Below are 57,370 nucleotides of genomic sequence, written 5' to 3'. Positions count from 1 at the left end.
CTTGTGTATCGTGTACAGAAGTAAGAGCAGCTATAACGATTATCAGACAAAATTCCCGGGCATTGTGCCTAAAATAGGAGAAGATACTACTAACGGGCAGCAGGAGCTGAAGAATCAGCTGTTTGCCGCTTTTATGAATAACAAACTGGGCTTTGCGAAACAGTCATGGGAATATTGAATTTCCTGGATACCTGTCAATCGGTTTTAACCGGATGATACAGTCTGCCAGATAACCGACCGCATCTATAATACGTATATAGACTTCCGTGGGAGAAGTGTCATTATTTCAGACCTTTCGCGTACACCTGAAACGGGTTTCTTTTGGGAGGCTTATTAAAGGGAAAACAATCTGGTATTATCACTTTGCGTCTACAGCTGACAGGGCATCAGCTGTAGGTCGGCTATTGACCTGGATTCGACTGCCTTTATTACGAAAGTAAACGCTCATGGGGCTATTGAATGGTCTAAGCAATATCCTGTAGGAACGAGGGATTATTTTGCCCGCATAAAACTACCGTGATGGCGGAATCATTGCAATTGGTGCAGTATGGGGAATAGGGCAGGACAGTGCTGAAATCTGATTACAAAGACGAATGCGATTGGTGATGTAAAAGGAGTCGTAAAATTGGCTTTAACACGCCTAATGGAGAAACCGGTGTAGCATTCTGGAATTGAGCGATGGAATTTTGCCTATTCAGGCAGATCTGATATCAACAATATTGACAGTACGGGTGATTGGATAGTAGGTACGCTGGACACTGTTGGTATGGGTGGATGGATCCGGCAGATGGGTAGTTCTAATATCGACGCAACCTTTCGATGTTAGAGGATCATGATACGCTGGTGGTGATGGGAAATCTCCTGATGGAACATACAGGCGTATATCATGATCTTGATCATCATTGCCAAACTAAATAAATATACCGGAGCGACCAACAGGGTGTCGATATGATTTTGGAAGCGCCCCGATCACCAATGATAGTTATCCAGGTGTTATTGAGAAAACGCCTGAAGGGTATGATTCAGTGCGACAAATGGTGTGGAAGAAGGGCGGTAAATTCCATTGCCTGGATCTCCAATAACGGGACTATTCTGACCTCGAAGCAGTTTGCAGTCAGGAAAGACACACTTGTTGCAGAGGAAAATGCCGATGGCCATTATGGTGATATGGGGCTTGTCATTGCGCAAAAAACCTATTGACATCACCACGAACAGGGCTGGTACTGAACAGAATCACCCGTGATAGTACAGTATCCTGGTCTGATATGATCATGCTGGATAGTTCGGCTTTCCTGAATAGCATTACGGAAAGCGCAAATGGAGGATATGTCGGTGTAGGTAGTTATGGCAGAGATGGTTTGGTGATAATGACACCGCCTTCGGGAAGAGTAAATTGCAAAAACACAGAGATCGCCAATAGTCTGATTTTCCTGAGAGTTACCCCTAACAGAAACAGTCCTTTACCGATCAATATTATACGTGGAGCGGACTCGGTTGTATTGCCAATTACGATTACGCCGGTTAGCACCGGCATATACCGGCTGCCAATCTTCTGTGGAGGTATTGACAGTTGTTACAAAGTCCGCAACGGGCCACTTTTATGTGGTAATACCAATCCTATCTTCAGATCAGTTTCTGATAATATTGATAACTGCTCTGATAATCAATACTTTGCTGTCAGCAAAGGAACCGACTTGTACAATGCTTATGTTGATTCTGTTAAGAACAGCTTTGGCAACACCTATGTAGATAGCTGTATGCAGGCTGGCCAGCGTGAGATCTATACGCTCGCTTACAAACTCAGTGAATATCATTACACGCTTTATTACTATGATCAGGCGGGTAATCTGGTAAAAACGGTGCCACCTGCAGGTGTTGTAGTCGATCGTTCTGCTTCCTGGCTTTACCGGGTGAGAATGGCGAGAGCAGCTAAGCAGTCCCTCAAACCTGCCCATACATTGGTAACGAATTACCGGTATAATACCCTGAACCAGGTAATTGCGCAGCATACACCTGATGCAGGTGTCAGCAATTTCTGGTATGACAGACTGGGAAGATTATCGGTATCCCAGAATGCCAGGCAACAGCCGCTGGCAAGATATAGCTACACACAGTATGACTTGTTGGGAAGAACGACAGAAGTAGGAGAGATTGGCAGCAGTACTAACATGAGAAATACACTTAGTAGAAGCGCTGATAGTCTGCAGGCCTGGTTTACTAATGCAAATGACAGCCGTACACAGATTACGCATATCTATTACGATACGCGTGTGGCGTTCTTCGCCCCGGAGTTGTTTTTTGCCAAAAATCTCAGGAACCGTGTGGCCTGGACGGCCTTATATGATTCATCACCAGAACAGTTAACAGGTGATTATGCAGTCGGTACATTCTACAGCTATGATATTCATGGCAATGTGGATACCCTGATTCAGGATTATAAGAAAGGTGTGTTGCAGAACCTGCAGAGTCGCTGGAAGAAGGTTGTTTACAAATATGATCTGATCAGTGGTAAGGTGAATCATGTCGCTTATCAGCCGGGATATTCAGATGCGGTATATCACCGTTATGGTTATGATGCAGAAAACAGGCTGATAAGTGTTGAAACAAGTACGGATAGTGTTTATTGGGAGAATGATGCATTTTATCAATATTATAAACACGGTCCGTTGGCACGGACAATTCTGGGGCAGCAGCAGGTGCAGGGTACAGACTATGCCTATACATTACAGGGTTGGTTAAAAGGTGTTAACAGTACATCAGCGGGTAGTGACTTTGATATGGGAGTTGACGGGCATTCCGCAGCAAAAGACGTATACGGATTTGCCTTACATTACTATGGAGACAATGATTATAAACCTATTGGTCTTAGTCGTCCATTTGCGTCGGCTGCCGGTAGCGGATTTAGTCCGCTGTTCAATGGAAATATAGCAGCTATTAGTCAGTCTATCCCATCATTGGGTACTTCGTTGCAATACAAATATAGTTATGATGTACTGAACAGGTTGCATGAGATGATTGCTTATAAGGGACTTGATTCTGCAAATAATAGCTGGAATGCGGTTCAATTACCGGATTTCAGGGAACAGGTAACTTATGATGCGAATGGTAATATCCTCAGTTACAATCGTAAAGGAGATACCTCCTTTGCAAAGAAGCGTCTGGATATGGATAACCTGACTTATCATTATAAAACAGGTACCAATAAGCTTGACTACATTCATGATAGTGTAGACTCTACCTATTATGATGGAGATGTTGACCGCCAGTTCGCGGGTAACTACCGGTATGATAGTATAGGTAACCTTGTCCGGGATAGCACCGCGAAGATCGCTGATATTCAATGGACTGTTTATGGTAAGATCAGTAGTATCACCAAAGAAGATGGCACCATTATCCGTTATACATATGATGGCAGTGGCAACAGGGTTAGTAAGAGCATTAATGGCGTGTACACGTGGTATGTGCGTGATGCCACTGGTAATGTAATGGCTGTTTATACTCAGGGAGATGCGGGAATCAATGCCGGTAAGCTGACTAAGATCGAGTCTCATCTTTATGGATCGAGTCGTTTAGGGCTTAATTTGCTGACTGTCAATATTCAGGATAGTGCGAGCGTAAATGCCGGGACAGTTGTTGGGTTAGGTTCAGGATTTTATACTAATTTCACCAGAGGAGGAAAGATCTTTGAATTGACGAATCATCTTGGGAACGTACTGGCAACGGTGAGTGACAAGAGATGGTGGCGGTCTGGGAACGCAGTAGCAGAGGTTGTGTCGGCAGAGGAGTATTATCCGTTTGGGATGTTGATGCCGGGGAGGTCATTTAGATCCGGGGCTTATCGATATGGGTTTAATGGGAAGGAGAACGATAATGAGGTGAAGGGAGAGGGGAATCAGCAGGATTATGGGATGCGGGTGTATGATCCGAGGGTAGGGAAGTTCTTGAGTGTGGATCCGTTGTATAGAGAATATCCATGGAATAGCACTTATGCTTATGCTGAGAATGATGTTATAAGAAGCACTGATCTTGACGGAGCGGAAAAAAACGTAAGAACGTTTTCTTATTACTTATCAGACAATAAACCTTTTGTAAAAGTTACGTCTGATAATTATGTACAGCCTCAAGGTACATTTAATACACTTTCATTATTTGGATGGCTGGGATTAAAGCCACAGACAACGAAAGAACGTATTGCTTCAGGTCTAGTCTCGTCATACAATTTGCCAGAAAATGGTACTCTGTCGTTTTTCGAATTTGGCGCCGGAGTAGGTAAAGAAAATTATGCAAGGTATGACTATGATATTGGCGGAAAGCAACATACTAGATATTTCGAATCGGGAAATATCGCGGCTATGTATGAGTATTATAGGAAAGAGGATGAAAAGGCCGGAAAAATCCTTAATGTAGCCGCTGCGAGCGCAAATTTGGTTGGGGCAGGAATGCTTGCGAAAGCAGAGCTTAAAGCGGCTGCATCTGAAGTTCCAGCGGGAGGTGTTTTTGATATTAATTTTAAGCGAGGAAATCTTAATTGCGCTGGCTGTACTATAGCAGGGGATGCAACTCTGAAAGGTTTTCCAGCTTCAGCATTAAAACATGGCAAAGTTTATACAAAAGATTTTTTTAAACAGTTTGGTGGTGAAAAAGGAGTTCAATCTTACTATACAGCTGAAGGGGTGGTCAATGCAATGAGTAAATTAGAAGATGGAGCAACTGGTGTTGTTTTCGGATACAGAGGTTCTGGTCGGGATATTATCGGTCACTATTTTAATGTTACAAAGCAACATGGTAATGTGATATTTTTAGATTTTCAAAAGCCTGTTGGAAATTGGATTCAGAATCCTTCAACGCTTATGACAGATTATAAGTTTAAACAATTATATTTCAAAAATACAACTGGGTTATGAGTAAAGCAATTACATTAATTGAGGCAAAGATCAAGGCATATGCATATTTGAAGGAAAATCCAGTGTTGATTAATAGAATGGAATTAATTATAATAGATGAATATACTATTGAATTTGAATATGGTTGGGCTTTTTTTTATCAAACGAAGAAGTTTATTGAAACAGGTGATATTTTTGATGCAATAGTAGTAGGAGCTCTGATCGTGAATAAATTTACTGGAAATTTATTTGAAACTGGGACAGCACGTACGGCGGAAGAATATATTGAAGAATATGTTGAAGAATGTCGGAGTAAATTTTAAGGACGAAATTATCAGCTATTTAAAGATTGGCTGAATAAATTGATCTTAGAATGGGTTTAGAGTACGCATAAATAACAAAGTCCAGCTTTTGAAGCTGGACTTTGTTATTTATGATAAGCATGTCTTGCTTTAGCGTCACGAAGAAACATATCCAGTAGTTTAAAGGCATCCGTTTTATCCTGGTCACTTAGTTTTTGAATATCCATAATCCTGTCAAGGATAGTTTGGTCCAGAAGAAGATCGGTATTACCCACCAGGTAGTCTAACGATACTTCCAGCGCGGCAGCGATGTTGGCGGCCATCTCAATAGATGGTTTTACCTCATCGCGTTCATACCTGCCAATGACTGCCCCATGTACGCCTACTTTTTTAGCTATCTCGTCCTGAGATAGTTTTTTGTCTTTCCTCACCTCAGTAAGCCTTTTGCCGAAAGTAATCTGCTTCATATCTGTAGTAAAAACAACGGTTAGAATAGTGTTTGTGCAAATTTATGAAACATAAATAGCGTAATCAAACTATGAAAGTCTTGTTGAATTAAGATTGATATGTTATGTTTGCAACAAATCTGTTGTGAAAAAATATTTTTATGAAAACTGTAAGTAAAACACTTCGTCGGGGAAAACTACATGGTCGTTACCAGGAATTAAGTAATCATTGGAACAGGGGCCGTGATGTGCCCTGGTTGAATGTACGGGGCTTATGGCTTGAAGAGGCGGGCTTTAATGTAGGCGATCCGATAGAGATCATTGTGAGTAAAGAGAAGCTGATCATTAAAAAGGCGCATGATGGAAATAGCGGCCATTAAGCAGCAGCTAACGTTATCGCAGGTGCTTATGCATTACGGGTTAAAGCCTGATAAGCACCTGCGATTACATTGTCCGTTCCATGATGACAAGACCCCGAGTCTGCAGGTGTATTACAAGACGCAAACCTGTTATTGTTTTAGCAGTAACTGTAAGACGCATGGCAAGTCGCTGGATGTGATAGACTTTGTGATGCATAAGGATGGTATCAGTAAACGGGAAGCGATCCTGAAATGTAAGGAGTTGATAGGCGGTAGTACCAGTGCTGTTGCAGCAGTACCAGTCAGCCGTTCAGGCATCCTGAACTACATGTTTACCTATTTTAAGAATGCGATCCATAACAGCAAGCCCGCGCAAGCGTATCTGCAAAGCCGCGGCTTAGACATTACCCGTTTAGAAGTTGGCTATAATACGGCCCAGTTCCATCATGGCGCCCGTAGGGACGAACAGCTGATATCAGCATGTGTATCGGTAGGCTTACTGTCTGCGTGGGGTTCTAATACACGAGAAGGCATCCAGGCTTATAAACCTTTTGGAAAATACTGTATCGTGTTTGCGTTGCGGGATAGGGAAGGATCGATCAGTGGTATGTACTTCCGTAGTACAGTTAATGATAGTGATCAGCGTCATTATTACCTGAAAGACAGAAAGGGGCTTTATCCAGGTTATCCGAAGGGAGATATAACCAGGTTGATCCTGACCGAATCAGTGATAGATGCAGCGACTTTGTTACAGCATCATGAGATAGGTAAGGCTTATGGGATCCTTGCCTGTTATGGTACAAATGGGTTGACGGCAGAGCATGAAGCAGCGATAGTGAGCTTAGGTCAGCTGCAGGAGATCATTTTTGCTTTTGATGGGGATGAAGCAGGCCGTAAGGCGGTAGAGAAATACAGCGCCTTGTTAAAGAACCGTCTGCCTTATGTGCTTATGAGCAGCATTGTATTACCAGATGGAGAAGACATTAATAGTATAGGTGTGAGTCATACGGCGGAGGTGTTTACGGAGTTGTTGCAAAGCAGGACTGCTTTATTTTTTTCAACTGAAGTATCAGCTGGAAAAACAAATCTGTCATCACCGGAAAGCACCGCTGTTGTATCAGCTGGAGCCCTATTAGACAGCCGTAATCCCTATAAGCTTATATACGTGGGTGCAGGCGGCAATTACTATGTACAAGGTGGCTTAAGTAAACAGCTGGACAGTATGAAGATCACGCTGGTGATCGAGCATAAGGAGAGTGGTCATAAGAGCCGCAATAAAATAGACCTGTATGAAGACAAACAGGTGGAACGCTTATGCAGGGAAGCAGGGGAGAAACTAGGGGTACGCAAAGATGTGCTGGAACAGGACCTTTACCAGTTGACTGACCTGCTGGACCAGTACCGGGAGGCAGAACAGGGGAAGGGGGAATCAACACCAGCAGAAGGGGTTGCAGTGTATACCTTAAGTGAATCAGAACGAAATACAGCGGTTCGTTTTTTACGTCAGGAAGGATTACTCCAGGCGCTGAATGTATTATTAGGTGAAACAGGGATAGTTGGCGAGGAACAGAACCGTTTGTTCTTACTGCTGGTAGCGCTGAGTTATAAGATGCCCGCACCTTTACATGCGCTGATACAGGGCAGTAGTGGTAGCGGGAAGACGCGTTTATTAAAGCAGGTATCGGACTGTATCCCCCCGGAGAAAGTAACACGTCTGACGCGGGTGAGTGATAAGGTATTATACAATTATCCGGAACGTTACTTTATCAACCGGTTGTTGTGCTTAGAAGATATAGACGGGCTGAGTGAAGAGGCAGAGTTTGCGTTCCGTGAACTGCAGAGTAATGGAGAGTTGAATAGTGCGACGAGTATCAAGCTGGATAATGGTCAGATCACCAGTGGTCAGAAGACGGTGAAAGGCCCGATAGCGAGTCTGGCCTGTACGACGAGAGGGGAACTGTATGAGGATAATATGAGTCGTGTGTTCCTGATAGCGGTAGACGAGAGTGGAGAACAGACGCGGCGTATCATTGGTTATCAGAACAATAAAGCAGCAGGAGAGATCGATACAGGCAGAGAGCAGGAACGTAAAGGTTTTATCCGTAACCTGGTACGTAGCTTAGAGGCGTTAGAGGTTGTGAATCCTTATGCAGGTCGTTTACAGTTACCGGAGGATGCGCATAAGATCCGCCGCTTACATGACCTGTTTTTAAACTTTGTGAAGATGGTGACCTTGTTACATCAGTACCAGCGTAGGCGTGATAGTAAAGGTCGGTTGATAGCCGAGTTGAGCGATGTTGAGTCAGCGATCGGTATCATGTTCGATAGCATTGTATTAAAGGTAGATGAACTGGATGGTAGCCTGCGTCAGTTCTATGAGCAGTTAAAAGAGTACTTACGTAGTAAATATGGGACTCATTATAGTCAGGCAGAGTTTACGTTACGAGAAATCCGTCAGGGTCTACATCTGAGCAAGACCCAATTGTTCCGTTACGCCCAGGACCTTGTGCGGCTTGAATATATCTGTACCTGTGGTGGTCACCACAATAAGGGCTTTACGTACAAGATCGTATACTGGGATAATTATCAGGGTCTTCGTGAGCGTATCCGTACTCACTTATCTAATCAGTTATCAGCGATTAAAGTTGGAACGCCAGCAGGGGACCTGGAACGCTACGGAAAGCCAGTGGAACGCTAGAAGTGGCGTAAACACTGGAAAAAGTGCCTGGCGTTCCGTGTTCCGGAAAAATGCTCAAGGGGGGTAAAACTACAAAAACGTCATAGTGGTACCATGGAAGTTTATATCATACAGTTCCAGAACTATTTACAGCAAAGCGGCTATGGGCTTAGTACACAGCGGATGCTGCCCACGTGTGTGCGAGAGTTTTTAGAATATGGAGGTTTTAAAAGCATCAAAGAAATAAGCCCGGGTATCATAGTGTTATTTTATGAGTGGTTACATATCCGTCCGTTAAAATACAGATCGGGTGCCCTGAGCGGGATCATGATCAGTCATTATGTGTATGCGTTAAAAGTATTTTTTAGCTGGCAGGAGCGTAGTGGTGGGTTACAGTATAATCCAATGAGTGGTTTAAAGTTCCGCAGACATGCTAGTGGAAGGCGTGAGGCGCTGAGTGTAGGGGTAGTGGAAGCATTGTTTACGGCAGCGATCAGCATGCGAGAGAAAGTGATGTTACACCTGTTTTATAGTTGTGGGTTACGTCGTAGTGAAGCGGAGCAGTTGAACGTGCGGGATGTGCAGGTACGTCACCGCTTGTTATATGTTCGTTCCGGAAAAGGTGCGAGCCGTAGGGTGATCCCTTTAACGGGCAAGGTAGCGGGTGAGTTAGGTGTTTACCTGGAAGAATATCGCAAATCGGGGGCAGTAGAGAAAGGTGCGTTTATGTTGAACCGGGAAGGCAGGCGCATGAGTGGTAACAGCTATAACCGCTTACTGAAAGAGTTGGTCGGCCGTGCAGGATTATGGAAAGGGATCAGTCTTCATTATCTACGTCATAGTATAGCGACGCACCTGTTACAGGGCGGTATGTCCCTTGAATATGTACGTGACTTTTTAGGTCACCGCCACCTTGAAGCGACGCAGATCTATGCCAGGGTAGGCGCACATCAACTGGCAGTAATATGACCTTAGACAAATATTTACAACAGCATTATACCCCCAGTACGGCGGCCTCTTACTTGCGAGAGATCAACCAATTTTTATCTTCTTATCCTGAAGCGCCAGGTGCTGTTTACTCCGATCTAATGAGCTATATAGGTGTATTACGTCACCGTTACCGCAATAGCTACACCTTACACCGTATCGTGAGCAGTATCAAAGTGTATTATGATTATCAGTGTCACATAGGTGCGCGTCTGGACCATCCAGCGCGTAATATCCGTTTACGGGATAAGCGCAGCAGGGACATCCAGTTACAAGACCTGTTCAGTGCTGCAGAACTGGAGGTATTATTGGATCGGGAGGAACGTTATAGCGTGCTTGCTCTCCGTAATAAAGTATTAATGAGCCTACTAGTGTACCAGGGGTTGACGGTGGGCGAGTTATCGGCCTTATCGGTATCAGACATATTACTGGATAAAGGCAGTGTGTATATAAAGGGTACGGCAGTCTCCAATAGGCGGGAGCTGCCCTTAAAACCGGTACAGATGGACTGGCTGAGTAGTTACCTGTTGGAAGTACGTCTGCAGCTTTTAAAGGGCTCAGAAAGCGATTTATTACTGTTGGGCCATCGGGGTAAAGGGATGCCCGGAACAGAGATCAGTAAGCATGTAAAACGTGTTTATAAGGGTCTTTACCGGGGTCGTGAGGTCAGTGCACAGCGTATCCGTCAGAGTGTGATCGCAAACCTGTTTAGCCAGGGGCATGATATAGGGGTGGTACAACAGTTCGCTGGTCATAAATACCCATCCAGTACAGAAAGATACCGCCAGGATGATGTGTACCGTTTACAATCTGCCATAGAGCTTTATCACCCGATAAAATGATGTTTTTATCCAATCAAGTCCACGTATACGTCGTGTATACGGCATGTATGAAGTATATATACGGCATGTGTAAAGCCTCTCATTAAAAGGGTGGAAATAGTGTTCGATCCCCCTCAAGGATGGTCTGCGGGACGCTAGTGGAAGCCCTTAGTTGGCGAACAATGGGCGATTGGTCCTGTGTAACTAGTTGTAAATCAAATATAGTATTGTTCCTGTGCCAGGCACGCAGCCAACATGTTAATGAACAACTGCCTTCTAAGCAGTAGGTCAATGGAAGATCTTGGTGGAGTCTGCGGGAATCGAACCCGCGTCCAAACAATCGGTCATTATGGGCATGTACAAACATACGTAAAGGATGTGTAAATCGTGTGTAAGCTGTTTTTTAGAACAGCCAGCTCTTGCCAGTACTGAGTTTATAAGTTAGGTTCGAGTCCCAACGGGACCAGGACTACCCATCCCCTTATCAAAAGCCAACCAACAGGGTTTATATGTTCCTTATTAAGAGGCTCAGGCGCAGCGGTCTCACTCCGGTCTCGGTGCGCACAAAAACATGCGCCAGGCTGCGGAGAGCTGTCTACAGTAAAGGTGTCCTATGTGCAGCCTGTCACAGTTTTTGCGCCCCATCGCCCTGCGTTCGGGCAGCTCCCGGTCTGGCGGCAGGCGCACAGTTAGCGCTGCTACAGCCATCCCTTTGCTGCCTCTAGTTCGTCCGCCACCTGCCTTAGCCGCCAGGGCCTTATTTTTTTGTCTCTGCCATCCGCTTCGCTCCTGGCTGGGATAAGGTCTAGCGCGGCCAGCTGTGGCTCCGTGCTTGCTGCGCTGCGCACTCCCACCACAGCGACCCTGGCGGCATGGCGGTGGTGGCGGTAGGTCGCTATTAAGCGGCAGATTATAGCTGCCAGAGGTTAGTTTCCTGATCTATAGCGGATATTAAGCTGCGCGAACGTGAGCAGTAGTGCCTTGGTCATCTGCAGTACTATCTTGCTTCCGTCTGCAGGATAATGGATGCGGTGGACGGGCTTACAAGTGCTGTACGTTAGTTCGTTGATGATCAGTAGTATAAAGATCAGCGTCAGTAACGCATCCCTCATCCCGCATACGTGCGCGTTATTTTTTTGTTTCAATTGAAAATACAGATGAAAGAAAAAAGGATATCTTAGGGTCAGTTCTTTGAGTAAAAATCCTTTTGGGACGTTGATGCCTGGTGAGAGGGTTTAGTGGTGGGGGCTATCGATATGGGTTTAATGGGAAGGAGAACGATAATGAGGTGAAGGGAGAGGGGAATCAGCAGGATTATGGGATGCGGGTGTATGATCCGAGGGTAGGGAAGTTCTTGAGTGTGGATCCGTTGTATAGAGAATATCCATGGAATAGCACTTATGCTTATGCTGAGAATGATGTTATAAGAAGCACTGATCTTGACGGAGCGGAAAAAAACGTAAGAACGTTTTCTTATTACTTATCAGACAATAAACCTTTTGTAAAAGTTACGTCTGATAATTATGTACAGCCTCAAGGTACATTTAATACACTTTCATTATTTGGATGGCTGGGATTAAAGCCACAGACAACGAAAGAACGTATTGCTTCAGGTCTAGTCTCGTCATACAATTTGCCAGAAAATGGTACTCTGTCGTTTTTCGAATTTGGCGCCGGAGTAGGTAAAGAAAATTATGCAAGGTATGACTATGATATTGGCGGAAAGCAACATACTAGATATTTCGAATCGGGAAATATCGCGGCTATGTATGAGTATTATAGGAAAGAGGATGAAAAGGCCGGAAAAATCCTTAATGTAGCCGCTGCGAGCGCAAATTTGGTTGGGGCAGGAATGCTTGCGAAAGCAGAGCTTAAAGCGGCTGCATCTGAAGTTCCAGCGGGAGGTGTTTTTGATATTAATTTTAAGCGAGGAAATCTTAATTGCGCTGGCTGTACTATAGCAGGGGATGCAACTCTGAAAGGTTTTCCAGCTTCAGCATTAAAACATGGCAAAGTTTATACAAAAGATTTTTTTAAACAGTTTGGTGGTGAAAAAGGAGTTCAATCTTACTATACAGCTGAAGGGGTGGTCAATGCAATGAGTAAATTAGAAGATGGAGCAACTGGTGTTGTTTTCGGATACAGAGGTTCTGGTCGGGATATTATCGGTCACTATTTTAATGTTACAAAGCAACATGGTAATGTGATATTTTTAGATTTTCAAAAGCCTGTTGGAAATTGGATTCAGAATCCTTCAACGCTTATGACAGATTATAAGTTTAAACAATTATATTTCAAAAATACAACTGGGTTATGAGTAAAGCAATTACATTAATTGAGGCAAAGATCAAGGCATATGCATATTTGAAGGAAAATCCAGTGTTGATTAATAGAATGGAATTAATTATAATAGATGAATATACTATTGAATTTGAATATGGTTGGGCTTTTTTTTATCAAACGAAGAAGTTTATTGAAACAGGTGATATTTTTGATGCAATAGTAGTAGGAGCTCTGATCGTGAATAAATTTACTGGAAATTTATTTGAAACTGGGACAGCACGTACGGCGGAAGAATATATTGAAGAATATGTTGAAGAATGTCGGAGTAAATTTTAAGGACGAAATTATCAGCTATTTAAAGATTGGCTGAATAAATTGATCTTAGAATGGGTTTAGAGTACGCATAAATAACAAAGTCCAGCTTTTGAAGCTGGACTTTGTTATTTATGATAAGCATGTCTTGCTTTAGCGTCACGAAGAAACATATCCAGTAGTTTAAAGGCATCCGTTTTATCCTGGTCACTTAGTTTTTGAATATCCATAATCCTGTCAAGGATAGTTTGGTCCAGAAGAAGATCGGTATTACCCACCAGGTAGTCTAACGATACTTCCAGCGCGGCAGCGATGTTGGCGGCCATCTCAATAGATGGTTTTACCTCATCGCGTTCATACCTGCCAATGACTGCCCCATGTACGCCTACTTTTTTAGCTATCTCGTCCTGAGATAGTTTTTTGTCTTTCCTCACCTCAGTAAGCCTTTTGCCGAAAGTAATCTGCTTCATATCTGTAGTAAAAACAACGGTTAGAATAGTGTTTGTGCAAATTTATGAAACATAAATAGCGTAATCAAACTATGAAAGTCTTGTTGAATTAAGATTGATATGTTATGTTTGCAACAAATCTGTTGTGAAAAAATATTTTTATGAAAACTGTAAGTAAAACACTTCGTCGGGGAAAACTACATGGTCGTTACCAGGAATTAAGTAATCATTGGAACAGGGGCCGTGATGTGCCCTGGTTGAATGTACGGGGCTTATGGCTTGAAGAGGCGGGCTTTAATGTAGGCGATCCGATAGAGATCATTGTGAGTAAAGAGAAGCTGATCATTAAAAAGGCGCATGATGGAAATAGCGGCCATTAAGCAGCAGCTAACGTTATCGCAGGTGCTTATGCATTACGGGTTAAAGCCTGATAAGCACCTGCGATTACATTGTCCGTTCCATGATGACAAGACCCCGAGTCTGCAGGTGTATTACAAGACGCAAACCTGTTATTGTTTTAGCAGTAACTGTAAGACGCATGGCAAGTCGCTGGATGTGATAGACTTTGTGATGCATAAGGATGGTATCAGTAAACGGGAAGCGATCCTGAAATGTAAGGAGTTGATAGGCGGTAGTACCAGTGCTGTTGCAGCAGTACCAGTCAGCCGTTCAGGCATCCTGAACTACATGTTTACCTATTTTAAGAATGCGATCCATAACAGCAAGCCCGCGCAAGCGTATCTGCAAAGCCGCGGCTTAGACATTACCCGTTTAGAAGTTGGCTATAATACGGCCCAGTTCCATCATGGCGCCCGTAGGGACGAACAGCTGATATCAGCATGTGTATCGGTAGGCTTACTGTCTGCGTGGGGTTCTAATACACGAGAAGGCATCCAGGCTTATAAACCTTTTGGAAAATACTGTATCGTGTTTGCGTTGCGGGATAGGGAAGGATCGATCAGTGGTATGTACTTCCGTAGTACAGTTAATGATAGTGATCAGCGTCATTATTACCTGAAAGACAGAAAGGGGCTTTATCCAGGTTATCCGAAGGGAGATATAACCAGGTTGATCCTGACCGAATCAGTGATAGATGCAGCGACTTTGTTACAGCATCATGAGATAGGTAAGGCTTATGGGATCCTTGCCTGTTATGGTACAAATGGGTTGACGGCAGAGCATGAAGCAGCGATAGTGAGCTTAGGTCAGCTGCAGGAGATCATTTTTGCTTTTGATGGGGATGAAGCAGGCCGTAAGGCGGTAGAGAAATACAGCGCCTTGTTAAAGAACCGTCTGCCTTATGTGCTTATGAGCAGCATTGTATTACCAGATGGAGAAGGCATTAATAGTATAGGTGTGAGTCATACGGCGGAGGTGTTTACGGAGTTGTTGCAAAGCAGGACTGCTTTATTTTTTTCAACTGAAGTATCAGCTGGAAAAACAAATCTGTCATCACCGGAAAGCACCGCTGTTGTATCAGCTGGAGCCCTATTAGACAGCCGTAATCCCTATAAGCTTATATACGTGGGTGCAGGCGGCAATTACTATGTACAAGGTGGCTTAAGTAAACAGCTGGACAGTATGAAGATCACGCTGGTGATCGAGCATAAGGAGAGTGGTCATAAGAGCCGCAATAAAATAGACCTGTATGAAGACAAACAGGTGGAACGCTTATGCAGGGAAGCAGGGGAGAAACTAGGGGTACGCAAAGATGTGTTGGAACAGGACCTTTACCAGTTGACAGACCTGCTGGACCAGTACCGGGAGGCAGAACAGGGGAAAGGGGAATCGACACCTGCAGAAGGCGTTGCAGTGTATACCTTAAGTGAATCAGAACGAAATACAGCCGTACGTTTTTTACGTCAGGAGGGGTTACTGCAGGTGCTGAATGTATTATTAGGCGAAACGGGCATAGTCGGAGAGGAACAGAACCGCTTGTTTTTACTACTGGTAGCGCTGAGTTATAAGATGCCCGCACCTTTACATGCGCTGATACAAGGGAGTAGCGGTAGTGGAAAGACGCGTTTATTAAAACAGGTATCGGACTGTATACCCCCTGAGAAAGTGACGCGTCTGACACGGGTGAGTGATAAGGTGTTATACAATTATCCTGAACGTTACTTTATCAACCGGTTGTTGTGCCTGGAAGATATAGATGGGTTGAGTGAAGAGGCAGAGTTCGCGTTCCGTGAGTTGCAGAGTAATGGAGAGTTGAACAGTGCGACGAGTATCAAGCTGGATAATGGTCAGATCACCAGTGGTCAGAAGACGGTGAAAGGTCCGATAGCGAGTCTTGCGTGTACGACGAGAGGAGAACTGTACGAGGATAACATGAGCCGTGTGTTCCTGATAGCGGTAGACGAGAGTGGCGATCAGACGCGCCGTATTATTGGTTATCAGAACAGGAAGGCTGCAGGGGAGATCGATACAGGTAGAGAGCAGGAACGTAAAGGATTTATCCGTAACCTGGTACGTAGCTTAGAGCCTTTAGAGGTGGTGAATCCCTATGCAGGTCGTTTACAATTACCTGAAGATGCGCATAAGATCCGTCGCTTACATGACCTGTTTTTAAACTTTGTGAAGATGGTGACCTTGTTGCATCAGTACCAGCGGAGGCGTGATAGTAAAGGTCGGTTGATAGCCGAGTTAAGCGATGTGGAGTCAGCGATCAGTATCATGTTCGATAGCATTGTATTAAAGGTAGATGAACTGGACGGTAGTCTTCGTCAGTTCTACGAGCAGTTAAAGCAATATATAGGCGCGCGTGGCCGAGATTATGAGTTTAGTCGTTTTGAGGTGCGTGATGCAACGGGCGTGGGTAAGACCCAACAGCATCATTATATAAATAAACTGGTGGAATTATGTTACGTACGTCAGTACGGTCATGCCAACCGTGGTTATAAGTACCGGATAGGGCACTGGGATAACTACAGCAGGTTGCGTGAGCGTATAAAGACCCATCTTGGCGATCAGTTGTCAGCCTTAGTGACCGAACACCAGCGAACGCCAGACCGAACGCCAGAGTTGCCTGTGGTGGCTGAAGGAGGTTGAAAAGGGGGCTGGCGTTCGGTGTTCAGAAAAAATGCTCAAGGGGGGTAAAAACACTAAAACGTCATAGTGGTACCATGGAGGTTTATATCATAGGGTTCCAAAATTATTTACAGCAAAGTGGCTATGGGCTTAGTACACAGCGGATGCTGCCAGCATGTGTGCGAGAGTTTTTGGAATATGGTGGTTTTAAAAGCATCAAAGAAATAAGCCCGGGTATCATAGTGTTATTTTATGAGTGGTTACATATCCGTCCGTTAAAATACCGATCAGGCGCCCTGAGCGGGATCATGATCAGTCATTATGTGTATGCGTTAAAGGTGTTTTTTAGCTGGCAGGAGAGTAGTGGTGGGTTGCAGTATAATCCGATGAGTGGGTTGAAGTTCCGTAGACATGCCAGCGGCAGGCGTGAAGCGTTAAGTGTAGCGGTAGTGGAATCGTTGTTTACGGCAGCGATCAGCATGCGAGAGAAAGTGATGTTACATCTGTTTTATAGTTGTGGGTTACGTCGTAGTGAGGCGGAGCAGTTGAACGTCAGAGATGTACAGGTGCGTCACAGGTTGCTATATGTTCGTTCCGGAAAAGGTGCGAGCCGTAGGGTGATCCCCTTAACGGGCAAGGTAGCCAGTGAGTTAGGCGTTTACCTGGAAGAATATCGTAAGTCTGGGGCAGTAGAGAAAGGTGCGTTTATGTTGAACCGGGAAGGCAGGCGCATGAGTGGTAACAGCTATAACCGCTTACTGAAAGAGTTGGTCGGCCGTGCAGGATTATGGAAAGGGATCAGTCTTCATTATTTACGTCATAGTATAGCGACGCACCTGTTACAGGGCGGTATGTCCCTTGAATATGTACGTGACTTTTTAGGTCACCGCCACCTGGAAGCGACGCAGATCTATGCAAAGGTAGGTGCACATCAACTGGCAATAATATGACCTTAGACAAGTATTTACAACAACATTATACCCCTAGTACAGCAGCCTCTTATGGGCGTGAGATCAACCAATTTTTATCCTCGTATCCTGAAGCCCCAGGCGCCGTTTACTCCGATCTAATGAGCTATATAGGCGTATTACGTCACCGTTACCGCAATAGCTACACCTTACACCGTATCGTGAGCAGTATCAAAGTATATTATGATTATCTGTGTCACATAGGTGCGCGTCTGGACCATCCAGCGCGTAATATCCGTTTACGGGATAAGCGCAGCAGAGACATCCAGTTACAGGACCTGTTCAGTGCCGCAGAACTGGAAGTGTTACTGGAGCGTGAGGAACGTTATAGCGTGCTTGCTCTTCGTAATAAAGCCTTAATGAGCCTACTAGTGTACCAGGGGTTGACGGTGGGCGAGTTATCGGCATTATCGGTATCAGATATACTACTGGAGAAAGGCAGTGTGTATATAAAGGGAACAGCGGTCACCAATAGGCGGGAGTTACCCTTAAAACCGGTACAAATAGACTGGCTGAGTAGTTACCTGTCAGAAGTGCGTCTACAGCTTTTACGGGGCTCAGAGAGCGATTTATTACTGTTGGGGCATCGAGGTAAAGGGATGCCCGGAACAGAGATCAGTAAGCATGTAAAACGGGTTTATAAGGGCCTTTACCGGGGTCGTGAGGTCAGTGCGCAGCGTATCCGTCAGAGTGTGATCGCGAACTTGTTTATCCAGGGGCATGATATAGGGGTTGTGCAGCAGTTCGCAGGTCATAAATACCCATCGAGTACAGAAAGATACCGCCAGGATGATGTGTACCGTTTACAGTCAGCCATAGAGCTGTACCACCCAATAAAATGATATTTTTAGCCAATCAAGTCCACGTATACGTCGTGTATACGGCATGTATGAAGCATGTATACGGTATGTGTAAAGCCCCTCATTAAAAGGGCGGAAATAGTGTTCGATCTGCCTCAATGATGGCCTGAGGGACGACAGGAGAGTACCTTAGTTGGCTAAAAATGGGCCTGCGGGTATGTGTAACTAATTGTAAATCAAATGTAGTATTGTTCCTATACCAGGAATCGAACCCGCGTCCAAGCAATCAGTTATCAGGGGCATGTGCAAACATACGGAAAGGGTGTGTAAATCGTGTGTATGTTGCTTTTTAGAAAGCCAGCCCTTGCCAGTAATGAGTTTATAAGTTAGGTTCAAGTCCCAACGGGACCAGGACTCCCCATCCCCTTATCAAAAGCCAACCAACAGGGTTTATATGTTCCTTATCAAGAGGCTCAGGAACAGCGGTCTCACTCCGGTCTCGGTGCGCACAAAAACATGCGCCAGGCTGCGGAGAGCTGTCTACAGTAAAGGTGTCCTATGTGCAGCCTGTCACAGTTTTTGCGCCCCATCGCCCTGCGTTCGGGCAGCTCCCGGTCTGGCGGCAGGCGCACAGTTAGCGCTGCTACAGCCATCCCTTTGCTGCCTCTAGTTCGTCCGCCACCTGCCTTAGCCGCCAGGGCCTTATTTTTTTGTCTCTGCCATCCGCTTCGCTCCTGGCTGGGATAAGGTCTAGCGCGGCCAGCTGTGGCTCCGTGCTTGCTGCGCTGCGCACTCCCACCACAGCGACCCTGGCGGCATGGCGGTGGTGGCGGTAGGTCGCTATTAAGCGGCAGATTATAGCTGCCAGAGGTTAGTTTCCTGATCTATAGCGGATATTAAGCTGCGCGAACGTGAGCAGTAGTGCCTTGGTCATCTGCAGTACTATCTTGCTTCCGTCTGCAGGATAATGGATGCGGTGGACGGGCTTACAAGTGCTGTACGTTAGTTCGTTGATGATCAGTAGTATAAAGATCAGCGTCAGTAACGCATCCCTCATCCCGCATACGTGCGCGTTATTTTTTTTGTTTCAATTGAAAATACAGATGAAAGAAAAAAGGATATCTTAGGGTCAGTTCTTTGAGTAAAAATCCTTTTGGGACGTTGATGCCTGGTGAGAGGGTTTAGTGGTGGGGGCTATCGATATGGGTTCAATGGGAAGGAGAATGATAATGAGGTGAAGGGAGAGGGAAATCAGCAGGATTATGGCTTTAGAATTTATGATCCGAGGATAGGTAAATTTCTATCAGTGGACCCGTTAACCGCAAAATATGCATTTTATACCCCTTACCAATTTGCAGGGAATAAGCCTGTGTATGCAGTAGATGTCGATGGTCGAGAAGATGATCCTACAGCATAGGGAAAGCTGTTTCAGACAATAGGAGATGGGAGGCTAAGATAAGACAGCAAGATCCTGAACATGCAGAAGAGAGAATATATGAAGCCAATAAAAGTGCCTTTCTATTTGTAGGAAGCAGTATGGCAGCTGGAAATTCAGGATTGTTTACTTTTTTCCTTGATGGAGTATTGTTACATGGCATCTATAAAACAACAAGTGGAATTGTTAAGCATGATCAGGCATCTATAAATGATGGCATGCATAGTGTAGTATTTGTTGCTACTAGTGAGATTGGCGGTATAATATTAGGTAAAGCAGCAAGTGGTATTATACGAGTGGGTAAAAATATATTTCAGTCGAGTGCAACATCGAAGTTCCCAATAAAAGGTTTGATTTTTCAAAAGCTAACTTTGCCGAGTTTTTAGACGATGCTGTTAGAACGAAAGATCAACCACTGACGATGATTGCCGATTTGGGTGAAGGTAGAATTTTTCATCATTTTACTGACGAGGCAGCAGTAGCGGGTATAACAGGCATAACCAAGGATCAGTTAGTTGCTCTTGGAGCAGGTGAAAGTTTAATAGTTGGTGAATTGAAGTTTGGAACAGGGCACACAGATTTTTGGACAACAACGGGGAAGGCCGGAGAAATATTGTTACGGATCTGGAGATTCCCCTCACAGAAGGTCAGTTGGGGAGAATTGGCGTGTTTAAGTCTACCGGAAAGCAACAATATTCAATCAGTTTTCAGAAGGTAGCGCATTTGAGCAGGGGGTTAGAGTGAAGGGAAATAATCCGGATAGAGGTATTTATTCAATTCCTGCGAATGTAAACTAAAAGGTGTATTTAAAATCACTAAGAATTATTAATATGGAAAGAAATGAGATAGCTAAGAAATTGGAAAGTGATAACATTGAAGAGATAATTCCTGCTATGATTTCATAGTTGAAGAATTGTCAATCTTTACTTCCAGAGATCTGATGATACTAAAAAAAATAGTCAATGGCGACCATTATTGCGGAAAGAATTTATAGAATAATTTACGAATCGAAAGATAACTTGGAGCGAGGATATCAAGAACTTGATGAAGAAGAAGCAGATTTACGTTTTGGTTAAGTTCATTGTTAGTCGCATATGATAAAAACGAAGATTTTATTTCTAATATATTTAGTCACGTAGCCAATCACGAAGACGATAAAGACATGTTGGGGCTAAATATGCTAGTCAGAGAAAAGATTGCTGGTGTTGAAACGATTATTGTTGAGAAATTGAGGAGAATTATTTTTAGTATTAAAAACTACGACAGAATAGCTTTTATGTAGATAAGTGAAGGTGTTAAATGCAGATCTTCCTAAAGATATTATCGATAAAATGAACTTCTATAATCAGTACATAGATTTTGATTGGCAGAGATTGACGTATTAAAAATTTATTTTTGAGGAGTAAATGCCAATTATAGAGAGAATCCAAATCGAGACAGATTCTTTTTTTGGAAGAAATGTTAAGAATTTTTATATTTTAGTTGATTCTATAGATTTTTATGCCCTCTAACTGAGTTTTGCTCAAAACAGTTTTGAGATTTTCATTGATAAAGATGTAGGTAATTATCGTGATGGGTTTAATGGGAAGGAGAATGATAATGAGGTGAAGGGAGAAGGAAATCAGCAGGATTATGGGATGCGGGTGTATGATCCGAGAGTAGGGAAGTTTGAGTGTAGATCCGTTAACAAAAGAGTATCCATGGAATAGTACTTATGCTTTTGCGGAGAATGATGTTAGTAGAAGTATTGACCTGGATGGAGATGAAAAGAGAGTAAAAAAGTATTCGTATACGATGTCGGGTGGCAAACCGGTGTAACAGTCACTGACAATGTTGGAAGCAGCAAACAGATATACGCATCCATCCTTTGGGTGCCCCTGAACAGATAACAAATAGCTGCTCATAATGCAATAACATACCCAAGGGCACCAAAACCCGATAACGGTTCGTTCGCGTTCTTTGAATTCTCTGAATTGAAGAACGCTAACTATGGAAAATATACATATACTGATAAAAATGGGAACCAACAGGTTCAATACCGCTGGCTGTACTATAGCAGGGGATGCAACTTTGAAAGGTTTTCCAGCTTCAGCGTTGAAACATGGCAAAGTTTATACAAAAAGTTTTTTAACAGCTTGGTAGTGAAAAAGGGTTCATCTTACTATACAGCTGAAGGGGTGGTCAATGCAATGAGTAAATTAGAAGATGAAGCAACTGGTGTGTTTTCGGATATAGAGGTTCTGGTCGGGATATAATAGGTCAATATTTTAATGTTACAAAGCAACATGGTAATGTGATATTTTTAGATTTTCAAAAGCCTGTTGGAAGTTGGATCAGAATCCTTCAACGCTTATGACAGTATAATTTAAACAATTATATTTCAAAAATACAACTGGTTATGAGCAAGCAATTACATTAATTGAGGCAAAGATCAAGGCATATGCATATTTGAAGGAAAATCCAGTATGATTAATAGAATGGAATTAGTTATAATAGATGAATATACTATTGAATTTGAATATGGTTGGGCTTTTTTTTATCAAATGAAGAAGTTATTGAAACAGGTGATACTATTGATGCAATAGTAGTAGGGGCTCTGATCGTGAATAAATTTACTGGAAATTTATTTGAAACTGGGACAGCACGTACGGCGGAAGAATATATTGAAGAATGTCGGAGTAAATTTTAAGAACGAAATTATCAGCTATTTAATCTTTTAATAAAGAATTTAACAAGAAATAGAGCTCGGTTCTAAGAATGAACCGAGCTTTTTTATTTAAGTATTGCTTGTAATTTAGATTTGGCGAGAAAAGCATATAGTAAGGAATAGACACATTCTTTGTCTTTATCAGGCAGTTCGTTAATCTCATGAGTCGCTGCAGCATCTTAAGGTCCTTCAAATATTAGTATCATTAGCTTCGCCTATAAGAATCCACAGTCGTATCCAGGGCTTCAGTTCAGTTCCCTGATTTATAGCGGCTATTAAGCTGCGCGAACGTGAGCAGTAGTACCTTGGCCATCTGCAGTACTATCTTGCTTCCTTCTGCAGGATAATGGATGCGGTGGACGTGATACAAGTGCTGTACGTTAGTCCGTTGATCATCAGCAGGATAAAGATCAACATAAGTACCGCATCCCGCGTACGTGCGCGTTATTTTTTGTTTAAATTGAAAATACAGATGAAAGAAAAAAGGATATCTTAGGGTCAGTTCTTGAGTAAAAATCCTTTGGAATGTTGATGCCGGGGAGGTCATTTAGATCGGGGATTATCGTTATGGGTTTAATGGGAAGGAGAATGACAACGAGGTGAAGGGCGAGGGGAATCAGCAGGATTATGGGTTAGAATTTATGATCCGAGGATAGGGAAGTTTTTGAGTGTGGATCGTTGACTCCTCAATCTCCAGAATTAACGCCTTATCAGTTCGCAAGTAACAGACCGATCGATGGAATTGACCTGGATGGATTAGAATATTTTGGAGCTGTAGGTGGACAAGCAAATCAGGAGTATATTTCAAATTTAGTTACTCCCAAAATGAAAAAACTCTGACGTTGAACTTGCTGCCAGAATGAAAGCTCATGCAAGCGTTCAGATAGTTATCGGAAAAAATGTTACTCCTGTTATCGTCATTGGATTGGTTGGTTTGATGAACCCTGCGGTAGGAATTCCCTTGGCTCTTTCGTATTTAACAGGAGCTGCGGTTCTTCCAGCTCCTCAGGCAATAGGGAGTGCAGCAGCTGGGGCTAATACTAATACTGAAGTGACGGCGACAGAAGCTACAACTTCCACGACATCCGTAGCGAAACCTATTACAGTAACTGATGAACTCTATGCTAGTTAGGAGAATTTGAGGTCCAAGATAGCAAGAGAGGCATTATAAGTACTGTGAAGAATACTGACGGGAATTTAGATTTCTATGTAAATACCAAAGGAACTGAATATGATGGTAGGGTAATGATGTCTTTAAGGCCTCTTTGAAAAAGTTTCCTCTGCAGAACCTGTAACTGGAATAAAGGGGACGTGGAGTCGAGGTTCCCTTGGGTCAAATTTAAGGGCATTTAACACCACGATTAAAAATTAGTTAGCTCTTAAATCAGTAACATTTGAAAGTCTTTCAGGTACAGAAGCAAATGCGCTTCTCCAAGAAGCAGCATTTGAAAATTTACAGGTTCAAATGCAAGAAATCTGGGTTTCAATAATGTGAAAATAAATTGTATTGAGGGAACAGCAGGTGATTATACTAGTGCTTCAGTAACTTTTACAAAATGAGAATATGAGAGAAGAATTATTACGATTAGGCTTTTTGAAATTGAAAGTACTGTATCAAGTTCGCATACACATGTTAGGCGATTCCAGCTATATGAATCTTATAATGATGTGTTTCTTCGTATAATTATATCAATGGATGAGGATAATTTTATAGTGGAGCATATGTATTTTAATTCACCTAAATCAAATGAATTGCAATTAGAACTATTTGGTACTGATTTATCAGTAGGAAATATAGTTAGTAGACTAAAGGAATATAGAGGAAGTATTGATCCTTCTAAGGAGTTACCAGAGAGTTTTTAGACTGTAATCTGCATATTACATGTTAGAAAACGCTCTTTTCGAAGATGATAATGCCCTAACTGATTGACAGGTAGGGCATTCTTATTAAACAGTATCTTACTTTTATTGAATAGCTTTTGATGGAATGATGTGATTCAATCTGCCTGGCAAGTTCTGCCTGTGAGAAACTGAAAAGGTAGAATTTACAATAACGGCAGACGAAGCCAGAAACATTTTAGGGAATATGGGAATTAATTTGCCAAGTAAGGTTAAATTAGATGACATTAGTAATCTGCTTAGAGATACTCCTCAAATGACTCAATCTCAGATAGATGAGTTTTACAAACAAGCAGCAGCATTAAAAGCAACAAAGTAATGGAAAAGGTAAGACTAAAAGTTTTAGGTAGGTTACATAAAGATTTAAATGAGAAGTTCAGCGCAGGATTAGACCTATTTGATTTAAAGGACAATCAACTGATATTGTTTTGTGATTATTCGGAGTTTGACATATCAGTCGGTCATGTTTTTACAGAAGTTATTGATGATCAAAATGGGAAAGCTTATCAAGATTGCCAGATTATTTTGAAAAACGTAAGTCAACAATTTTTTCAATCTTTTGATAGCATTCCTAATGGATGGAAAACTGTTTGTAAATTTGAGTTTATGGATAATTATACTCTTGATATAATGTATGAATTACCGCAGTTATATGGTTGGAACGAAATGGAGCGACCATTGATTTTTATTTATTAGCAAAAGCTTTTTTAGTTTTTGCGTTTGGAGCAGGCCGTTGATAGTATACAAGATACAGTGTTTATCTTCATCAGACGGTCCATTAATCTCATTAAGCCGCTGCAGCATAACAGGATCTTTAAAGACATTGCTGTCAGGCATGTAAAAAGAAATGGTAGCATTGGTTATTTTAAGCGTGAATATAGCAGGGCCGCTCTGAGGTTCTAAAAATTGAAATTGTAAATTCTTATGGATGATATTGAATTAAGTAGGATGATTTACGAAGCTTTATCTGAGATAAGGCGAATTGAAACAGCATTGGTTAGCATGTGGCCTTTAGATGGTAGATATACCAGAGTTCCTTTTTTGAGGTTTAGATTTAAAGATACAGGTAAAGACGATGTTATTTATACAAAATTAAACGATATCGTCAGTGCTTACTCCGGTAACCTTCAATGGGCTTTATTTACCAAAGACAATGTATTGAACTATTTTATAACTCCCAGAATATTTGCAGATTATTGGTTGAAGCATGGGCGAATAAATATGGAAGCAGTCCTGATTGAGTTTACAGAGGAAAAATATCGTATGATTGTCAATGCGGCGGTTGAAGATGTGCCTGATCTTGCAAAACATTTAAAAGTATCTTTTGCTGATTAAATGCTCATGGGAGGTTGATTGTAATTAAATCGATCTGAATAAATTGCTCAACAGCCGACGTATTGGGGGTATTAACTTTAACACAAAGAATGAATGAACGTCATCGGATTTTTTAAATTGCATGATCCTCATGTTGAATGTTCCAGAGATATTAATGAGCTTTTATCTGATGAGAAAACCGATGAGCAAGAGTTGCATGAGATCATCAGCTATTTAGAGAATGGAGTGTCGATAATCCGTTTAATATCTCCTGTTTATGAGAACGGGAAAGAATTGCTCCGGGTATTATTTACACAGATGGTCTTTGGATCTGGCCTGCATACTATAGTATTTATTTGAAAAAGTATCCTCAATTGCTTGTGCCGGATGAATTTAGAGCACGTGTACAGTTGAATAAAGATAAATCTTTGCATTTGAATGCGACTGAGAGAAAGTATGTAGAATATTTGCTGACTAAGCTACTAGACATTAGATTAGCAACTGGTTTTAAATTGCCGAAAGAAGTAGATGATATGGTGAATGTGAGGGGGGAAGCTATTCATTGTTATTAGTCTTGCTCCATTTACGGGCGTGTTGAGATAATTAGTCAACTGGAAAATAATAGAAGTGGTAGTATTGAATAGAAATGAGGCAATCATTTTAGCTTCTTTTTTAAATATGTTGTCCTTAAGCGATGAGGATAAGTCGGCGGAAATGTATGACGCATTAAGTGATGCGGGGCATGATGATAGTGATGATATAGATGATGCAGAAAGGAATAGGATATTAAGGGAATATCTGCAGCACAAAATAGCGTCTTATCGGAATAGTTTTATAGAAGAACTGTTGGTTTCGACGCTCAAGTCGCCCATAAAGATCACTGGTGTAGATGTGCAGTTATTTCCATGTCCATGTTGTGGGTATAGTACATTAAAATTGAGCGCTGAATATTTTATCTGTGCGGTATGTTATTGGGAAGATGACGGGACTGTTGATAAGGAACGTATTAGTAGTGTTAATGGGATGTCTTTGGGTGAGGGGAAAGTCAATTTTCAGAGATATGGTGTGGTTGCAGAATTTCTGAGTGAAAAAGCGGATAAGGATAGATTTGCTAAGTATTATTTATCTCATTAGTGACGCATTCTGTGGTTTTAAGGCAGGGACAGAGGATTAATGATGGTGTCACGCTGGCGATGGACCTTGAGACAGTCTAAATAAGGTATTTCCGTGAAGAGTCATGGCACATACCTATAGCATATAATGCTATGTTATTCAAATTCCTTGACTAAAAATTCCTGAACGGCCCTTTCTTCCGTAGAAAAATTGATGCCGATTGCTATTTTCTTTCTATCGTCTAATTGGTGAGGTCGCAAATAACCCTTTTCAAATATCTGATCAAGAGCAGACTGCGCAGTTCCGTTTAATTTCAATTCTATGGCAAAAACGTATTGTTCAGTGAATACAAGTACGTCACATCTGCCTGTAGAACTATGTACCTCACTACGTACGTCAAGACCTAAACGCTTAAAGGACAGATGTACGATAATATGAAAGATTGATTCACTTTCTGCCTTCCAATGATCGTAGGGAATTGTGGAGACTATTACATCCAGTGCTTTGATCATTTGAGGCATATCATTATTTTCCAGTGCTACTCCGAGGTCATATGTGACGGCCAATGAATTGAAATAGTCAAGACTTAATCTGACAGTAAGGGATTAACTTTAAGTAACCACACTTCGAATTAATCCCCTTTAAAACTGTCAGATATGAAAAGTAATGACAAGTTAATCAAAACGAAGTTAGGTCTGCTGAAATTAGCAGAAAATTTAGGTAACATATCCCGTGCTTGTAAAGTGATGGGTTACAGCCGAGACAGCTTCTATCGCATCAAAGAGATGTATGATACAGGCGGAGAGTTGGCCTTGCAAGAGATAAGCCGCTCTAAACCCATTCTTAAAAACCGGGTTGAACCATTTGTTGAAGAAGCAGTAGTAAAACTGGCTTGTGAGTATCCAGCCTTTGGTCAGCAACGGGTGAGTAATGAACTTCGTAAACAAGGCATCTTTATCTCTGCAGGCGGTGTGCGTAGTGTTTGGCAAAGGCACGACCTGGAGGTATTTGATAAGAGATTAAAATCCCTTGAAGCCAAGATTGCTCAGGATGGTATTATTCTCACGGAAGCTCAAATGATGGCTCTTGAACGGAAAAAGGAGAAAAGAGAGGCTTACGGAGAAATAGAAACAGAACATCCTGGTTACCTTGGAGCCCAGGATACTTATTACGTTGGGAGTATTAAAGGCGTTGGAAGAATTTATCAACAGACATTTATCGACACCTATTCCCGAATCGCTTTTGCAAAGGTTTACGACCGAAAGAATGCAATTGTAGCTGCTGATATTCTTAATGATCGAGTACTACCTTTCTTTGAAGATCAAGATGTTCCTATGCTTCGCATTCTGACAGACAGAGGATCAGAGTATAAGGGTAAATACGAGCATCATGAGTATGAGCTATATCTTACCATAGAGGGCATAGAACATTCTAAAACACAGGTACGCAGTCCTCAATCAAACGGGATCTGTGAGCGGCTTAACAGGACAATAAAAGAGGAGTTTTACGTTATTGCATTCCGTAAGACGATTTACACTACGTTGGAGCAACTACAGGCTGATTTAGATAGCTGGCTTAATTACTACAACAACGAACGACCTCACAGCGGAAAATACTGTTATGGTAAAACTCCCATGGAGACTTTTATAGCAACTAGACACCTGGCAAAAGAAAAACAATTAAATCAGTTATCTTTAGCTATCAATTAATCGTACAAAATCCCTTGCACTGTCAGATCAAGTACTGACTATTACAAATGAATCGTTACCAGGAAATATATTTCGATAGGCACTCAGTAGTGCATCTGTCAGGCTTTCTTCTACTTCCTTATTTGGATAGCCAAGTTCGTATAGTCTTGTTTTTTCGTCATAATTTTTAATTGTCAGGTATCCTGTCTGGAACAAAACAGGGAGTGAAGCAATATGCTCAACATTGAAGCTGCTCAAAGCATTCTCTCCGATTCGCAAATTATCTAATTTAAATTCCCGATTTTGTTTCATTAGATTCACTAACCAGGTGGGTGTTCCTGTTTGAAACCAAAAGTTTTGAATCCGCCCTGATCCCATGTAACTAAGTACAGAAAATGGATTATATACTTTATTATTTCCATCCCACGAATAGCCGTTATACCATTCTTTTAGCTTGTGCAAAATATCGGGTTGATTTTGTTGAAGAATCTTTAATTCATCTGCAAAATCAGACTCAAGCTCCTGCTGGGTAATTCCCATCAATGTGCCATAGTGAGGATTTAGCGTAATATCGTAGAGGTTATTCAGATCAGAAAATATACTTACTTTGGTAAAACGACTCACACCTGTGATCAGCAGCAAACGAATATATTCATCTGCATCTTTTAGTATGGAATAAAAACTCTTAATTATAGAACGGTTCTCTTCTACCTTTGCCAAATCTTCCAAATAATCAGTAACAGGCTTGTCATATTCATCAATCAGAATCACTACTCTGCCATCTTTCGCCGTTTTTCTGATCAATTCCCGGAATTTCAGTGCAATGGTGTCTTCAAGTAATTGTACGTTAAATTCCGTTGCTAACATATCAAGCTCACGATTTATCGACGCCGTCAATCCGAGCCCTTTATAATCAATTTGACTAAACCTGATATGTATTACCGGATATCGTTGTGACCAATTCCATTGATCATGGATCCAAAGCCCTTCGAATAGTTCTTTGCTGCCACTAAAAATCTCCTTGATTGTAGATAGTAATAAAGATTTACCAAAACGCCTTGGACGACTTAGAAAATAGTAATTGCCGGAATCAATTAATTTATGAATCAATTGAGTTTTATCAACATATAAATACCCCTCCTTTCTTATTTTCTTAAAATCCTGTAAGCCTATTGGATACTTGCTCATGAAATCAAAGTTAGAAATAAATTTTATGACAAGTGATTGTTACATATCACATTGCTGAACTGGCTATTGTGTATAAGCCTTCCGTGCTTTCGCATCCCGGATATACGTATCAATCAGATCGTACAATACCCTTTTCTTTTCCTCTTCCAGCAACTCAAGCTCTTCCAGACGCTTTAAAGTCTTTTTATCAAACCTCGCATTTATACCTTCACCTACCAGATAATCCATACTGACTTCCAGCGCGTCTGCAATCCTTTTTGCAGCATCAATAGAGGGAACCGCCTCCCCACGTTCATACTTGCCGATCATCACTCTGGATACGCCACTTTTGTCGGCAAGGTCAGTTTGTGACCAGGCCAGTTTGTCTCTGAGGTCAGCAATAATTTTACCTTTATTCATATCTTAAAGGATATAAAATAGTGTGATTAGACTAACTTTTCACGAATTTAAGTAACTAAAAGACAAAATTAACTCTAAGATAGTAATAATGGGATATATTTTATCCTATAGTTACATTTAAATCGTCAATATAATTTCATTTATGGCAAAGACAATCCGTCGCCGTAAACTGCATGGTCAGTATCAGGAAGTAAGTAATCATTGGCGAAAGGGGCGTGATGTAAGATTGATGTAATTAATCTGATAGGAGATATTTGTATTTTATAGTTTCTGTTTAATTGTCTTTTGCAGACAGAAATAATATGAATACGTATACGTGACTGCATATATCAATATCTAGATTAAGCTGATCCGATGTTAGAAAATCACTTTTATGTTTGAAATCATATTTTTTCGCAAGAGGAAGAGCAGCATTGTGATATCAGGAGATATTATTTTGAATTTAGAGGAAAGTGAATTTGAAAGCGGGGAAAATCACGTAAAACCCGCAAGCCCTAATCTCCTAATTTTGCCAAAAAAACACTATGGCAGAAACAAACAATCCCTTGTTCGCGGGAGTCGTGCTAAATAAGCATGTGTCGAACAAAAAATTCGTGATTAAGAAAAGAAAGGGGAAGACCTTCTTAAGCAAGTACCCCGACATGACTAATGTCAAACCATCGCCTTTGCAATTAGAAGAAAAATCACGCTTCGCAAGGGCAGTAAAGTATGCGCAGGAGATAGTGAAGGACCCGGTACGTAAAGCCGCTTACAAAGCGCATCCGGGTTACTCGGTCTATCATAGCGCGATTAAGGATTATATGCAACAATAATCCGTTTCATGTAGCAGATGCGCCCCTGCTCATGATCTTTAACCCCGATATACTACCCGCACGTACCATCGCTGCAGTCTGCCAGAAATTTCCTCAATTATTTCAGTCAATATCTCACTGACAAATTTACGCAGTACAGCAAACCTTCCCGTTTATTATCATTTGATAGTCAGATAATACTTATCATACCTTAATGCTACCTTACTATCGTAACATTAACGTAAGATGAGTATTATCAGACTATTTCAGCGCAGAGATCTGCTCGTTAATTGGCTATTTTTCGGTAACTTGTATCGAGTTATTTTACGGGTACCACATCTGGTACCATTCATTACAAAATAAAAATTTACATGAAAAACTTCCCAAAAAACACCATTGCAGTTAATCGCTATTTCTATCCCGTAACAACCCAGTTTTTCCTATCCCTTCTCTCCCGACTTCAGGCCCTACTAGCCCGACTTAGTGGCTTACAGCTTTCCTCCCCGCACTTCTCATCTAATTCCATCACTTTACACAATCGTTTTACCATAGCCTATGGAGAAACCTTTTTTAGTTATTACAACAGACGGCAGTCGCGTAGTAGTTTTCCCGAGCGAAATCGTTTATGTCACTGTTGAAGCCAATTATATCAAACTGACATTGGTAAACAAACGCACCTTAGCTACACGAAACAGTCTGATTGAAATCCAAAAACACCTTTCTTCCGAAAATTTGTCCGTACACATAGAAAGTACATCGTCGCCATACAGCACATTGAAAGTGTTGGAAAGGATATCTCCGTGAAAAGAAATGGTGAGAAAACGAAGGAAGGAGAAATTAAAATGAAGAACGGTGACATGATACTCTTGAGCGAACGCAATAAAAAGGACGTGTTTGCCTGTTTTATAGAATTATAGGCATACGCTTATAACAAAAAACCGTGCGCTTATGAAAACTTTTCCGGCGTCTGAATACATTGCCTGAAAGTGTGCCGGAATCCTTGCTAATATTGTATCAGCAATCGCAATCAACGGGACTGCGCCTGCAACAGGAGAGGGGCGCCTCCGGTTGCAACCGTTGATCACGATTGTGTTGTAAATCTATTTTTAACAAAAAAAATGATACAATATGGCAATAGTAAAGGACAACATTTTCACCAGCGGTGTATCCGGTACCATCGGAAAAAAAATGACACTGCGTATACGTAAAGGAAAAACAATTGTAGGTGTCAAACGCGGACCTAACAGTCTGCCACCGACCGACGAACAACTGGCCGTACAAAGCAGATTTATTGACGCAGCCACCTTCGCAAAAAACGCTATACTGGATCCCGTCATGAAAGCAGCTTATCAGAAAGCTGCGAAAGGGGGACAGTCTGCCTTTAACGCGGCCTTCAGAGATGCTGCTTTACCACCAGTGATAAAGTTGATCGATACCAGCGCATATAAAGGGCAAACAGGCGATATCATCACCATCAGTGCACAGGATGTCCTGCCACCGGTTAGTGTGAAGGTAATAGTCTTATCGCAAGCCGGCGCCGAACTGGAAAGCGGTGACGCATTACAGGATGACAATAAACGTTACTGGAAGTATACCGTAACAGCAGCCAATGCTGCAATGACAGGCACCGTCATTCGTGTAGAAGCAACCGATGTTCCGGGCAACAAAGGCTCCCGCGAGATCATTATTTCTTAATTCATTCAACAGCATCCCGGTTAAGTGCCGGGATGCTATTCATCACCTGAAATCATTTACTATGGCAATTAATAAAAACAACATATTACTGATGGGCTTAAGTGGCTCTATCGGCGATCAGTTAACCATCCGGCAGGTAAACGGACAAACAGTTGTAGCAAAAAAAGAGGAAAGAGTACAAAGCCGCCTACCGCAAAACAAATAGCTGTCTTACGGCGCTTCAGCATAGCAACAAAACTGGCTACAAGTGCATGGAAAGATCCGGAGAAAAAAACATACTACGAGGCAATCGCAAAGAAACGTAAAAAGAACGCCTATAGCTTGTTGTGTAAAGACGCACATTCATTCCCCGAAATCCGGGACATTTTTACTGACCATTATAAAGGAGAAGTAGGAAACGTTATTTACATACAGGCAACAGATGTTGTTCCTCTTCATTCAGTGGAAGTAATGATCATCGCTGCAGATAATACCGTGCTAGAAACAGGAACAGCCGTTGCGGATAATAGTGAATGGGCATATACCTGTAAAGTCGCTAATCCACAGCTTCCTGGTACACGGATCGTCATCGCTGCCAACGATATTCCGGGTAATCAGACAAGCCGCGATTTCTTACTTATATAAGTACATTTCTCCACTGAATCGTTAGTAAAAATGTCCGGATTTTCTATCCAGACATTTTGTTTTTCCCGCCAGGAGCCTGACTCCGAAATATCTCCACATTACAGATAAAACAAACACGAAAAATAACTAATACAATAATAATAATATTCGTACCTTTATAGCTGAGTCTGTAGGTCGGACTTACCATCCCTAAAAATTAATTTGATTTACCTATGAGTTATATCCTGATGCAGGGTACTACCAACTCCAAGATTGAAAAGATAGAGTTGCATGATTGCCCTAAATGTAAACACGGGTCACTGGAAGACAGATTGCCTCGTGGTTTCTTCGCGAAATATGTCCTGGGATTTTTGCCACTGCGTAAGTACATGTGCTACTCTTGCCTGAAGACAAGCTATGTATTACACAGACCAAAGAAACAACAGATAGCTGTTGAAACACCAAGACCTGTCGTAAGACCCAAACCTGTGGCTATACCGGCACACTAACTGTGGAATAACGTAAAAACATATATTTTTTTGTAGTAAAGATTACCCGATGCGATTAACGGCATCGGGTATTTTTTTTTCAGATTATCTGTACGATTCATAATTAGAGAAAATTAAATTTGTATAATTTCATATCTGTTACTCCTTTTCCTTTAAATATAATGGCTGAGCTTCCCCTTTTAAGAATTTTAAAACAAACGTATCTTCCTGGTTGTTATCAAATGCAGTGGAATAGGAAAATTACTGTCGCCGGACTTTGGTATAGTGTTTGTTTCAACTGTTTTCACTGAACATCAGGATCGCAAGCATAACTTTAAAGTCTTTTAAAAAAATATCTTTAGAGTAATACCAAACAGGTCAACTGACATGCCATGAAAGACGCTTTGCATCATGTTAATACTTTTATGTTTCTAAGAAGAGCCCACGTTAAAGGCTGTCATCATTCCACCATAACGACGTGTTTGGATAAATGTGTTTTGTGATTTATTAGTTTAATACTGCGTATAAGTACGCATTGTTAAATTATGCTTATTTGATACTTCCACGAGTTTTGAAAAATAGTTATACTACCAAAAGCACGGATATACACGATATTGAAGAATTATGAAAAACGAGGCAGTTCTAATATGATGCAATATTAATATTAGAGATAAAAACATTGGTTGAACTCATCTGTAAATTGGGTAAAATTTAAACTTATGTATTTATTTTGCACGCAGGTTAAGACATAATCCACTGAGAAACATATTGTTTGAGATTCCGAAGTTGTTGAAAAACATTGATACAAGTTTTAACCTTATCTAATTAAACTGATGACTAAGAGATCATGGATTACCCCGTCCTGGCTGATTTTGTTATTAGACCTTGGGTGTTCGATTGTTGCAATGAGCTTATCTTTTTTACTAAGGCTTAACTTCAATATCGAAGACTTTGGTCGATACCCCATGCAGGATATTGTTATTGTGGTTGTGAGTGTGAACTTATTGCTGTCACTACTGTTTCGTACATACACGGGTATCGTACGTTATACAAGTATGGCTGACATAGGCCGCATATCATGTGTAAGCCTTATCAGCGCTGTGATATATTATTATATCAATGTAGCCGCCGTCGCTTATACGACAGAAAATATGTTTCCGCTATCTGTCATCGCTATCAACTTCTTCATCAACACTTGTTTCCTCCTTTCTTACAGACTCTTTGTGAAATGGGCTTTCCGCTACTATAGCAGATATGGCGTCATTAACAAAACCAAAGCTGTAATATATAATGCAGGTCGCTCGGGTCTCGTCGTACGTAAAGCCATTAATGAAGACCAGACAGGCAGTATACGTATCGCCGGATTTCTGGATGATAAATTAACCCGTGCGGGCAAACGCCTCGATGGATTGCCCATATTCGCCACCTCAAGAAGGTCATTGGAAAAACTTGTTAAACAAGAGAAGATCAAACTGCTTATCGTTGCTGATGAAACGCCTGATACGCAGATCCTGAACGAACTCGTTGACAACTGTTTTTCATTAAATATAAAAGTACAAAAAGTGCTGCCTGTTGATAAATGGATCAATGCCGGATGGAGCCCTGCAAAACTACAGGATATAAAGATCGAAGACCTCCTCGACAGATCCGTGATCAATATTAATAACGAACAGGTATCACGTGAGAATAAAGGTAAGTCCATACTCGTCACCGGCGCAGCTGGTTCTATCGGTAGCGAACTCGTAAGACAACTCGCCAAACTGGAACCTTCCGTTATCCTGCTGTGTGATAAGGCAGAATCACCATTGCATGAGCTTGAACTCGAAATGGCAGAACTGTCTCCGGCAACAACCATCGTACCTTATATCGCCAATATATGCGACAGAACACGTATGCAGCAACTGTTTGAAGTATACGAACCCTCTGTTGTCTATCACGCCGCTGCTTATAAACACGTGCCAATGATGGAGAAAAATCCTTCCGTTGCCGTGTTGAACAATGTACTCGGTACCAAGATGCTCGCTGAGCTGTCTGTTGAATTTGGCGTAGAAAAGTTTGTAATGATCTCCACCGATAAAGCCGTAAACCCCACTAACGTGATGGGCGCTTCCAAAAGAATTGCCGAGATCTTTACACAATCTTATAATACACACGTCAATCGTCAGTATAAAAGTCCAGTGCCGGATACAATCCGGCGCCTACCCGGTTTATCACCACCCGATTCGGAAATGTACTGGGTTCGAACGGATCCGTTATCCCACGCTTCAAACATCAATTGGAGAAGGGTGGCCCGCTTACCGTTACCCACCCGGATATCACCCGCTATTTCATGACCATCCCCGAAGCTTGTCAGCTGGTGCTGGAAGCCGGTGCAATGGGACAGGGGGGCGAGATCTTCGTCTTTGACATGGGACAACCGGTGAAGATTGCTGAACTGGCGTGTAAAATGATCCGCATGAGCGGACGGGAACCGGGCATAGACATACAGATCGTCTATACAGGGCTGCGCCCTGGCGAAAAGCTGTATGAAGAACTGCTGAACACAGCAGAAAATACACTGAGTACCTACCATGAAAAGATACTGATAGCAAGGGTCCGTGAATATGATTTTGTTGAGGTAAACGACCATATTGAAAAACTGATCGCTTCTGCCCAGAAGCACTACATCACACCAACCGTTGTATTGATGAAACAATTGGTGCCGGAATTCATTAGTAAAAATTCTGCGTACGAACAGTTGGACAAGGATATAATCAAGTTGTAATCCATCTATAAACAAAAGCGTCTGCGGCATAGATTAAACTATGAGCGTGGTGGTGCGTTATTTAAACAGTTATTTTTCTAATGAGACTCAGTAATTGCGAAATCAATTTCAGTAATCCCTTTTTTCTGTTACGCTTGTTTGTATCAGCTATCTCCCTGTTTACGTTTATGTCTTGCTCAACGCCAAAAAATGTAACCTACTTCAGGGATATTCCTGATACGGTGCTGAGAAGATCTATTGACCAGGCGCCTTATTACACGCCCGAAATACAGGTAGATGATATCCTGCAGGTAACGATCCAAACCCTCGATCCGGCGTCAACCGCAATGCTGAATCAAACAAATACTACCTCATGGCCTGTTACGGGAACCAGCGGAACGCAACCTGCTAGTAATACACAAGCTTCCAATGTGAGCGGTTTTCTGGTAGATAAGGAAGGTTACGTTGTACTGCCCCTCATCGGGAAAGTACAGGTGAAAGGAAAGACCACTGATAAAGTAAGAGATGATATCCGCGCAAAAGCCGCGGAATACTATAAAGATCCTGTTGTGAATGTTCGGTTTGCAAATTTTAAAATTACTGTGCTGGGAGAGGTGACACGCCCCTCCACGTACATCGTACCCAATGAAAAGGTCACCCTGCTGGATGCCATCGGTATGGCAGGCGACCTGACCATTTACGGTAAAAGGGAAAATGTCATGCTCATCAGAGACGCGGGGCCCAAAAAGGAATTCATCCGCTTCAACCTGAATGACAGCAAAACATTCACTTCCCCCTATTTCTATCTGCGGCAGGGAGATGTTGTATACGTTGAGCCAAACAAAAACAAAGTGTCAGGGACAGATACCAATTCGGTAAAGAGAATCGCCGTTATCACGTCCGTACTGACACTGCTCGTAGTTGTGATTTCAAGGATCAATTTCTAAATTTTTATCACTGTTTCATATGATGAATGATATTCATAAAAACGGAGCCTTCAGAAATAACCATGCGTCATCAGCTGAGTTCGAGAACGAAGAAGAAGGGCTCGATCTCAGAAAGGTAGTTGATAAGATGATCAGATACTGGTACCTGTTCGTGATCTGTGTCATGGCCGGCATCGCATGCTCGATACTCTACATGCGCTACGCCACACCAAGCTATAAGATCAGCGCTAAAGTACTGGTACAGGATGACAAAAAGAATGGTAATGTACCCGGTGCCGAAATTCTGGAACAGCTGGAAATGTTTTCCAGTAAAAGTAACGTGGACAACGAAGTAGAAATACTCAAGTCCCGATCACTCATGGAAAAAGTAGTACGCGATCTCGACCTCAACGTCAGCTACTTCGTGGAAGGCCGCGTAAAGAAAACAGAACAGTTCCTCCGTCTGCCATTTAAATTTAAATGGCTCTATCTGAAAGATACTCTCGAACAGTCACGCTATATTGTCAAAATACTCGACAATAATAAACTGAGCCTGACGACCAAAGGGATTCACAGAGAAGCAGCCTGGAATGACACCTTTCACCTGCCGGAAGGTATCGTGAAACTTGAACGTAACGAATTCTATCCTGTTCTTAATAAGGAATACCAGATCCGGGTTACCTCCTTCGACTATGCCGTTGGGCGTTACCAGAAACTCCTCGATGTAAGTATTCCAAATAAACAGGCCAGCACCATCAATCTGGTACTGACCAATACCATCCCGGAAAAAGGGGAGCTGATACTCAATAAACTTCTGCAGACCTACCTCAACGCCAGCGTAGAGGATAAAAACAGGATCGTAGACAGCACGATCTCTTTTATTGATAACAGACTCGGAATCGTCACCCGCGAACTTACCAGCGTCGAAAAAGATATCGAACAGTTTAAACAATCCAACCAGCTGGCCGATCTGGATGCACAATCCAAATTGCTCGTTTCCAATACAGGTGACTACATGAAACAACTGACCGAACAACAGGTCAGACTCAATGTGGTCGAATCGCTGGAACAATACATGCGGGATGAACAGAACGCAAGAAGAGTCGTGCCATCCGCGCTCATTGTACAGGATCCTACCTTCCTCGGCATCGTGGAGAAATATAATGCACTGCTGCTCGAAAGGGAACGACTGCTGATGTCCAATACCGAGTCCAACCCGGTAGTAAAGAATATGGACCTGCAACTGACCGGCCTGAGAGCAGACCTGCGGAATAACCTTGCCTCCCTTAAACAGGGTATACAGGTCAGCATCGACGAACTGGAACGTAATAATGGCCATATCAGTCAAAAGATCCGGGAGGTACCCGGCAAGGAACGCATTTTCCTCGATTATTCCCGTCAGCAGGCAGTAAAACAGGAACTCTATCTGTTTCTGCTTAAAAAGCGCGAAGAATCGGCGATCTCCAAGTCTTCGAATATTGCTATCGCCAGGGTGATAGATGCCGGTAAAAGCGATCCTTTGCCCTTTAAACCGAAAGGTTCCGCTATTTACATCATTGGCTTCATCGCCGGTCTGGTGATTCCTGCACTGTGGATCTACCTGCAGGGACTCCTCGGCCGCCGCATCAACAACAAACAGGATATACTCAATAATACGCCCGTGCCTATTCTCGCAGAGATCGGGCATAATAAGGATAAAGACATTATCGTGGTGGGCCGCGAGTCCAGAACGCCGATCGCCGAGCAGTTCAGGGCCATCCGTACCAACCTGCAGTTTATTCTGTCCGGCGAAGGGGATAAAGTAGTTATGCTGACTTCCAGCATGAGTGGTGAGGGTAAATCATTCGTAGCCACCAATCTGGCCGCTGTGCTGTCCCTTTCAGGCAAGAAAGTCCTGCTCATGGAGATGGACCTCCGCAAACCAAAGATCTCGCAGATGTTGAATTTCAATAATTCCGTTGGTTTCAGCACCTATGTGATCGGGAAAAGCACTCTGGAAGAGATTATCAAACCTTCAGGTGTCAGCGATAAACTCTGGCTGCTCCCTTCCGGTCCGATACCGCCTAATCCGGCAGAACTGCTGCTGACCGACAAAACACAAAAACTGTTCAGTCACCTGCGTACCCTCTTTGACTACATCATCGTGGATACAGCACCTATCGGTCTGGTAACAGATGCGCAGCTGCTTGGTCGTTTTGCAGATGCGACCCTCTATCTCGTGAGACAGGGTTTCACTTACAAACAACAGCTCACCATTACCAAGGATCTGTATCAGCACAGGAAAATGCCAAAGATCAACCTGATCGTGAATGACGTGAAAACAGGCGCCGGATACGGATATGGTTACGGATATGGCTATGGATATGGTTATGGATATGGGAACGATCAGCCCAGTAAAGGTATTTTCAAGAGAGTCAGAAAGCCGGTAACGAAATAAATTAAGAATTAAGAATTGGTGTGAATGAAATGGAGATGGAGAATACTAACCGAATGTAGAAAATGTCATCAGGGATAAATACTAAAGAACAAAATACGGTAGCCAATGCCAGTATTGCCGTCATCGGCCTGGGGTATGTCGGTTTGCCCCTGGCGATCGAATTTGCAAAAAAATACCGCACGCTTGGTTTTGATATCAACGAAGTGAGAGTAAGGGAACTGACCGTGGGGAAAGACAGGACAAGAGAAGCCAATATAGAGGACTTAAAGCGTCTGACCGCCACCGATGCCAGACAATCGGGTACAGGACTGACGCTGTCTTCTCTAAAGGATGACCTGCATGCCTGTAATATTTTCATCGTCACTGTGCCAACGCCTATAGATGACTTTAAAGCGCCGGATCTGGGTCCGCTGTTAAAAGCCTCTGAAATGCTGGGCAGCGTGCTTAAAAAAGGTGATATCGTGATCTATGAGTCCACTGTATACCCGGGTTGCACAGAAGAGGATTGTGTGCCGGTACTGGAGAAAGCCTCCGGACTGACATTCAATAAAGACTTCTTCGCCGGTTATTCTCCGGAAAGGATCAATCCGGGTGACAAAGTCAATACTCTGACCCGCATCAAAAAAGTAACCAGCGGGTCTACGCCCGAGATTGCGGACAAAGTAGACGCTTTATATCGCTCAATCATTGATGCCGGTACACACAAAGCCTCCTCCATTAAAGTGGCAGAAGCTTCCAAAGCCATCGAAAATGCCCAGCGCGATGTCAATATTTCTTTTGTCAACGAACTGGCACTCATCTTTGATCGCATCGGGATTGACACCAATGACGTCATAGAAGCGGCAGGTACCAAATGGAACTTCCTCAAGTATAAACCGGGACTGGTAGGTGGTCACTGCATCGGCGTTGATCCTTACTATCTGGCATATAAAGCACAGGCATTGGGCTATCATCCGCAGGTGATCTTGTCCGGTCGGAGGGTGAATGATAATGTGGGCAATTTCATCGCCAATAAGGTGGTGAAACTGATGATCGAAAAAGATCACAAAATAAAAGGCTCCCGTGCACTGATCATGGGTATCACCTTTAAGGAAAATTGTCCGGATGTACGCAATACCCGTGTAGTTGATATCTACGAAGAACTGAAACAATTCGGACTGGAAGTAGACATCTACGACCCATGGGCAGATGTGGAAGAGGTCAGAAATGAATATGAAGTGGAAGTACACAATGAACTGGATCAAACAGTCATCTATGACGCCATCATTGTGGCCGTCGCACATGATGAGTTCCTGACACTGGATTACGGGAAGATCAAAAGCGATAACGCTGTCATTTTTGATACACGCTCCTGCCTCGACAGAAGCCTCGTAGACGCCAGATTATAGCCGACAAGCATTCAACAAATAAAATAAACAGCAGAATATGTTAAACGCTGATATCATACAGGAACCCATTCAGATGGTAGATCTGAAAGGACAATATCTGAAGATCAAAACAGATGTTGATAAAGCTATTCAGGAGTGCATAGATACTACTGCCTTCATTAACGGTCCGCAGGTCGGCGCCTTTGCCGGCAAACTGCAACAGTACCTGAACGTAGAAAAGGTGGTAACCTGTGGCAATGGTACGGATGCCTTACAGATCGCATTGATGACCCTCGGTCTTGAACCGGGTGATGAGGTGATCGTACCGGCATTCACTTATGTGGCTACTGCGGAAGTAATTGGCCTGTTGCGACTGACACCGGTAATGGTAGAAGTCGATCCGAAGACCTTCACCGTCGATCCGGCTGAAATTGAAAAAGCCATCACGCCAAAGACGAAAGCCATCGTTCCTGTACATATTTACGGTCAATGTGCTGATATGGACGCCATCATGGCCATCGCAGCAAAACATGGACTGCATGTGGTAGAAGATACCGCTCAGGCAATCGGCGCAGAATATATCCACGCGGATGGTAGTCGTAGTAAAGCAGGTACCATCGGTACTTTCGGCTGTACTTCTTTCTTCCCTTCAAAGAATCTGGGATGTTATGGAGATGGTGGCGCCATGTTTACCAACGATCCTGCTCTGGCAGAAAAGGCGCACATGATCGCTAACCACGGACAAAAGAAAAGATACTACCATACCTATATCGGTTGTAACTCCCGGCTGGATACCATACAGGCGGCAGTACTCGGTGTAAAACTGGACTATCTGGATGATTATAACGACGCCAGAAACAAGGCAGCTAACTTTTATGATGCATTACTCGCAGACGTGGAAGGACTGATATTGCCTTACCGTAATCCATCGTCCACACATGTCTTCCACCAGTACACTATGCGTGTGAAAGAAGGCAGGAGAGACGAACTGCAGGCTTATCTGAAAAGCAACGGTATTCCATCCATGATCTATTATCCGGTGCCTTTACATCAGCAGGAAGCATTCAAAGGTGTCGGAAGAAGGATCGGTACACTGGAACTGACGGAACAGTTGTGCAGCGATATCCTGTCTTTACCAATGCATACCGAACTGACAGAAGAGGTACAACTGACAATTACCAATACTATAAAGGACTTTTTCAAACGATAAATTATAAGATGGGATTTTTTTCACACGAAACAGCCGTTATCGATGAAGGCTGTGAAATCGGAGACGGTACAAAGATCTGGCATTTCTCGCATGTTATGCCCAACTGTAAAATAGGAGAGCACTGTAACATCGGACAGAATGTAGTGGTTTCTCCGCATGTCGTACTGGGCAGGAATGTAAAAGTGCAGAACAATGTATCGATCTACGAAGGAGTCATCTGTGAAGATGATGTTTTTCTGGGGCCTTCCATGGTATTCACCAACGTGATCAACCCCAGAAGTGCTATTGTTCGCAAATCAGAGTTCCGTAAGACACACGTGGGTAAAGGCGCTTCTATTGGCGCGAATGCCACGATCGTATGCGGACATGATATTGGTGAATATGCCTTCATTGGAGCTGGTGCTGTGGTGACAAAGACAGTATTGCCCTATGCACTGGTAGTAGGTAACCCGGCGAGACAGGTCGGCTGGATCAGCGAATACGGTCACCGGCTCGCTTTTAATGAGCAGAGTATTGCTGTTTGTCCGGAAAGCGGACAGCAATATGAGCTAGTCAACAATGCCATAAAAAGGATAAAATAAAATGAGTGACAAAGTAAAATTTGCCGTAATCGGCTGTGGTCACATCGGCAAGCGACACGCAGAGATGATCTTCCGTAATGAGGAAGCGGAACTCGTCGCTTTGGTCGATAACAGTCCCAGACACACGCTGGGCATCGAGAAGTATCAGGTCCCATTTTTCTCCTCTCTGGACGATCTGCTGTACTCTGAAGTGGCAGAAGGTCTCGATGTAATCAACATAGCCACCCCCAATGGCTATCACGCCAGACAGGCCCTGCAATGTCTGGAAGCTAAGAAGAACATCGTCGTTGAAAAACCAATGGCGCTGAACAAGAAAGATGCAGAAAGTGTCATCTTCAAAGCCCTGCATGTACACAAACACCTGTTTGCCGTAATGCAGAACCGTTACTCCCCGCCTACAGTATGGATGAAACAGGTGATCGAACAAGGTGTACTGGGTAAAATTTACATGGTACAGATTAACTGTTACTGGAACAGAGATTCCCGTTATTATACACCGAATAACTGGCATGGTACCAAAGAACTGGATGGTGGTACTCTGTTCACACAGTTCTCTCACTTCATCGATATCATGTATTGGTTGTTCGGAGACATTGAGAACATCAAAGCCAAATGCGCCAACTTCAGTCACAGAGGTGTGATCGATTTCGAAGACAGCGGTTTTGTAAACTTCAACTTCGTCAACGGTGGTATGGGATCTCTGAACTACTCCACTTCCATCTGGAATGAGAATCTGGAAAGTTCTCTGACCGTTATCGCAGAAAAAGGATCTATCAAGATAGGTGGTCAGTACATGGATAAGGTCGAGATCTGTAAGGTCAGAGACTATACCATGCCAACCCTGCCACCCACCAATCCGGGTAATGATTATGGTGCGTATAAAGGCTCTGCTGCCAATCACCACTACATCATAGAAAACGTAGTAGATGTGATGAAAGAGCGGGCTGCTATTACGACCAATGCGCTGGAAGGGCTGAAAGTAGTGGATATCATTGAGCGGATCTATGCTGCAGCGCAGCAATGCTAACAGCGTGTTAAAAATAAAAAGGACTTGAAAAGTGTGTCATTAAACGGTTATATATCCCGGGTCAGGAATTCGGTTTTCTTAAGGAATGTCTCTACACTGGCAGCAGGCACTGTATTGAGTCAGCTGATCATTTTCGGAGCTTCTCCTTTTCTGACAAGGATCTATAGCCCGGTAGATTTCGGTGTACTGGCGCTGTTTACCAGCGTCAGTATGCTGGCTGCCATCCTCAGTACCGGCAGGTATGAACTGGCAATCGGACTGCCTGAACAGGATGAGGAAGCGATCAATGTTGTAGCGCTGACTGTGCTCAATTCATTCATGATGGCTGTCTTCTACATCGTAGTAATACTGTTATTGAGACAGAGCAGCTGGTCAGTCTTACAAGCTTCTTCCTTGCTCCATCAGCCTGTTGTATTCCTGGTACCGGTTTACACCTTTATGACAGCCGCTTTTTCATCACAGACCTACTGGAATCAGCGGCGGAAGTCCTATAAAGAAATTTCTACCTCACTGGTGACACAGGCAGTAGTGGCTACGGCTATCAACATCGTGCTTGGGCTTATCGGCTTAAGTGCATGGGGCCTGATAGCGGGATTGCTGATGGGACAGCTGGGCGCGAATCTTTTTCTGCTGGTTAAAATGATCCGGGAAAAAAGTTTCCGGGGAGTAAAGGCGGCAAAAATTAAAGAAGTAGCAGTACGATTTGTCAACTTTCCGAAGTACATGACATTTTCGGGTGCACTGCTTACCACCTCTCAACAGGTCGTGCCGATTATCTTTTCTTTCCTGTTCAACGCTGTGGTAGTAGGTTTCTTCTCTTTGGCCAACAGGATGCTGCGGGTGCCCAATATCGTACTGACCACCTCCATCGGGAATGTGTTCAGAAACGATGCCATCGACAGTATCCGGGACAAAGGCAGTTGTGAGCAGCTATACAAGGCAACCCTGCGTAAGCTGACCCTGCTGTCACTGCCCATTTATCTGGTACTTTGGATCATATCGCCTTTTCTGTTCGTGATCTTCTTTGGTAAGGACTGGGAGTCATCCGGTTATTTCGCAAGGATCATCTGTATCATGCTGGCACTTGATTTCATTGCGACACCGTTGAGTAATCTCTTCAATGTCATTGGCCGGCAGAAAGCATACATGCGTTTACAGCTGTGTAATACAGTAATTGGTGTAGGGGCCTTGTGGGCAGGAGCGAAGTTCTTTAACGATGCATATATGTCTATCAGCCTTTTCACATTGACGAATTGTGTGTTCAGTCTGGTGGCTATTTACATCACTTATCAATACTCAAAGGAACAATATAAAATCTGATTGCGCTATGGCGTTTTTCATATACGGTATCTTATTGTGTTTTGTCATCCTGGCTTATACTAAAGCAGGAGTCAGATTTTCTTTGTTCAATATCTACTTCGGGTTATTTCTGCTCTTTTACGGACCGGCATTTTTTATCTACAATGCTTCACTCCAACTTCTCGAAACGAACTATGCCATTACCTCCGTGAATATGCTTAGTTGCTTTGTTGTAGGATTCTTCATCGGAAAGTTTTTATTCAAAGAAGTGAAAGGGCGGAAGCGGGTTGCGTACACGAATTACAGTAACTGGACAGATCATATGCCGGAAGAGAAAATACGGATAAAACAAGGATTGCTGTATTCCCTGTTGCTGCTTAGTGCAGCAGTGATCTTTGCCGGTCTCTTTTTGTATGGAGGTATCTCTTCACTGTTTACGTTGTTGAGTAATCCTCTGGCGGATGCAGAACTGGTTAAACAATTAAGGCAGGACGCTGGTGTAACTGGCTGGATTGCGCCTTTCTATGTGTATACCACCTCGGGCATCGGCCGCTTGCTGGCCTTCGTGTTTATCGGATTGGCCTTTCAAAAGAAGAACCCCATCATGATAATGGCGGCTTTCGCCTTTGCCGTATTGCTGAGTATTTCCTATCTGGCGAATATGAGTAAGTCATCTTTCATCGTGTTTTATTGCCAGCTGTTGTTTTTCATGATGCTGTTCTTTAACGTGCGAATCAATTTCCGCAAGGCCTTACTGTATGTCTCGCTCATTATTCCATTGCTGATAGGCGTTTATCTGGTAGCAACCAATGCAGGTGATGCCGGTACCGCGCTGGATCTGATCGGGCACAGGATCTTTGTAGAGCCGATCCGCGTATTACAGCTTTATCCTAAATTTTATCCGGATATCTTACCGCATACCAATGGGATGAATATCCGGCTGGTGCATGATTTCTTTTCGTCTGATAATTATGTACCTGCGCACGTGGCAGTTACCGGCGGACTGGAACATGCTTCCTTCAATGCCATGTTTATCGCGGATGCGTATGTAGACTTTTCTTATTTCGGCGTCGTGATACAATCCATCTTTGTAGGCTATCTGCTGTCGTACCTCGACTTCCTGTTATACCGCAAAAATAATTACCTGCAGAAAGCACTGATGGCAGCACTGCTGATCGGCATCTTTTCTATGATCAATTCAGGGCTGATCACATCGCTGATAGGATTTGGTCTTGTTACACTCCCGATACTGGCTTATTTCCTGCGCAGCAAAAGACGCCGCAGGATCTATATCGGTCCTTCAGATGTTGAGTATACAGAACAGTTTAAAGTTATATAATGAAGATCGTAACCATTTTAGGGGCCAGACCACAGTTCGTAAAGGCGGCCGTTGTGAGCAGGGAAATAAGCAGCAATGCGGGTGTCCGCGAGGTGATTATCCACACGGGCCAGCATTATGATAAAAATATGTCGGATATCTTTTTTGAAGAAATGGAGATTCCGTCGCCTGATTATAATCTGAATATAAATGGCTTGTCACACGGTGCTATGACAGGTGAAATGCTGAAAGGTATAGAGAGCATCCTGCTGACTGAAAAGCCTGACTATGTAATGGTGTATGGCGATACGAATTCAACCATTGCCGGTGCGCTGGCCGCCAAAAAGATCCATATAAAAGTAGCACACGTAGAGGCAGGATTGCGCAGTTTCAATATACGGATGCCGGAAGAGGTGAACCGGATACTGACAGACCGGATTTCTGATAAGTTGTATTGTCCGACGCAGACAGCTGTTGATAATCTCCTGCGGGAAGGCTATGCAGCACTGGACGGACAGATCCATAAAACAGGTGATGTAATGCTCGATGCGGCATTGTTCTATTCGCAGAAAGCAAAAGAAAAATCGGCCATCATTGAAAGATTGGGGCTCGACAGATTTGTACTCTGCACCATTCACCGGGCAGAAAATACAGACGATCTCAACAGACTGCGCTCCATCGTAAACGCCGTCAACGAGATAGCCGGTCATATCAGGGTAGTGGTACCTATTCATCCGCGTACCCGGAACATACTGGCTAAACATGCTATCACCGTCAACTTCGAAATGATAGATCCGGTGGGATATTTCGATATGCTGAATCTGATCACGCATTGTAGTCTGGTAATGACAGACAGCGGCGGACTACAGAAAGAAGCCTTCTATTTTAAAAAGAACTGTGTAACACTCCGGGATGAAACGGAATGGGTAGAGCTGGTAGACAATGGATTTGCCGTATGCGTAGGCAGCGATACCTGTAAGATACTGGAAGCCTATCATCGCCTGTTACATACCGAAAATGACTTTTCCCTCGACCTGTATGGTAAAGGAGACGCTTCTGAAAAGATCGTAGCCGGATTATTTAACTAATTATTAAGTCACTTAACACTGAATATATGAGGATCGTACACTTATGTAATTACTTCCAGCCGGAGCTTGGCTATCAGGAATATTTTTTAGCAATCGAACATGCCAAAATGGGGCACGAAGTAACGGTGGTGACCTCCGAGCGATATTTCCTTTTCCGGATTATGAAAATACCACAAAGCCGGTATTGGGCAACAGGATACATGAGCCGGGTGAATATGATCTCGAAGGCTATCGGGTTATTAAATTGCCTGTCGCATTTGAAGTGAGTAAACGTGTATGGCTGAAAGGACTGGAAAGGGTGCTCAGAAGACTCCGGCCAGATCTGGTGGTATGTCATGGCATTGGTAATTTTAACGCCTTACGGGTGTCCAGCTGGAAAAAAACCATGGGTTTCAAACTGCTGGTGGATGACCATATGCTGATGTCTGAGGTCAACCGTTCCATTCTCGGCAAACTGTACTATAAGACTTTCAATTTCCAGAAAGTATATAAGAGTGCAGACAGGATCGTCGGTGTGGCGGACGAATGCGTACAGTATATCGTAGATTTCTACCGTTACCCGAAATCAAGAGTGGAAATGATACCGCTGGGCGCGGATACAAACCTTTTCCGTTTTGAAAAGGAACAGGCTGCCGCTTTCCGGGAGCGTAACGGGATAGATCAGGATGCGATCGTTATTACCTACACCGGCAAACACACCTTCAAAAAAGCCCCGCATTACACACTCATAGCGTTGGATCAGCTGAGAGACAAGCTGGGAGATAAAAAGATCGTGGCACTTTACGTAGGTAATATGGAGGCGAATTACAGGGAAGAACTGGAATTACATGCCGCAAAGGTAGCTGACAGGGTAAAGGTGATCATGCTGCCTGCAGTTACCAACAAGGAACTGGTAGCGATCTATTCCGCCAGTGATATTGCTTCGTGGCCAAGACAGGGTTCTATGTCTATGATCGAGGCTTGCAGCTGTGGCGTACCCATCGTTTGTTGTGACTTCCTGACGGAACGTTATAAGAATAACAACGGTATTGCCATCAAGGAAGATAATATGCAGGACCTCATCAATGCGTATGATTTCCTGATCAATAATGAAGCAGAAAGAAAGGCGATGGGACAGAGAAGCAGGGAGCTCATCATGAATGAGATGTCGTGGAAGAGTATTGCTGAACGATATTTGGAATAGGCCCTAAACTTGCATAGGTGAAGATGATATCTTTTTATTCTCGATTTAAATGATAATATCATGACTATCAGGATCCTGCAGGTGGCGTTTGGGCTGTTCTTCTCTTTTATCTGCATTGCAAATACCGGTAAAGCATACGCCCTGTCTGTTTACAGAAATGTTGCTATAGATGTCAGAGCCCTTGGTGCAAAGGGAGACGGTTCGACAGATGATAGCAAAGCTATTCAGCAGGCATTGAATCAGGCGGCGACGGCAAGTGATAAGACGGTGTCCTTTCCCGCAGGACAATATCTGATCAGCCAGACACTGAGAACAGCGGCTGCCGGTACACGGATGGTATTTGCGAAAGGAGCGTCATTGAAACTCGCCAATAATACCAACGGTGGTATTCTCATCCTGCATGATAACTGTAGTGTTGAAAATGCAACATTGCAGGGGAATGGTCAATCGGCCCCTGATCTGTATAAAGGTTTTGGTATTGCATTATCGGCGGTATCCGGATCAACAGTAAAGAATTGCAATTTCAGTGGTATCAGCGGTTTTAATATATTCCTGAACAGGAACGGCAATAAGGGGTGTACAAAATGTATCATCACAGGTAACACCATCAAATCACCCGCATTGTCGATTCCCAAAGGCTATGATGGAAGTGGTATTATGATCGGGTATTCAGGAACAGGATATGCGCATAAGGATAATGAAATCAGCAATAACACGATTGATGGTGCACAGACGCTGGGACACGGTATTGCAGTAATGGCCCATGGATCCGGGAATAAGATCATTGGTAACACGATCAGTAACTGTCTGCGTTACGGGGTCCTTTCTTACGAGACCAGTTACGAAGATTCTACTTTGTTCACTACCTCTATTATCAATAATACCATCAGTAACATCGGCGCAAAAGACGGTACGACCAACAACATGGGAATGGGCATTTACGTCATGAAAACGCACGGTGCGATTGTAAAAGGGAATAAGGTGACCAATACACTGGTCAATTCAGATAATACGGAAACATTGGGCAGAGGCGCGATTACCGTAAGTGGTGGCGTGGGATGTACAGTGGAAGATAACACCATCGTCAATTCCGGCAGATACGGTATTGTGTGTATTTATGGCTTCAATACCGCTATCAGAAATAATAAGATCCTCGGTGTAAAAGAATCGGGTATCTATATGAGAAATACCAACGGCAATGTGATCGAGGGCAATGAATTCAGAGATATCGCAAAACTGGCGATCCGCGGACAGTTCGGAAACACCGGCCGTCCCGCTTATTCATCCAATGGTTTTCTGACACGCTTCAGAAATATACCGACAGGAGAGGGCATCCGTATTGCCAACAATAAATTTTATGGTACATCTACCAACGTAATCAATCTGGTAGGAGAAGATGACAGGACAAGCCCCGGATATAATAATCAGCTGAAAGATCTGGACATACAGGATAATCAGCTGATAGGAAACAAAAATACAATAGACAATTCCATCAAAGTATCAAATGTGGCGCCCGGTGGCAGCAGAATTATGAGGAACCGGAATAATTAGCAGCAGCGCAAACGCCACGTATGAAAAACACATTAACTGACAATGAAATTATTCATTAATGCTGCAAACCTGAGATTCGGCGGAGGCAGGACCGTCGGATTCAATATCATCAACTATTATTCATCACATCCTGCAGTATCATCGATGATCGTGACCGTACCGGCAGGCTGCGGTTATGAAAGATTCGCGGCCAATAAAAAAGTGAAGTTGCTGGTATATGATAAGATATACAATCATGCTGTATTGAAGATCATATCCAATTATTTCCTGCTGCCGTTAAGGATCGCATTTACAAAGACAGACTTTATTCTGAGTCTGGGAAATATTGCAATCCCGACAAGAAAGACACAGTTTCTCCTGATACATCAGGCGTATGTGGCGTATCCGGAAAGTATCGTGTGGAAACGTATCAGACAAAATGATAAGCCGTTCTACCGGTATATCATGAATACACTCCGGCTGATAAGGACTAATCTGCGCTTTGTGACCATGTTGGGCGTACAGACGGAGTCAATGAGGTCCCGTATGAGTCGTTTGTATAAGATACCGGAAGAACGTATTGTCGTCATTCCGAATGCAGTTTCTTATACCAGCGGTATCGCTCCGCCTCCAAGAAGAAGTGAAACTGAGAAGGAGATAAGGCTGCTTTTTATCGCCAAATACTATCCACATAAGAATTATGAGATATTATACGGAACCGGGAAACTGATCGCGGAGAGGAAATTGCCGATCAAAATTACAGTGACGATAGACCGCTCAGAAAATGAAGGCAGCAAACGTTTCCTCGACACGATCGAACAAATGGGACTGAGCCATATTATTGTCAACCATGGCAACGTACCACTGGAAGAGCTGGGGAAAGTGTATGCCACACAGGACGGATTGTTCCTGCCTACATTACTGGAATCATTCTCCGGATCATATATCGAAGCGATGCATTTCCGCAAGCCGATATTCACCAGTGATATGGACTTCGCACATGAAGTATGTCTCGACTCCGCTTATTACTTCGACCCCCATAATCCGGAAGATATCGTTAATAAGATCGTGGATGCATTCAACGACCCCAATACAATGGAATATAAACTATGCCGCGGACAGGAGATACTGGAAGGGTCCAAGACCTGGGATGATATCGGAAAATTCATCGATGATAAATTTTTGAACTTAGCTAAATAACTACTCATGTTTAAAGATAAATGCCTGCTTATTACCGGTGGTACAGGTTCCTTCGGAAATGCTGTACTAAAAAGGTTTTTACATACTGATATCCGGGAAATCAGAATCTTCAGCCGTGATGAGAAAAAGCAGGACGATATGCGTAACCTGCTGCGTAGTGATAAGGTGAAATTTTTTATGGGAGACGTACGCGACTTCCGTAGTATAGATAACGCTATGGATGGCGTGGATTATGTATTCCATGCAGCTGCTTTGAAACAGGTACCTTCCTGTGAGTTCTATCCCATGGAGGCTGTGCGTACAAACGTACTGGGGACCGAAAATGTGGTAGAAGCAGCGATCAAACATAAAATAGAAAAACTGATTTGTCTGGGTACAGATAAGGCGGTATATCCCATCAATGCCATGGGTATTTCCAAGGCGATGATGGAAAAAGTAGCCATTTCAAAAGCGAGATTACATAACAGACCATTGATCACTTGTACCCGTTACGGTAACGTCATGGCCAGCAGAGGCTCCGTGATTCCCCTGTTTATATCGCAGATCAAGGCAGGGCAGCCACTGACCATCACGGATCCGAAAATGACCCGTTTTATGATGTCTTTGGATAATGCGGTAGAGTTGGTGCTGTTTGCTTATAAGAACGCCAATCCCGGTGATATCTTCGTACAGAAGGCGCCTGCAGCAACCATTGGTCAGCTGGCCCGTGTACTGATAGAATTGTTTGAATCCAGAAGTGAAATCAATGTCATCGGTACCCGTCACGGAGAAAAACTGTATGAAACCCTGCTGACCCGCGAGGAGTTTGGCAAGGCGGAAGATATGGGCGAGTTTTATCGTATTGCAGCCGATGACAGGGACCTCAATTATGCGAAATACTTCTCCGAAGGAAATGAACGGATCGCAGAAGCGCAGGACTATCACTCACACAATACCTATCGTCTTTCGGATGATGAACTGCGTACGATGCTGCTGAAACTGGATTATGTACAGGAACAACTAAGTAACAGCCATGTCGGAGAAGGTGAATTATATAAAGGGTAACCAGTTCAGCGATCATCGTGGTACGCTGCAATTCGTGAATGACTTCAGCTTCCCCGATGTAAAGCGTTTTTACCAGATCACCCATCCGGATGCAAGTGTTATCCGTGCGTGGCAGGGACATCGGATAGAAGAGAAATTCTTTTATGTGGTGAAAGGCAGATTTGTGATCGCCTGGGTGGAAATAGATGACTGGGAACAGCCTTCTCCCGATCTGCAGGCGGAACATGTCATACTGGAAGAAGGATCGCCCGCTGTTTTACATATACCCGCAGGATATGCCAATGGCATTAAAGCATTGGACCCCGGATCTGTGCTGATGGTCTATTCAAATCTTAATCTGGAAGCATCTGCCGCAGACCGCTGGTCATTTGATCAAAACCTTTGGTTTGACTGGCAGCAGGCAACTGCTCACATCATTACTGCATGAAAAGAATCGGTATTACAGGACAGTACGGATTTATCGGAAGTTATCTGTTCAACAGGATAAGTCTGCGAAAAGAAGAATTTGCACTGGTCCCTTTTAAAAGGGAATATTTTGAAAATGCCGGCGAACTGGCCAATTGGGTGTCGCAATGTGATGTGATCGTCCATCTGGCAGCTATGAATCGTCACCCGGATCCACAGGTGGTACACGATACTAACGTGGAACTGACTACAAAACTGCTGGACGCCCTGAAAGCGACACAGGCGGCTCCGCAGGTGATCTTTTCTTCGTCTACACAAGAGGAGCGGGAGAATCCCTACGGACAATCAAAAAGGCAGGGCCGGGAATTGTTGCATGAATGGGCAGCAGAGATCCATGCACCGTTTACCGGAATGGTTATTCCGAATGTATTCGGACCCTTTGGGAAGCCGTTTTATAATTCGGTGGTAGCTACTTTCTGTCATCAGTTGTGCAACGGAGAACAGCCGCATATCGATAACGACGGACTACTAAAGCTGATCTATGTCGATGAACTGGCGGACCATATCATTGCCGCTATCAGAGAGGAGAAAAACGATCCTTTGTGGCTCCTGCCACATACGACGGAATGTTATGTCAGCGAAATACTGGAAAAGCTGGAGTCTTACCGGGATCTGTATCTGGAAGAGGGTATTTTTCCGGCATTACCGGATCAGTTCAGCGTACAGCTGTTTAATACTTACCGCAGCTTTATAGATCATGCGTCCTATTTTCCTTATAAACTGAAACAACACGCTGATAACAGAGGCGTATTTGTAGAGATGGTGAAGTTGCAGCAGGGCGGACAGGTATCGTTTTCAACGACGGTACCGGAGATCACCCGGGGAAATCATTTTCATACCCGCAAGATCGAGCGCTTTCTGGTTATCAAAGGCAAGGCGCTGATAGAGCTGCGGCAATACAATACAGATAAGGTGCTGCGTTTTGAACTGGATGGCAGTACGCCGTCTTATGTGGACATGCCGGTGTGGTATACACATAATATTAAGAATGTAGGAGAAGAAGAGTTGTACACCGTATTCTGGATTAATGAGTTTTTTGATCCGCAGGACCCTGACACCTATTTTGAAGTCGTTTAAAAAGAATCGCGTATAAACCAGTTATGAGTAACACAATGAAGAAACTGAAAGTACTGACTGTTGTAGGAACCCGCCCTGAAATTATACGTTTGGCCAGAGTACTGGCAAAACTGGATGAATCCGAAGCTATAGAACATGTGCTGGTGCATACGGGACAAAATTATGATTATGAGCTGAACCAGATCTTCTTTGAAGACCTTGGACTGCGTAAGCCTGACCATTTTCTGGAAGCGGCGGGAAAGACGGCCACGGAAACAATCGGTCAGATCCTTATTAAGATCGACCCGGTACTGGAAGCGGAGCAACCAGATGCCTTCCTTGTACTGGGAGATACGAACAGCTGTCTTTGTGCGATTCCGGCCAAGAAGAGAAGGATCCCGATCTTCCATATGGAAGCAGGGAACCGATGTTTTGACCAGCGGGTACCGGAAGAAACGAACCGTAAGATAGTGGACCACATCAGCGATATTAACCTGACTTATTCCGACATCGCAAGAGAGTACCTGCTCAGGGAAGGATTGTCACCGGACAGGGTCATTAAAACGGGTAGTCCGATGTATGAGGTATTACATCACTATCTGCCTAAAGTAAAGCAATCAGGGATACTGACGACGCTTGAGTTAAAGGAACAGCAGTACTTTGTTGTATCTGCGCACAGGGAGGAAAATATTAACTCAGATCGAAACTTCGATCATCTTGTAACGACTTTGAATGGTATTGCGCAGCAATTCGGTTATCCCGTGATAGTATCTGCACATCCGCGTACAAGGAAGATGATCGAGGCAAAAGGCGTGACCTTTGATCCGCTTGTCAAGCTGATGAAACCGATGGGGTTGAGTGATTACATCGCCTTACAGTTACATGCAAAAGCGGTGTTGTCGGACAGTGGAACGATATCCGAGGAATCGTCTATTCTGAATTTTCCTGCTTTGAATATACGCGAGGCACATGAACGGCCGGAAGCGATGGAAGAGGCATCTGTGATGATGGTGGGGCTTCATCCGGAGCGTATCATGCAGGGACTTGTACAACTGGCAGCACAAAAGAGAGGTGAGGAGCGCACGTTGCGGGAGGTGAGTGATTACAGTATGCCGAATGTAGCAGATAAAGTAGTGAGAATTATACTGTCTTATACTGATTACATAAACAGGGTTGTATGGAGCAAAAATCAGTGATATGATCAGGGAGAAAACATTTTGGGTAGTTACAGAGTTGTTTTTTCCGGAAGAGACGTCTACTGCTTACATCATGACCAAGATCAGCGAGCAGGTAGCGGGGAAACGGAAAGTACATGTGCTTTGCGGACCGGCCGCTTATCAGCAGTCGAAGATCATGTCAGATGCACATGGCCTGGAGAATATCGAGATTACCCGTGTGAAGGCAGGTAATCTGAACAAAGATAAACTCTTACAACGGGCTTTGCGGCTGGTGCTGATCAGTCTGCGGCTGGCTATTGCCTTGTTTCGTAAAGCGAAGAAAGGAGATGATGTATTGCTGGTGACCAATCCGGCGCCGTTGTTACTATTGGCGGCACGCATTTGTCGCTGGAAGGGCTTGCGTTGTTATACGATCGTACATGATGTTTTTCCGGAGAATCTGGTGGTGGCGAAGCTGGTCAGACCGGGGAGTCTGCCTTACCGCTTCCTGAAAAGCATATTTAACGCTGCTTATAGTCGTATGACGGTGTTATTGGTATTGGGCAGGGATATGAAGGCCTTATTCGAAGAAAAGATGGCTAAATATACGCACAGGCCATTGATTCATATCATTGAGAACTGGGCGGATATTGAGATTATCAGTCCGGAGAAAAAAACGGTCAACGGCCTTGTACAGGACTTGCATATTGGCGAGAAGATCATCTTTCAGTTTGCCGGTAATCTGGGGCGGGTACAGGGTTTACAGGAGCTTTTTGCTATTATCCGGGAGGTAAGGAACCCTTTGCTGCATTTTATGTTTATTGGTGAAGGGGCTTCTAAAAAAGAGCTGCAGGATTATGTAGAAGCGCATCAGCTGACGAATGTAAGTATGCTGGACTCCTTTCCGAGAAGCAAACAGCAGCATTTCCTGAATGCATCTGATATTGGTATTGTATCGTTACAGGATGGTATGGTAGGGTTAGGCGTACCTTCCAAGTCATATAACATTCTTGCGGCGGGTAAACCGATCCTTTATATTGGCGACCGTAGCGGAGAAATAGGGCAGATGGTAGAAGAGCATGGGGTCGGCTGGTGTTTTCAGCTGACCGACAAAGAAGGCCTGTTGCGTTTCTTTAACAGCTTTTCTATGGCATCAGTTGCCGAGCTGGAAGCGAAGGGCGTCCGCGCCCGTAGTCTGGCGGTAAATGTATATTCCAAAGAGCGTATCCTTGACAAGTATGCGCAAATACTTACAGTATCATGAAAGCGTCTTTGCTATTAACCGGAGCTTCCGGTTTTCTGGGCACGGAGATCCTGCATACACTACGATCTGAATATAATGTGACAACGATAGGACGTAATGGCGCTGAATATGGGCAGACAAGTCATGTGAAGATGGATCTTTCCAGAGAGAAATCAAAGGAACTGCCGGCATGCGAGGTAGTGGTGCATTGTGCCGGAAAGGCGCATGTAGTGCCTACATCTCCCGAAGAGGCAGATGAGTTTTATAAAGTGAATTTATATGGTACGGTGCATCTGTGCGAGTCATTGGAAGCATCAGATGCCATTCCGTTTATTTTGTATTTATCAGTACAGTTGCTGTGTATGGCGTAGATGAGGGAAATATGATCAATGAGCTGCATCCGTTGAATGGCGATTCCCCTTATGCCAGAAGCAAGATTCAGGCAGAGCATTATCTGACCGAATGGTGCGGGCAGCGTGATGTACAGTTGCTGATATTACGGTTACCGCTGATTGCGGGTCCGGAGCCTCCCGGTAATCTGGGGGCAATGATCCGTGGGATCTCTTCCGGCAGGTACCTGAGTATTGGTGAGGCAGCGGCACGCAAAAGCGTGGTATGGGCGGGAGATGTAGCGGCTGTGATACCGGTAGCGATGAAGGAGGGAGGGGTGTATAATCTGACAGATGGGTATCATCCGAGTTTCAGGGAACTGGAGACCTGTATCGCGACGGCGCTGAAGAAAAAGCCCCCTTCAGCAATACCGATGGGTATGGCGAAGGTGATTGCCGGCGTAGGGAATCTGTTGGGAAAGCGTGCGCCGGTAAATAGTGATAAGTTACGTAAAATTACTTCCACATTG

General features: G+C 43.4%; 54 protein-coding genes and 1 pseudogene (1 of these 55 running past the window's edge). 50 read left to right on the top strand and 5 right to left on the bottom strand.

The window, feature by feature from the left end; genetic code table 11:
- Positions 1-1,017: 1,017 nt before the first annotated feature.
- The 3 genes from FEF09_RS17080 to FEF09_RS17070 are packed head-to-tail and all read left to right on the top strand — an operon-like array spanning position 1,018 to position 5,206.
- A complete protein-coding gene (locus FEF09_RS17080; RefSeq protein ID WP_146306239.1) occupies positions 1,018-1,200 on the top strand; it encodes a hypothetical protein in 183 nt (60 codons plus the stop codon).
- On the top strand, positions 1,197-4,904 hold the full coding sequence (locus FEF09_RS17075) for an RHS repeat-associated core domain-containing protein (RefSeq protein WP_146306238.1): 3,708 nt from the start codon (positions 1,197-1,199) through the stop codon (positions 4,902-4,904). Before FEF09_RS17080 ends, FEF09_RS17075 begins: the two co-directional genes overlap by 4 nt.
- On the top strand, positions 4,901-5,206 hold the full coding sequence (locus FEF09_RS17070; protein WP_146306233.1) for a YrhB domain-containing protein: 306 nt from the start codon (positions 4,901-4,903) through the stop codon (positions 5,204-5,206). The genes FEF09_RS17075 and FEF09_RS17070 overlap by 4 nt, the downstream gene beginning before the upstream one ends.
- Before the next feature lie 104 nt (positions 5,207-5,310).
- Here the strand turns inward: FEF09_RS17070 and FEF09_RS17065 are convergent, their stop codons facing one another.
- On the bottom strand, positions 5,311-5,652 hold the full coding sequence (locus FEF09_RS17065; protein ID WP_146306232.1) for a helix-turn-helix domain-containing protein: 342 nt from the start codon (positions 5,650-5,652) through the stop codon (positions 5,311-5,313).
- A 140-nt stretch (positions 5,653-5,792) separates the two neighbouring features.
- Between FEF09_RS17065 and FEF09_RS17060 the strand changes: the two genes are divergently transcribed.
- The 6 genes from FEF09_RS17060 to FEF09_RS17035 all read left to right on the top strand — a co-directional run bounded on the left by FEF09_RS17060 (position 5,793) and on the right by FEF09_RS17035 (position 13,094).
- Positions 5,793-6,011, top strand: a complete 219-nt coding sequence (locus tag FEF09_RS17060) for a SymE family type I addiction module toxin (RefSeq protein WP_146306231.1) — start codon at positions 5,793-5,795, stop codon at positions 6,009-6,011.
- Positions 6,012-6,039: 28 nt separating this feature from the next.
- Entirely contained in the window at positions 6,040-8,688 is a 2,649-nt protein-coding gene (locus FEF09_RS17055) for a CHC2 zinc finger domain-containing protein (protein WP_261387550.1), read from the top strand.
- A gap of 93 nt (positions 8,689-8,781) precedes the next feature.
- Complete coding sequence (locus FEF09_RS17050) at positions 8,782-9,636, top strand: tyrosine-type recombinase/integrase (protein WP_146306236.1); 855 nt, start codon at positions 8,782-8,784, stop codon at positions 9,634-9,636.
- A gap of 119 nt (positions 9,637-9,755) precedes the next feature.
- Positions 9,756-10,496 carry a tyrosine-type recombinase/integrase gene (locus FEF09_RS17045; protein ID WP_186774387.1) on the top strand — a complete coding sequence of 247 codons (741 nt, stop codon included), beginning with the start codon at positions 9,756-9,758 and terminating at the stop codon, positions 10,494-10,496.
- A 1,204-nt stretch (positions 10,497-11,700) separates the two neighbouring features.
- The gene (locus tag FEF09_RS17040; RefSeq protein WP_261387549.1) at positions 11,701-12,792 is read left to right on the top strand and encodes an RHS repeat-associated core domain-containing protein; all 1,092 of its coding nucleotides are present in this window, start codon (positions 11,701-11,703) and stop codon (positions 12,790-12,792) included.
- A complete protein-coding gene (locus FEF09_RS17035; RefSeq protein WP_146306233.1) occupies positions 12,789-13,094 on the top strand; it encodes a YrhB domain-containing protein in 306 nt (101 codons plus the stop codon). The genes FEF09_RS17040 and FEF09_RS17035 overlap by 4 nt, the downstream gene beginning before the upstream one ends.
- Positions 13,095-13,198: 104 nt before the next feature.
- Here the strand turns inward: FEF09_RS17035 and FEF09_RS17030 are convergent, their stop codons facing one another.
- The gene (locus FEF09_RS17030; protein WP_146306232.1) at positions 13,199-13,540 is read right to left on the bottom strand and encodes a helix-turn-helix domain-containing protein; all 342 of its coding nucleotides are present in this window, start codon (positions 13,538-13,540) and stop codon (positions 13,199-13,201) included.
- A gap of 140 nt (positions 13,541-13,680) precedes the next feature.
- Here FEF09_RS17030 and FEF09_RS17025 point away from each other — a divergent pair, with 140 nt between their 5' ends.
- The 13 genes from FEF09_RS17025 (at position 13,681) to FEF09_RS16965 (ending at position 26,806) form a co-directional block, all read left to right on the top strand.
- Positions 13,681-13,899 (top strand): SymE family type I addiction module toxin, encoded by a 219-nt coding sequence (locus tag FEF09_RS17025; protein ID WP_146306231.1) that lies wholly within the window; start codon positions 13,681-13,683, stop codon positions 13,897-13,899.
- 28 nt (positions 13,900-13,927) lie between these two features.
- Positions 13,928-16,570: a CHC2 zinc finger domain-containing protein gene (locus FEF09_RS17020; protein ID WP_261387548.1), complete on the top strand. Its 2,643-nt coding sequence runs from the start codon at positions 13,928-13,930 to the stop codon at positions 16,568-16,570.
- A gap of 74 nt (positions 16,571-16,644) precedes the next feature.
- Complete coding sequence (locus tag FEF09_RS17015) at positions 16,645-17,499, top strand: tyrosine-type recombinase/integrase (protein ID WP_146306229.1); 855 nt, start codon at positions 16,645-16,647, stop codon at positions 17,497-17,499.
- A 119-nt stretch (positions 17,500-17,618) separates the two neighbouring features.
- Positions 17,619-18,359, top strand: coding sequence for a tyrosine-type recombinase/integrase (locus tag FEF09_RS17010; RefSeq protein ID WP_186774386.1), 741 nt, complete (start codon positions 17,619-17,621; stop codon positions 18,357-18,359).
- A 1,129-nt stretch (positions 18,360-19,488) separates the two neighbouring features.
- A complete protein-coding gene (locus FEF09_RS34800; RefSeq protein ID WP_409994863.1) occupies positions 19,489-19,734 on the top strand; it encodes an RHS repeat-associated core domain-containing protein in 246 nt (81 codons plus the stop codon).
- Positions 19,735-19,853: 119 nt separating this feature from the next.
- Positions 19,854-20,138: a hypothetical protein gene (locus FEF09_RS17000; RefSeq protein ID WP_146306227.1), complete on the top strand. Its 285-nt coding sequence runs from the start codon at positions 19,854-19,856 to the stop codon at positions 20,136-20,138.
- Positions 20,139-20,173: 35 nt separating this feature from the next.
- On the top strand, positions 20,174-20,470 hold the full coding sequence (locus FEF09_RS16995; RefSeq protein WP_146306226.1) for a hypothetical protein: 297 nt from the start codon (positions 20,174-20,176) through the stop codon (positions 20,468-20,470).
- A 1,255-nt stretch (positions 20,471-21,725) separates the two neighbouring features.
- Positions 21,726-22,007 (top strand): hypothetical protein, encoded by a 282-nt coding sequence (locus tag FEF09_RS16990; RefSeq protein WP_146306225.1) that lies wholly within the window; start codon positions 21,726-21,728, stop codon positions 22,005-22,007.
- Positions 22,008-23,318: 1,311 nt separating this feature from the next.
- Positions 23,319-23,591: a hypothetical protein gene (locus tag FEF09_RS16980; RefSeq protein ID WP_146306224.1), complete on the top strand. Its 273-nt coding sequence runs from the start codon at positions 23,319-23,321 to the stop codon at positions 23,589-23,591.
- A gap of 560 nt (positions 23,592-24,151) precedes the next feature.
- The gene (locus FEF09_RS30790) at positions 24,152-24,322 is read left to right on the top strand and encodes a hypothetical protein (protein ID WP_186774384.1); all 171 of its coding nucleotides are present in this window, start codon (positions 24,152-24,154) and stop codon (positions 24,320-24,322) included.
- Between the two features lie 354 nt (positions 24,323-24,676).
- A complete protein-coding gene (locus FEF09_RS16975; RefSeq protein WP_146306223.1) occupies positions 24,677-25,054 on the top strand; it encodes a hypothetical protein in 378 nt (125 codons plus the stop codon).
- Between the two features lie 228 nt (positions 25,055-25,282).
- Positions 25,283-25,693, top strand: a complete 411-nt coding sequence (locus tag FEF09_RS16970; protein WP_146306222.1) for a hypothetical protein — start codon at positions 25,283-25,285, stop codon at positions 25,691-25,693.
- Between the two features lie 606 nt (positions 25,694-26,299).
- Positions 26,300-26,806: a CPCC family cysteine-rich protein gene (locus FEF09_RS16965; RefSeq protein WP_222597006.1), complete on the top strand. Its 507-nt coding sequence runs from the start codon at positions 26,300-26,302 to the stop codon at positions 26,804-26,806.
- Between the two features lie 134 nt (positions 26,807-26,940).
- Here FEF09_RS16965 and FEF09_RS16960 read toward each other — a convergent pair whose 3' ends face one another.
- Positions 26,941-27,297, bottom strand: coding sequence for a PD-(D/E)XK nuclease domain-containing protein (locus tag FEF09_RS16960; RefSeq protein WP_261387547.1), 357 nt, complete (start codon positions 27,295-27,297; stop codon positions 26,941-26,943).
- A gap of 144 nt (positions 27,298-27,441) precedes the next feature.
- Here FEF09_RS16960 and FEF09_RS16955 point away from each other — a divergent pair, with 144 nt between their 5' ends.
- The gene (locus FEF09_RS16955) at positions 27,442-28,494 is read left to right on the top strand and encodes an IS481 family transposase (protein ID WP_146306221.1); all 1,053 of its coding nucleotides are present in this window, start codon (positions 27,442-27,444) and stop codon (positions 28,492-28,494) included.
- 27 nt (positions 28,495-28,521) lie between these two features.
- Here FEF09_RS16955 and FEF09_RS16950 read toward each other — a convergent pair whose 3' ends face one another.
- Together FEF09_RS16950 and FEF09_RS16945 are read right to left on the bottom strand one after the other, a co-directional pair.
- Positions 28,522-29,661 (bottom strand): AAA family ATPase, encoded by a 1,140-nt coding sequence (locus FEF09_RS16950; RefSeq protein ID WP_146306220.1) that lies wholly within the window; start codon positions 29,659-29,661, stop codon positions 28,522-28,524.
- Between the two features lie 63 nt (positions 29,662-29,724).
- Positions 29,725-30,060, bottom strand: coding sequence for a helix-turn-helix domain-containing protein (locus FEF09_RS16945; protein WP_146306219.1), 336 nt, complete (start codon positions 30,058-30,060; stop codon positions 29,725-29,727).
- A 524-nt stretch (positions 30,061-30,584) separates the two neighbouring features.
- On the opposite strand from FEF09_RS16945, the gene FEF09_RS16940 reads away from it, so the two are divergent.
- The 27 genes and pseudogenes from FEF09_RS16940 to FEF09_RS16820 all read left to right on the top strand — a co-directional run.
- Complete coding sequence (locus FEF09_RS16940) at positions 30,585-30,872, top strand: hypothetical protein (RefSeq protein WP_146306218.1); 288 nt, start codon at positions 30,585-30,587, stop codon at positions 30,870-30,872.
- 719 nt (positions 30,873-31,591) lie between these two features.
- Positions 31,592-31,768: pseudogene (locus FEF09_RS34795) on the top strand (hypothetical protein); the annotation flags it as partial.
- 211 nt (positions 31,769-31,979) lie between these two features.
- A complete protein-coding gene (locus FEF09_RS16930) occupies positions 31,980-32,546 on the top strand; it encodes a hypothetical protein (protein ID WP_146306217.1) in 567 nt (188 codons plus the stop codon).
- A gap of 61 nt (positions 32,547-32,607) precedes the next feature.
- Positions 32,608-32,751 (top strand): hypothetical protein, encoded by a 144-nt coding sequence (locus FEF09_RS30785; protein ID WP_186774383.1) that lies wholly within the window; start codon positions 32,608-32,610, stop codon positions 32,749-32,751.
- A 116-nt stretch (positions 32,752-32,867) separates the two neighbouring features.
- Complete coding sequence (locus tag FEF09_RS16925; protein WP_146306216.1) at positions 32,868-33,170, top strand: hypothetical protein; 303 nt, start codon at positions 32,868-32,870, stop codon at positions 33,168-33,170.
- A gap of 212 nt (positions 33,171-33,382) precedes the next feature.
- The gene (locus FEF09_RS16920) at positions 33,383-33,658 is read left to right on the top strand and encodes a hypothetical protein (protein ID WP_146306215.1); all 276 of its coding nucleotides are present in this window, start codon (positions 33,383-33,385) and stop codon (positions 33,656-33,658) included.
- A 1,079-nt stretch (positions 33,659-34,737) separates the two neighbouring features.
- The gene (locus tag FEF09_RS16915) at positions 34,738-35,970 is read left to right on the top strand and encodes an SDR family NAD(P)-dependent oxidoreductase (protein ID WP_186774382.1); all 1,233 of its coding nucleotides are present in this window, start codon (positions 34,738-34,740) and stop codon (positions 35,968-35,970) included.
- Positions 35,871-36,401 carry a polysaccharide biosynthesis protein gene (locus FEF09_RS16910; RefSeq protein ID WP_146306213.1) on the top strand — a complete coding sequence of 177 codons (531 nt, stop codon included), beginning with the start codon at positions 35,871-35,873 and terminating at the stop codon, positions 36,399-36,401. Before FEF09_RS16915 ends, FEF09_RS16910 begins: the two co-directional genes overlap by 100 nt.
- Before the next feature lie 80 nt (positions 36,402-36,481).
- Entirely contained in the window at positions 36,482-37,327 is an 846-nt protein-coding gene (locus FEF09_RS16905) for a polysaccharide biosynthesis/export family protein (protein WP_146306212.1), read from the top strand.
- Between the two features lie 19 nt (positions 37,328-37,346).
- Entirely contained in the window at positions 37,347-39,743 is a 2,397-nt protein-coding gene (locus tag FEF09_RS16900) for a GumC family protein (RefSeq protein ID WP_146306211.1), read from the top strand.
- Between the two features lie 62 nt (positions 39,744-39,805).
- Positions 39,806-41,131, top strand: coding sequence for a nucleotide sugar dehydrogenase (locus FEF09_RS16895; protein WP_146306210.1), 1,326 nt, complete (start codon positions 39,806-39,808; stop codon positions 41,129-41,131).
- 37 nt (positions 41,132-41,168) lie between these two features.
- Positions 41,169-42,320, top strand: coding sequence for a DegT/DnrJ/EryC1/StrS family aminotransferase (locus FEF09_RS16890; protein WP_146306209.1), 1,152 nt, complete (start codon positions 41,169-41,171; stop codon positions 42,318-42,320).
- Between the two features lie 8 nt (positions 42,321-42,328).
- Positions 42,329-42,901, top strand: a complete 573-nt coding sequence (locus FEF09_RS16885) for an acyltransferase (RefSeq protein WP_146306208.1) — start codon at positions 42,329-42,331, stop codon at positions 42,899-42,901.
- Between the two features lies 1 nt (position 42,902).
- Entirely contained in the window at positions 42,903-43,928 is a 1,026-nt protein-coding gene (locus FEF09_RS16880) for a Gfo/Idh/MocA family protein (RefSeq protein ID WP_146306207.1), read from the top strand.
- A 33-nt stretch (positions 43,929-43,961) separates the two neighbouring features.
- Positions 43,962-45,248 (top strand): oligosaccharide flippase family protein, encoded by a 1,287-nt coding sequence (locus FEF09_RS16875; protein WP_261387552.1) that lies wholly within the window; start codon positions 43,962-43,964, stop codon positions 45,246-45,248.
- 7 nt (positions 45,249-45,255) lie between these two features.
- Complete coding sequence (locus FEF09_RS16870) at positions 45,256-46,566, top strand: O-antigen polymerase (protein ID WP_146306205.1); 1,311 nt, start codon at positions 45,256-45,258, stop codon at positions 46,564-46,566.
- Complete coding sequence (gene wecB, locus FEF09_RS16865; protein WP_146306204.1) at positions 46,566-47,633, top strand: non-hydrolyzing UDP-N-acetylglucosamine 2-epimerase; 1,068 nt, start codon at positions 46,566-46,568, stop codon at positions 47,631-47,633. The genes FEF09_RS16870 and wecB (FEF09_RS16865) overlap by 1 nt, the downstream gene beginning before the upstream one ends.
- A gap of 184 nt (positions 47,634-47,817) precedes the next feature.
- Positions 47,818-48,816 (top strand): glycosyltransferase family 4 protein, encoded by a 999-nt coding sequence (locus FEF09_RS16860; protein WP_146306203.1) that lies wholly within the window; start codon positions 47,818-47,820, stop codon positions 48,814-48,816.
- A gap of 60 nt (positions 48,817-48,876) precedes the next feature.
- Positions 48,877-50,367 (top strand): nitrous oxide reductase family maturation protein NosD, encoded by a 1,491-nt coding sequence (locus FEF09_RS16855; protein ID WP_146306202.1) that lies wholly within the window; start codon positions 48,877-48,879, stop codon positions 50,365-50,367.
- 42 nt (positions 50,368-50,409) lie between these two features.
- Complete coding sequence (locus FEF09_RS16850) at positions 50,410-51,546, top strand: glycosyltransferase (protein ID WP_146306201.1); 1,137 nt, start codon at positions 50,410-50,412, stop codon at positions 51,544-51,546.
- A 6-nt stretch (positions 51,547-51,552) separates the two neighbouring features.
- A complete protein-coding gene (locus FEF09_RS16845) occupies positions 51,553-52,590 on the top strand; it encodes a polysaccharide biosynthesis protein (RefSeq protein WP_146306200.1) in 1,038 nt (345 codons plus the stop codon).
- The gene (locus FEF09_RS16840; protein WP_261387546.1) at positions 52,571-53,017 is read left to right on the top strand and encodes a WxcM-like domain-containing protein; all 447 of its coding nucleotides are present in this window, start codon (positions 52,571-52,573) and stop codon (positions 53,015-53,017) included. Before FEF09_RS16845 ends, FEF09_RS16840 begins: the two co-directional genes overlap by 20 nt.
- Positions 53,014-54,132, top strand: a complete 1,119-nt coding sequence (locus FEF09_RS16835; protein ID WP_146306198.1) for an NAD-dependent epimerase/dehydratase family protein — start codon at positions 53,014-53,016, stop codon at positions 54,130-54,132. The genes FEF09_RS16840 and FEF09_RS16835 overlap by 4 nt, the downstream gene beginning before the upstream one ends.
- A 23-nt stretch (positions 54,133-54,155) precedes the next feature.
- Positions 54,156-55,307: a non-hydrolyzing UDP-N-acetylglucosamine 2-epimerase gene (gene wecB / locus FEF09_RS16830; protein WP_261387545.1), complete on the top strand. Its 1,152-nt coding sequence runs from the start codon at positions 54,156-54,158 to the stop codon at positions 55,305-55,307.
- 1 nt (position 55,308) lies between these two features.
- Entirely contained in the window at positions 55,309-56,532 is a 1,224-nt protein-coding gene (locus FEF09_RS16825) for a glycosyltransferase family 4 protein (RefSeq protein WP_146306197.1), read from the top strand.
- A complete protein-coding gene (locus FEF09_RS33150; protein WP_261387544.1) occupies positions 56,529-56,882 on the top strand; it encodes an NAD-dependent epimerase/dehydratase family protein in 354 nt (117 codons plus the stop codon). Before FEF09_RS16825 ends, FEF09_RS33150 begins: the two co-directional genes overlap by 4 nt.
- An 11-nt stretch (positions 56,883-56,893) precedes the next feature.
- Positions 56,894-57,370: the 5' portion of an NAD-dependent epimerase/dehydratase family protein gene (locus FEF09_RS16820; RefSeq protein WP_409994862.1), read on the top strand. It continues 81 nt past the right edge of the window; the window shows 477 of its 558 coding nt (coding positions 1-477); its start codon is at positions 56,894-56,896; its stop codon lies beyond the right edge, outside the window.

The sequence above is a fragment of the Chitinophaga pinensis genome (assembly GCF_007896845.1).
GTDB lineage: Bacteria > Bacteroidota > Bacteroidia > Chitinophagales > Chitinophagaceae > Chitinophaga > Chitinophaga pinensis_C.
The sequence above is the reverse complement of the archived record's forward strand: the minus strand, read 5'-3'. Positions and strand labels throughout refer to the sequence as shown.

Bases quoted from the DNA above. Each gene is read 5' to 3' on its own strand.
- FEF09_RS16845 (WP_146306200.1), top strand. From the start codon at position 51,553: ATGTTTAAAGATAAATGCCTGCTTATTACCGGTGGTACAGGTTCCTTC.
- FEF09_RS17050 (WP_146306236.1), top strand. From the start codon at position 8,782: ATGGAAGTTTATATCATACAGTTCCAGAACTATTTACAGCAAAGCGGC.
- FEF09_RS16975 (WP_146306223.1), top strand. From the start codon at position 24,677: ATGGAAAAGGTAAGACTAAAAGTTTTAGGTAGGTTACATAAAGATTTA.
- FEF09_RS16940 (WP_146306218.1), top strand. From the start codon at position 30,585: ATGGCAGAAACAAACAATCCCTTGTTCGCGGGAGTCGTGCTAAATAAG.
- FEF09_RS16825 (WP_146306197.1), top strand. From the start codon at position 55,309: ATGATCAGGGAGAAAACATTTTGGGTAGTTACAGAGTTGTTTTTTCCG.
- FEF09_RS16870 (WP_146306205.1), top strand. From the start codon at position 45,256: ATGGCGTTTTTCATATACGGTATCTTATTGTGTTTTGTCATCCTGGCT.
- FEF09_RS17025 (WP_146306231.1), top strand. From the start codon at position 13,681: ATGAAAACTGTAAGTAAAACACTTCGTCGGGGAAAACTACATGGTCGT.
- FEF09_RS16850 (WP_146306201.1), top strand. From the start codon at position 50,410: ATGAAATTATTCATTAATGCTGCAAACCTGAGATTCGGCGGAGGCAGG.
- FEF09_RS33150 (WP_261387544.1), top strand. From the start codon at position 56,529: ATGAAAGCGTCTTTGCTATTAACCGGAGCTTCCGGTTTTCTGGGCACG.
- FEF09_RS17060 (WP_146306231.1), top strand. From the start codon at position 5,793: ATGAAAACTGTAAGTAAAACACTTCGTCGGGGAAAACTACATGGTCGT.
- FEF09_RS16995 (WP_146306226.1), top strand. From the start codon at position 20,174: ATGATTGCCGATTTGGGTGAAGGTAGAATTTTTCATCATTTTACTGAC.
- FEF09_RS16980 (WP_146306224.1), top strand. From the start codon at position 23,319: ATGAAAGCTCATGCAAGCGTTCAGATAGTTATCGGAAAAAATGTTACT.
- FEF09_RS16900 (WP_146306211.1), top strand. From the start codon at position 37,347: ATGATGAATGATATTCATAAAAACGGAGCCTTCAGAAATAACCATGCG.
- FEF09_RS17015 (WP_146306229.1), top strand. From the start codon at position 16,645: ATGGAGGTTTATATCATAGGGTTCCAAAATTATTTACAGCAAAGTGGC.
- wecB (WP_146306204.1), top strand. From the start codon at position 46,566: ATGAAGATCGTAACCATTTTAGGGGCCAGACCACAGTTCGTAAAGGCG.
- FEF09_RS16960 (WP_261387547.1), bottom strand. From the start codon at position 27,297: ATGATCAAAGCACTGGATGTAATAGTCTCCACAATTCCCTACGATCAT.
- FEF09_RS17020 (WP_261387548.1), top strand. From the start codon at position 13,928: ATGCATTACGGGTTAAAGCCTGATAAGCACCTGCGATTACATTGTCCG.
- FEF09_RS16880 (WP_146306207.1), top strand. From the start codon at position 42,903: ATGAGTGACAAAGTAAAATTTGCCGTAATCGGCTGTGGTCACATCGGC.
- FEF09_RS16890 (WP_146306209.1), top strand. From the start codon at position 41,169: ATGTTAAACGCTGATATCATACAGGAACCCATTCAGATGGTAGATCTG.
- FEF09_RS30790 (WP_186774384.1), top strand. From the start codon at position 24,152: ATGGATGAGGATAATTTTATAGTGGAGCATATGTATTTTAATTCACCT.
- FEF09_RS17070 (WP_146306233.1), top strand. From the start codon at position 4,901: ATGAGTAAAGCAATTACATTAATTGAGGCAAAGATCAAGGCATATGCA.
- FEF09_RS17065 (WP_146306232.1), bottom strand. From the start codon at position 5,652: ATGAAGCAGATTACTTTCGGCAAAAGGCTTACTGAGGTGAGGAAAGAC.
- FEF09_RS16930 (WP_146306217.1), top strand. From the start codon at position 31,980: ATGGCAATAGTAAAGGACAACATTTTCACCAGCGGTGTATCCGGTACC.
- FEF09_RS16955 (WP_146306221.1), top strand. From the start codon at position 27,442: ATGAAAAGTAATGACAAGTTAATCAAAACGAAGTTAGGTCTGCTGAAA.
- FEF09_RS17055 (WP_261387550.1), top strand. From the start codon at position 6,040: ATGCATTACGGGTTAAAGCCTGATAAGCACCTGCGATTACATTGTCCG.
- FEF09_RS16950 (WP_146306220.1), bottom strand. From the start codon at position 29,661: ATGAGCAAGTATCCAATAGGCTTACAGGATTTTAAGAAAATAAGAAAG.
- FEF09_RS16920 (WP_146306215.1), top strand. From the start codon at position 33,383: ATGAGTTATATCCTGATGCAGGGTACTACCAACTCCAAGATTGAAAAG.
- FEF09_RS16895 (WP_146306210.1), top strand. From the start codon at position 39,806: ATGTCATCAGGGATAAATACTAAAGAACAAAATACGGTAGCCAATGCC.
- FEF09_RS17000 (WP_146306227.1), top strand. From the start codon at position 19,854: ATGGCAGCTGGAAATTCAGGATTGTTTACTTTTTTCCTTGATGGAGTA.
- FEF09_RS16885 (WP_146306208.1), top strand. From the start codon at position 42,329: ATGGGATTTTTTTCACACGAAACAGCCGTTATCGATGAAGGCTGTGAA.
- FEF09_RS17030 (WP_146306232.1), bottom strand. From the start codon at position 13,540: ATGAAGCAGATTACTTTCGGCAAAAGGCTTACTGAGGTGAGGAAAGAC.
- FEF09_RS17080 (WP_146306239.1), top strand. From the start codon at position 1,018: ATGATTCAGTGCGACAAATGGTGTGGAAGAAGGGCGGTAAATTCCATT.
- wecB (WP_261387545.1), top strand. From the start codon at position 54,156: ATGAGTAACACAATGAAGAAACTGAAAGTACTGACTGTTGTAGGAACC.
- FEF09_RS16945 (WP_146306219.1), bottom strand. From the start codon at position 30,060: ATGAATAAAGGTAAAATTATTGCTGACCTCAGAGACAAACTGGCCTGG.
- FEF09_RS17045 (WP_186774387.1), top strand. From the start codon at position 9,756: ATGAGCTATATAGGTGTATTACGTCACCGTTACCGCAATAGCTACACC.
- FEF09_RS30785 (WP_186774383.1), top strand. From the start codon at position 32,608: ATGGCAATTAATAAAAACAACATATTACTGATGGGCTTAAGTGGCTCT.
- FEF09_RS16970 (WP_146306222.1), top strand. From the start codon at position 25,283: ATGGATGATATTGAATTAAGTAGGATGATTTACGAAGCTTTATCTGAG.
- FEF09_RS17010 (WP_186774386.1), top strand. From the start codon at position 17,619: ATGAGCTATATAGGCGTATTACGTCACCGTTACCGCAATAGCTACACC.
- FEF09_RS16855 (WP_146306202.1), top strand. From the start codon at position 48,877: ATGACTATCAGGATCCTGCAGGTGGCGTTTGGGCTGTTCTTCTCTTTT.
- FEF09_RS17035 (WP_146306233.1), top strand. From the start codon at position 12,789: ATGAGTAAAGCAATTACATTAATTGAGGCAAAGATCAAGGCATATGCA.
- FEF09_RS16905 (WP_146306212.1), top strand. From the start codon at position 36,482: ATGAGACTCAGTAATTGCGAAATCAATTTCAGTAATCCCTTTTTTCTG.
- FEF09_RS16835 (WP_146306198.1), top strand. From the start codon at position 53,014: ATGAAAAGAATCGGTATTACAGGACAGTACGGATTTATCGGAAGTTAT.